This window comes from Pseudoxanthomonas sp. SORGH_AS_0997 (assembly GCF_031453535.1).
GTDB classification, from domain to species: domain Bacteria; phylum Pseudomonadota; class Gammaproteobacteria; order Xanthomonadales; family Xanthomonadaceae; genus Pseudoxanthomonas_A; species Pseudoxanthomonas_A winnipegensis.
This window is the reverse complement of record NZ_JAVIZI010000001.1, coordinates 3,635,024-3,692,305: the sequence shown is the minus strand read 5'-3', so window position 1 is coordinate 3,692,305 and position 57,282 is coordinate 3,635,024. Positions and strand designations below refer to the sequence as shown.

The following is a 57,282-nucleotide window of genomic DNA, read 5'->3' as shown; positions in this document are numbered from 1 at the left end:
AGCGCGGCGGCAGGGAGCTCATCCAGCGCTGAGCGGTTCTGGCCCAGAAGATGACGCAACAGGGATTCACCGGCTTGCTCGCCAACGCGCCGCAGAAGGCGTCCCTGCCTCCCTACCGAGCCATCTGCGAGCAAGGCCGACGCGAGTTCCTCAGGCGGGAGATAGAGCCCGACATAGCGATCCACACCCTGCGCCCCGTGGTGCCAGCGCGCCTGGGACAGCACCTGCTCCTCTGCGCCAACCACCTCGACCCTCAAGGTGCAGGCGGCCACGCCCCAAAGCCTGAGCCACGCACCCAGCGCCTCCTCCACGCCGGAGCGGTGGCGCCGGACGCCTTGTTCGGAAAGAAAGCAAATTCTCATCGCCCTATCGACTCACGCTGTTGTAGAGCTGCTCGACCATCTCGTTGCTGACGGTCATGACGCGCGAACTGGCCTGATAGCCTCTCTGGATGATGAGCATGTCCGCGAACTCCTGGGTCAGGTCGACATTCGACATCTCCAGACTTTTTCCTTGAATCTTCCCCAGCGCACCCTCGCCCGCGTAGCCCAACGTGCGGGTTCGCGCATCGACATTCGAAATGAGGCGCCCGGCGTCCATCCTCAACGAGCTTTCGTTGAGAAACGCCGCCAACGCCAGGCGTGGACCACGCTTATCCTCTCCATCCCCGTAGCTGATCTTCAGGGCGCCGGCCTCATCGAACGAGAGCCCGGAAATGCCCTGTGTCGGCCTTCCGTCTGCCACCGTGGCCGTGAGCGAGGAAGAAAGGCCGGGAAGACTCGTCGCGCCACTGAACGTGCCCGGGGTCCCGAAGCTGGCGTCGATTGACTGCCGCTTATCGCCGTACGCCAGGTCCAGTGACACGCTGCTGTAGCCAGCGACAAGGCTGCCGCTGGAACTGAAGCGGATTTCGGCGCCTGCGGGCGCCACTTCCTTTCCCGTCTCGTCCTGCACCGAAACAAGAAATCGCCCCGAGACGACAGAAGAACTCTCGGTAAACGTGGCCTTCAGGGTGTGGGTATTCCCGTCCGCGTCGTACACCTTGATGTCCGACACGGTGAAGGGGCTCGACTGCCCTGATTTCAGATTGCCGGCGAATGTCACGCTCGTCGTCGCCTGGGCCGGGAGCGTCCTATAGGCGTCGATCGAAATGGGAGCCAGCACGCCGCCGTCCTCCAGCCCCATGACTTGAAACTTGGTGGCGCTGTCGATCAGGAGGCCGGCATCGTTGAAGACGAACTGTCCTGCGCGGGTGTAGTGGACGACCCCATTCGCGTCCCGCAGGACAAAGAAGCCACTGCCATTGATCGCGACGTCGGTCCCGTTGCTGGTCTGCCTGATGTCTCCTTCGGAGGTCCTGAGTCCCTCGCCGACGATCTTGGTGCCGTGCTCCTCGCCGAGATTGGAGAAGAACGAATCACTGCCACGGAACCCTGGCGTGTTCATGTTGGCAATATTGTTGCTGACCGTGTCCAGGCTTTTCGAGAAACTGAACAAGCCAGAGAGACTATTGAAGATCGCTTGGAACATTTCGGCCCTCTCCTATGGACGCACGAGCGCCACTTGCGACAGCACCACGCCTGTCAACGTCCCCGCGTCCGTCTGCACGGTGAGCTGAGGACCGCTGGAGGTGAAGGCCACCGCGGTGACGGTCCCATCCGTGGCGCCGGACTCCTGCTGTACCGAGACCTTGCGACTGAGGAGAGACAAGCTCTGATCGGCCGACGTCATCGACAGGAGACTTTCGGTATTGACGGTCATCTGCCGCGATTGCTCGAGATTGCTGAACTGGGCAAGCTGCGCCAGAAACTCCTTGTTATCGACCGGCTCCAGTGGATCCTGGAACTGCAGCTGCGTCAGGAACAGCTTGATGAAGCCCTCCTGATTGATCGTGCCGCTCGTCGAGCTGGACGTCCCATTGGCAAGCACGCTTCCGATTGCATCTACCGCCATGACTTCATACCTCCGTGTCTGCGTTTGAGTTCCAGCATTCGATTCCGTTGATCACCACCCGTTTGAGCGGGATGGCATTTTCCCTGCAGTACGTCCTGATATCGGAGACCGCGTCTGATACCTCGGCGTGATCGAGCGAATAGTCCCGCAACCAGGCAACGATCTCGCCCGAATCGGCCGCCATGGAAAATCGAGCGAGCTGCCACTGATCGGGCGCGTCCTCGTTCTTTAGAACAGGCCATCGCGCTATTGCGGCCCCCACGTCTTCCACGGTGACAAGACGTTGGTGAGATGGTGCGCCATAAAGAAGCCCCACCGATCCGCCACGGAACCGGTCCGGATGCATCGCGTCAGGAATAGGGGCCGCGGCCCCATCTATTGCAGACGCCGCGTGCGCCGATACTGTTGAAGGAGCGGAGCCCGCGGCGACCGCCGCCTCCTGCCGTCCAGCTCCCGCGAGCACCCGATAGGACAAGCCCTGACCGGGGAGAAGACGCCAGTCAACGACCAATGAACCATCGGCTGCGTCCCGGCCAAGCGAGATGTCGGAAACAAGCAGCGCCGGCGGTCGTCCTTCCTCGGGGACAACGGTGTGGAAGGCGTTTTGGTGATCGGCCTCGGGCCGCCCGGGCGGGAATGCCTTGTCGTCGTCGATCCTGGACGAGGCGGACTCCGCGTCCCTGGCGTCGTTCTCGAGCGACCTGCTGAAGCTGGACCGGGCATGCGCCGGATCCGAAGGCTGACGACGGGTGCCCATGTCCTGGGTCAGGTCATGCCGTCGTTCGATGCTGACGATGGTCACGAAGCGCTCCTCACTGCGGACCAGTGATCCAGCGAAGCGTCGAAAGCGCGCCGGCTATCGACGCGTCCTTCTTCCATTTCGTGGTCCAGAGCGCGACGCTCGAGGGCGTCTCGCTCGCGCGTTATCCCCACCTCGCGATTCGACGCCTCCTCTGCGCGCGTGGAAGCCTCCTTCAGGAGAAGGTGGGCGCTCTCCACCTCGAACGCCGCGCGGTGGATGCGGTGCTGCATGAACTCGAGCTGTTGCATATCGATTTTCCCCGACCCGCAAAGTTCCGCCTGCCTGAACAAGCGTTCCAATTCCTCGTTGCGCCGGTCCAGTTGCTGCCGTCGCTGCGTCAACTCGAAGAAGGCGAGCGCGCTCGCCATCTTCGCCTCCGCGAGCGTCAGCGCTTTCAGCCTCAACAGTCTTCTTGGCCCGTTGCCATCCCGCATCACCTTTGGGCTCCATCGTCAGCCAGGGCCGCCTGCAGGGAGCGCAATGTCCGATCCCTGGAACGCAGATCGTTCTTTGCCTGCGCCAGCACCGAGTCCAGTCTGGGTTTGGCCACAACCGCCTCATCCAGCGCAGTATTGACGCCCCGCCTGGTAGGCCCCCAGCTCGATGAGATCGCGGGATGCTTCGTACACGGCCAGGACACGCTTGACGTCGGCAGCCACCTGCAGCGCCTCTGGCCCTGCGAGATTCGGCAGCAGCCGGCTGGCACTGTGAAGAATGTCAATGGCCGGATAGTGGCCCCGGGAAGCGATCTTCCTGTCGAGGACGATGTGCCCATCCAGGATCGCGCGCATATGGTCCGTCACGGGCTCATTCATATCGTCGCCCTCTACCAGCACGCTGTAGATGCCCGTGATGCTGCCGGTGCCATTTCGCCCGCACCGCTCCACAAGCTGCGGGAGCTGGGCGAACACCGAGGGCGTGTATCCCCTGAATGTCGGCGGCTCTCCTGCGGCCAGCCCGATCTCCCGCTGGGCCATCGCGAATCGGGTCATCGAGTCGACGACCAGAAGCACATCCAGGCCCTGGTCTCTGAAGTACTCCGCGATGACGTGCGCGGTACGCGTGGCCAGGACGCGTACCAGAGGCGCTTCTTCGGCGGTCGCAGCGACCACCACCGCGCGTTCCAGACCCGCTGGCCCCAGGGTGTGCCTGACGAAGTCTCCGACCTCACGCCCGCGCTCGCCGATCAGCGCGATCACGGTGACATCCACCTTTGCATGCGACGCGATCGTCCCCAGCAGCGTGCTCTTCCCCACGCCGCTTCCGGCAAAGATTCCGACCCGCTGCCCCTTTCCGATCGTCAGAAGGCCGTCCACTGCAGACAAGCCCGTCTCAAGGACCTGATCGATGTTGACGCGCTCCAAGGGAGGAATCGCGGTCGCGATCTGCGGCCGACGCTCGGCATACACCAGCTCAGGGAGTCCGTCGATCGATTCCCCGAAGGCATTGATCACCCGTCCGAGCTGATGTCGTCCTACGGGAACGTCCAACGACTTGCCCAGCGCCCACACTCTGGCGCCGCAGCACAGCCGCTCCACCGGCTGGTAAGGCATCAGCAAGACGGTACTCGAGCGCAGTCCGACCACCTGGGAGATCACCTTGTCCCCGCCCGGCAGATCGATCAGGCAGACCTCGCCGATTCCCGCGTGCGGTCCTTGCGCCTCGACGACGAGTCCGTTGAAGCCGGTCACCTGGCCGAACTTCCTGCCGAACCTGAGCTCGGAGACTTGCCCGGCAACGCGCGTGGAGAACGCATCCATCGTCTACTTGGCCTCCGTCTGCGCGACGCCCTGGATCAACTGCTCACGCAGCGCCTCCAGTCGACCATGCGTACTCACGTCAACTGCCCCGAAGGCGGTGCTTATCTCGCAGCCTCCCGCGTCAAGCGAGGGATCGACGACGATGGTCACGCCGGCCTCTGTGAGTCCCGTGTACTGCATGTGCCGATTGATACGGAGCACGCATGGGCGCTCGGGCACCTCCGCCAACGCGGCGGCGCAGAACCGTTCCGCCAGCGCTTTGTCGTCGCCCATCTGCCCGAACAGGCGGACGATTGCGGAGTAGGCGATACGCACCGCAGCGTCCTCGGCCTGGCGGCGCAGCGCCACGCACTGATGGCCGAGCTCCTGAATCAACGAAGCCAGTTCACCGCAACGCGCTTGATGCTCCGCCTCAAGATGTGCTCGAAGCGAGTCGAACTGCGTCTCGAGTGCGGCGGTCCGTCGCTCCAGCGCCTGCCTGGCTTCCTCTTCCGCCCGCAGGATGCCGGCCTCGTACCCCTCCTTCTCGGCTTGAGCGCGCAGTTGTTCAAGCGTGCTGGACAACGCCGGCCCAGAAGACGCTGGAGCGCGTCCGTGGGCAAGCCACAGCACCTCGGCGGATTCACCTGCCGTGATACGCCTGATCATCGCGCTTCCATCATGATCTCTTCGACCGAACGCTCCACACTCTCCCGCAAGGAAGGAGGAAGGGAATCGCTCAAATCGGGCATGCGCTGCACATCCGCATCCTGCGCGTCCACACAGAAGCTGAGAAAGTCACGCTCGGATCCTCCCCGGGCAGCGAGGACAAGCGCCATCTCGTAACCGGTGACCTTCTTGCTCAAGCTGGAGAGCATCTCCAGATCGGAGTCACCCTTTGCGTTGCCGCCGACATCAAGCACCGCTGTGACGAGTTCGGGATGCGTCCAACCCTTCGACATGGCGTGCTTCGTCGCCCGCCTGAGCTGGCGCTGCAGCGCCCGCGGCGCCTGCGAGATGATCAAGCGCCGATCCTTCGCGCTGAGTGCACTCAAGGCGAGGCCTGCGCGGCGGACAGACGCGGGGAGGTCCAGGGCACTCATGGCTGCAGGGTCGACTCTGAAATCCAGTGCCGCGCGTCGGCGATAAGCCGCGCCCTGTCGTCGCTCGTCAACACTTGCTGATGCTGTCTCGATCTCCTCCTTGCGGAAATGGACACGCCGAGCAGCGCGCCCGCGGTCAGACCACCGAGCAGGACAGCACCGATCAAAGGCCAACCCAGGAAAATGGACGAGACCGGTTGCTTGACCTCACGTACAGCGACCTCAGAAAGCGTGCTCGCCTCCTGTGGCCGTGCGTGCGGCGGCCTGATCCGCACTTCCAGTGTGTCACCCCGCGCCGTATCGAGCCCAACGGCGGCCGCCATCAGCGGCCTGAGTTGATCGACCTGCGACTGCGAGACGAAGGGAGGCAGCAACACCGCGACAGACAGGCGCTCGATCGCGCCGGGACGGCGGATGACCTCTTCCTTCTCTGTGCCGCTGGCGTATTCGAGCTGTTCCTGGGTCCCGCCGGGATTTTCGCCTCCCGCCTGCTGGGCCGCTCCGGAGACCTGCCTGCGTATCAGCACGCCATGCTCCGAACCGGTCAAGGGCACGACCCGCTCGCTGGTCCGATGCACCTGGTCCGTCGCCAGACGCACATCGACGGAGACGCCGATGTCATCGGGCGTGAGATAGCTCGCCAGCAGATTCCGGATCTTCTTTTCCAGTTGCCCCGCCAACTCCGTGGCGCCGTCGGCCTGCTCGGTCGCAACACCGCCCTGGTGCCCCAGCGCCGATCCCGTCGGGCCTACCACCACCACGGATGCGGGCTCGAGACCTTCCACCGCGGCGGAAACCAGCCCGCGGATTCCCTGCACCTGCCGGTCGGAGAGCTGCGTGCCGGGTGCCAGCTTCAGCAGCACCGAGGCCTTTGATTGTTCGGCCTGGTCAAGGAAGAGCCCCTGATCCTTGATCATCAGATGCACTCTGACGTCATTGACTCCAGGAATCGCACCGATGGTCCTTTCCAGTTCGCCTTGCAGGGCCCGCTGAAAATTCACGCGCTGCGCGAACTCGGTGATTCCAAGATCAGCGCTATCGAGCGACTCGAAGCCGACGTGGCCGCCCTTGGGGATGCCCGCGGAAACCAGGCGCATGCGCGTGTCATGGACCTTGGAAGCATCGACCAGGATCGTCGCACCATCATCGGAGAACCGATGGTCAATCTTCCATTCGTTCAAGGAAGAGACGATCTCCGCCGCGGTGTTCCGATCCAGCCCGCTGAACAGCACCGCTCTTGAGGGAAGGAACAGCCACAGCAGCGCGAGCACGGTGCAGAGACCCAGGGCACCAATCGAGACAAAGAACGCCGTTCGCGCTCTCTTGCTCATTGAAGACACAAAGCCAGCCATTGGAAACGTCCTGTTCATGGGTCTACAGCTGCGTCCTCATCAACTCCTGGTATGCCTCGACCATTCGACTCCGCACCTCTGCCAGCATGGTCAGATTGATCCTCGCTTCCTCCATCGAGATCATCAATGCGTGGGGCGAGATCTCCTTGCCCGCTGCGACATCCAGGAGATTCTGTTTCGCACTCAGCAAGGCAGCGTTCGTCTCGGAGACGATGCCGAGCGCCAGCTCCCCGAAGTTGCCGCCTGCCGCGCTTCTATTGGTGCTCACCGCGTTGCTCAGCTCGATCGCGCCTGCGGCTGAACTCTGACCTGCCATGATGGGATCGATCGCGTTCATCGTGAGCCGATCTCCAACGCTTTCAGTGCCATGCCGCGCAGCACGTTGAAGGAACGAACATTGGCCTCATACCCGCGGCTCGCGCCCAGCATGGTGGTCATTTCCTGCGCGAGATCGACGGAGGGATAGTGGACATTTCCGTCCTTGTCGGCATAGGGATGCGCGGGATCGTGCACCGTGCGGACAGGACCGCTCCACGCGCCGTCCCCCGCCGAAACCAGGTCATGGAATCCTGAAATGTCCCTGGCCCGATCGGGCGAAATGGCCTGGTTCGCCAGCGCGATCGCCTGACTGGCCGCCTCCATTCTGAGCCGTTCGTTCTGCATCCCGGCACGGCTGACATCGAGCAGCCCGTCGATCATGCTCATGACGACCTCCCCGTCATCGCCAGGCGAAGCAACGCGAAATGACGACCAAGCGACTCGGACAGCGCCTGGTACTCCAAGCCAGCCGTCACCGAATCGCTTACCAATTCGTCCAGCGTCGGGCGCACAGCGCCGTACTGTTCGCTGACGACGGCGTTCGGCATCTCAAGAGGCGGCTGTACTTCACCCCCATGCTCGGCAACCGATGCGAGGAACGTGTTGACCTGCGTATCGTCGATGGTGAAATGCGTTGCGCCAACGCTCCCCGCGTTCACGATGTTCATACTCGCGACCTGCGCCCGCAGCTGGTTGACATCCAACGCCATCTTTACCGCGTCGATCAGCATGACTTCTGACATGCGCTTCCCCTATTCAATGATGAGTTCCCCGTCCAGCGCGCCGGCCGACTTGATCGATTGCATGATGGCGATGACGTCCCGCGTGGAGAGCTTGAGCGACTTGAGCGAGGTCACCAGATCGGAGACGGTGGCCCCCTCCTTCACGGAAACGACCGCCGCGGCGGGCTCGTCCGTCTTGATCGTGCTCTTGGGCACGACCACGCTCTGCACACCGTATGAGCGACTCAGGAAGACCCCATCGGGCTGGGAGACCTGATACTCGGTCGATATCTCCACGCGGAGGTCGCCGTGGGAAATGCTCACCGCGCCAAGGCGCACATCGCTGCCCGCCACGATCGTTCCGGTTCTTTCGTTGATCACCACGCGCGCGCGCCGCTCGGGGACGACCAGAACGCCTTCGATATCCGAAATCACGTTGACCGGATCGGACAGCGGACTCGAGAAGGTGACATCGACCCGCCCCGCGTGCACGGCGTGGGCATGCGCCCCTCTCACATCGGAGCTCACCGCTTGCGCGACGCGACGCGCCAGGGTGAAGTCCGGTTGATTGAGCACGATGCTGACCATCGAGGAGCCGCTCACATCGTCGGGGGTGGGCGCCGCCCGCTCGATCGTCGCGCCTGAAGGAATCCAACCGACCGTGGGGTGATTCTTCTGGACCGAGGCCGTGATCGCCTCGAACTGGTAGCCACCCACCGAGATGGCCCCTTGGGCGAGCGCGTAAACGCGCCCGTCCGGTGCCGTCAGGGGTGCGAGCATCAGCGTGCCACCGTTCAGGCTGCGCGCGTCCCCGGCGGAGGAGACCTGGACATCGAGTTTGGTACCAGGCTCGGCAAAGGCCGGCAATCTGGCGGTGACGATCACCGCGGCGACATTGCGTGTCGACAGCGATTGACCATCGACGTTGACGCCGAAGGTCTTGAGCGTATTGGCCACCGATTGCACTGTGGCCGCGCTGCGTGGCGAGTCACCGGACCCGGCCAGTCCGAAGACCAGGCCATATCCCGTGAGCGGGTTATCGCGCGCGCCCCCGACGCGCGCGAACTCCTTGATCTGGACCGCGGCGACCGGCCCGGCGTGGACGCGGGTCGCCATGAGCGCGAGCAGCACGGTGAAGAGAAGTCGCGTCATATCAATCTCAGCCACTTCAATGCACGGAAGATGATGCTCTGCCGCTGGGATTCGTTCACCACACCGACGCCGTTGAGTTCCAACTTGGCATCCGCGATACGGTGCGACCACACGGCATTGGATGAATCGATGTCCTCTGGCCGGACCAGACCGGTGAGCGTGACGTTCTGATTCTCGCCATTGATCAGCAAAGACTGCGCCCCTTGAACGCGCAGCAGCCCGTTGGCCTCGATCCCGACGACCCCGACGGACAGGCGTGCGCGCAGCTCACCCGCTCTGGAGGTTTGTCCGCCCGCGCTCTGATCGCCATTCAGACCCAGCGAGGCCTTGCCGTTGTAGCCAGGTGAACTGTAGGCACCGCCCACCCCGACGTTCCCGGTCGCGTCGGTTGCCGCGCTCGACTTTGCCGACGCGGCCTCCAGCACGTTGACTGTCAACACGTCTCCGATGCGGTAGGCACGATGATCCGCGGCGATTCCGCGGTAGCTGTCCGCATTGATCAAGGACGTCTGAGCGAACGACTGACCGGAGCCAAGCGCCACGAGCAGAGCAAGCAGACAAGGAAGCCTAGGGTTCAACGCGCACCTCCGTCCCACTGACAACGCGTCCACGCACCGGGGTGCGCGAGCCTGCAGGGAGCACGCGGATCGGCCCTTGGGCCACGCCGTCCTCAAGTGCGGTCCCGGCCGAGACCAGACTCACCGCGCCGTGTTCCACATGAATGTCCACGCGCTGGCCGCTGCTGATGGTGGGCGGCTCATCCAGATCGCCCTGCATGACAGGCTGACCTGCGGCAACGGCGCGCCGCAGGCGCCAGGGACCGATGCCCGCAATGCGGCCGGGCTTCGATCGGAGCGCCATGAGATCGACGTCCGCCTCGGACAGGTCGGCCGGTAACAGCACGTCCCCTCGCTTCTTTGCGCCGCGATAGACGTTTGCCTTCGCTGACTGATGCAGATTGAACCAGACCATGTACTGGCCAATCTTCTGCGCCTCGCTCCACAGCTCGACGGTGACACCGACCTTCCTCCGCGGCCAGGGGCCATGGATCGCCGACGCCTTCAGTTCGTAAGCGGTCGTCGGCGCAATGAGCGTCGCCTCGCTTCCGGCCAGTTCCCAGCTCAGTCCACTGTCCCCCTTCGCGCGCTCGGCGACGGCCCGCGCCGCGCAGTCGCGAATCGCCTGCACCGGGTCGGACTGTTCCATGCCGCCCATGCCAAGCAGGAACATTGAGAATGCCAGTGGCAACATGAGCGCTACTCAGCGACGCAGGTTGTTGATCGTTTCCAGGATCTGGTCGGATGCCTGAAGCACGCGCGCGTTGAGCTGATAGGCGCGCTGTGCGAGCACCAGACTGCTCATCTCATCGATCATGTCGACGTTGGCGGACTCCAGATAGCCTTGCGCCAGCTTCCCCGCATTGCCCTCGCCGGGCATCGCCGAAATGGCGTCACCCGATTTTTCCGTTGACCGGAACGCGTTGTCTCCAATCTGCTCCAGGCCTTCAGGCGAGGCGAACGACACGATTTCGATGCTGCCAAGCACGCTCCTTCCGGCGGTGTCCGGCAGCACCACGCTAACCTCGCCGCGCGCCGAGACCTGGAGGTCCGTCGCATCCGTCGGGATCTGCGGCGCACGTGCGAGGTGCTTGCCATCTGCGCTGGTGAAGTAGCCTTCGCCATCGATCTTGAACTGCCCGGCACGGGTGTACGACAGCGTGCCGTCCGCGTCTTCCAGTTCAAAGAATCCCGCGCCCGAGATGGCGATGTCGGTTGCGCCATGGGTCTGCTTCATCCCGCCGGCCTCGAAGGACGTGGTCGTCGAAAGTACCCGGGCTCCCTGGCCGTGAAGGGCGCGCTGTGACGCGGAGGCGTCATCACCTTGCTGCGGTGGTGAGGCCATCTCCACGAAATTCACGCGAGCCCGCTTGAAGCCGGGCGTCTGCATGTTCGCGACGTTGTTGGAGATGACGTCGATCTGCTCCTGCTGGCTGCGCAGGCCCGTCGCTGAAATGTAGAGTGCGTCGATCACGGCGTCCTTACTCCTGTCCGATTCGGTTGATTCCGGTATCCAGCGTCTTGTCATAGACAGAGAACGCGCTTCTGAGCGACTCGACGTGGCGAGTGAGTTCCATGAGGCTGACGGTCTCCGACGCGGCGTCCACGTTGGATCGCTCGACCGCACCCTGAAGCACCGTCCCCTTCCACTCGGCGGACGGCCCGTCATACGTGAAGCCCCCGTCTGAGGCCATCAGCCTTCGGGCATCTCCGACGACTACGATCGCCAGCTTGTCGATCCTCTGACCGTCGACGGAGATGACACCGTCCTTGTCGACGCGCACCGGACCTGGCGGAAGGCTGATGTAGCCGGACTCGCCCAGCACCGGATGACCCTCGGGCGTGGCGAGCGTGCCATCCGGCAAACGCTGCAATGCTCCAGCCCGAACCAGAAGCACGCCACCGGGCGACTGCACCTGCAAGAAGCCTTCCCCCCGGAGCGCCAGATCCAACGGGCGACCGGTCTCCCTCAGACCGCCGTCCCGCTGCTCGATCACGCCCTGCATCTGGAGCGACTGGCCGAAATCGCTCACCGGGATGGAGCGGCGGAACCCCGGCGTGGAGACGTTGGCGACGTTGTTGCTGAGCACGGTCAGGCGTTGCACGTCCTGGGAAATCGACCGCCCAAGCGCTTCTAGCGCGTCTGTCATGGCAAGACTCCTGTCGCGGAAGCGCCGATGGGCGCGAAGGAACGGACGCTCAAGGTCGCGGGCACCTCGTTGACGGCCACCACCGCCACATAGGGAACAGAGCGCTGAATCAAGGTCCGCAACGCGCGCCGCAGTGGCGCCGGACAGAGCAGGACCGGCAGGAAACCCTTGGTCATCATCGCCTCGCAAGCCTGCGCGAGACCGCGAATGAAGCCATCGAGCTGGGCCATGTCGGTGAACAGCGAGGCCCATTGCTCGCCTCTCTGGTTCGCGACCAGCGTGCGCTCCAGATCGGGCGCCAGCGTGAGCACATTCAATTCACCCCGGGCGTCCAGGAAGCGCTGGCAGATCGCCGCGCCCAACCGCTCGCGCACCTTCTCGGCAAGCTCCTCAGGCGATTTGGTGCTCCTTCCCACATCCAGGAGCACTTCGATGATCGCCTCAAGATTTCTCAGGCTGACCTGCTCGCGCAGCAGGATCTGCAAGGTCTTCTGTACATCGGAGAAGCTGAGCACCTGCGGCACGAGTTCCTCCACCAGACTCGCACTCGCAGGGCTATGCGTTCTGCACAGTTGCTCTGTCGCCTTGCGCGTCAGCAGCTCGGCGGCCTGCGCCTTCGATATCTCGTGCAGGTGGGTGATGAGGACCGTGTCAGGATCCGCCAGCGTGTAACCCGCGGCCTGCGCTGCCGGGCGCATGCGATCCTCGATCCAGACCGCGGGCAGACCGTAAGCGGGGTCGCGTGCCGCGACGCCCTCGAGCTTGATCTTGCTCTTCGCCGAGTTGATCGCAAGGGTCCGGTCGACAAGCAGGTTTCCGGCACCGACACGGTTGCCGAACACCGCAATCTCATAGGCATTGGTAGGCAGCGCGGGGCTGGGTGCCACCTGCACCTTGGGAAGGATGAAACCCAGTTCGGATGCGATCTGGCGCCGCAGTGTCTGAATCCTCTCGCTGAAATCCGACCCCACCGAGGCCAGCGCGGCCGACAGGTCGGCCCCGAGCCGCACCTCGACGGGCTCGATCTGCGCGAGGACGGACGCCTTCTCGGCTTCCACGCTGCTCGACTGATCGGGCTTGTCCAGGTCCTCGGCGCCCGCGCGCGCCGCGCTGCGCAAGGAGAACCAGAGCAAGGCGCCGACCACGGCCATCACCGTCAACACCGGGAAGACGGGGAAGCCAGGGAGCACCAGAATGACCAGCAACGCTGCGGCCACCAGGAGCAGTGCGCGGGGGCTGGAAAGAAGCTGCCTGGGAATCTCGGCGCCCAGTCTTGCATCGGACGCGGCGCGCGTGATGATGATGCCGGTAGCGACGGCAACCACCAGCGAGGAAATCTGCGTGACGATGCCGTCGCCGATCGTAAGAAGCGTGAAGCGCTGGACCGCCTCGCGCCACGGCATGCCCATCTGCGCGATGCCGATGGCCAGACCACCGACGATGTTGATGAAGATGATGACGATGCCGGCGATGGCGTCGCCCTTGATGAACTTGGTGGCGCCATCCATCGCGCCATAGAAGCTTGCTTCCCTTTCGACCGCGGCGCGCCTTGCCTTGGCCTGACGCTCGTCGATGATGCCCATGTTCATGTCGGCATCGATGCTCATCTGCTTGCCGGGCATGCTGTCGAGGGTGAAGCGCGCAGCCACCTCGGCCACCCGCTGTGCGCCGTTGGTGACGACAACGTACTGCACGACGACGAGGATCAGGAAGACGACGATGCCGACGACGTAGTTCCCGCCGACCACGAACGAGCCGATGGCGTTGATGACACGCCCGGCATCGCCTCCTTCGAGAATCAGACGCGTTGCCGAGACGTTGAGGGCCAGCCGGAACATCGTGGCGATCAACAGCAAGGTCGGAAAGGTCGAGAAGTTCAACGGCGACTCGGTGAAGAACGTCACCAGCAGCACTAGCAGCGCCAAACTGATGTTGATCACCAGGAGGAAGTCCAGCGCCACCGCCGGCACCGGAACGAAGAGCACCAGCAGAATGCCCACGACCAGCGACACCAGGATGATGTCGCGCCGCTCGGTCCATAGCGGGGCCAGCGTCTGCATCATGCCTGGCGCGCCTCCCGCTTGGCGGCGAGGATCTTTCGATAGATCGGCGACAGCTGCCCATAGGCCTCTTCGGGCACCGGCGCATCGATGCCGCATTGTTTGTAGATCAGCCGTGCCAGGGCAGGCGAACTCACCACCGGGACACGGGCCTCGTGGGCGATCTTGCGGATCTGCGCGGCGAGCAGCCCCCGCCCTTTGCACAGGACGATCGGCGCTCGCATGGTCAGGGGGAGATACTTCAATGCGACGGCGAAATGCGTCGGATTGGTGACGATCACGTCCGCCTGGGCGACCTTGGGCAGCGCACGCACCTTCTTGAGAAGCTCGCGCACCTGCTGTTTCTGGCGTGACCGCACTTCCGGGTCTCCGTCACGACGCTTCGCTTCGTCCTTGAGCTCCCGTCGACTCATCTTCAGCATGCGCAGATGGCTACGCCGCTGGAACAGCACATCCAGAATGGCGATCGCGATCAGGATGGGGAGGACGTGCAGCGCGACCGCCTTGAAGCCATCCAGAAGGAGCGGGAAAAGCTGGTGCGGGGTCTGCGGCGCGAACTGGTCGACGCGTTCGATGGTGCGCAGCGCTGCCCAAGCTCCCAGAGCAGCGAGCAGTCCGAGTTTGGCGGCGAGCTTCGCAAGCTCCCAGAGGGTTCTTAGCGACAGGACGCGTTTGACCGCGTTCTGGGGGTTCAACCGCTTGAAGTCGGGCCCGAGCGGTTTGGAGGTGAACAAGGGCCCGGTCTGCAGCACATGGGCGGCGACGGCCGTGACCAGGAGCGCCAGAAGCATGGGCCACATCGCCTGGAGTACGGGCTGATAGCACCCCAGCAGCCAGCCAACGAAGCCGGCGCCGAGCTCGGGTTGGCGACCCGCCAGCAGGATCAGCCTGCGCGAAGCGAGCGAAACGGCGTCACCGATCTGCCCCGCCGTGAGCAGCGCGACCACGCAGAACACCGAGACCAACAGGACGCTGGCCAGGTCCGCGCTCTTGGCGACCTGCCCTTCCTTTCTGGCTTCTTCGAGCCGATAGGAGGTTGGCTGCTCGGACTTGTCCTGATCGCCGCCTGCCATCAGTGCGCCCCAAGGAGTTTCGGGAGTTGGCTGATCGCCCCCCTGTAAAGCGTGTCGATCCAGGCAGGCAGTTGCCTGAGCGTGACCGCCATCAGCGCGAAGGCCACCGCCACTTTCAGCGGCAGCGCAATGAAGTAGACGTTGGCCTGCGGCATCGAGCGACTGGCGAAGGCGATGGCAACGTCAAGACAGAACAGGACGATCAGGATCGGGGCCACGATGACCAGACCGAGCGCGAAGGACGTCCCCAGCATCTGCAGGAATACCGCGGGATTGGCGCGAATGCCCGCGCCGCCGAGCGGCAGCACTTCGGTACTGGCCACGAGAACCTTGAAGAACTGCAGATGGAGGTTCAGGGTGAAGAACAGGACCGTTGCCCCGAGCAGCAGGACCTGGCCGAGCAACGACTCCGACGCGCTGTCGCCCGACGGATTGAGCAGCGTGGCGGCCCCGAGGCCCGCCTGGAGGTCGATCAGCCAGCCACCGGTGTGCAGTCCCGCCGTCGGCAGCATGAACGCCAGACCGAAGACGGCACCGATCGCGAGTTCACTGACACCCGCGAAGAGCAGCATCGTCATCGACTTGGTCGGCGACCAGTACCCATCCTCCGGCAGCCAGATCAGCGTCAGCCACGCCAGCGCGATCAACAGCACGGTGCGGACGACCAAGGGGGCCCAGCCCAGAGGCGTCATGCCTGGCAGCACCAGCAACGGCGTATAGCGCGCCATCGCAAGCATGAAGGTCGCGGCCATGATCGGGAGCGGCACCATGGTCAAAGATGCGCCGCGTAGTCGAACAGATGACGCGCCAGTTCGACGGCGGTGGCGATCATCCAGCTTCCCAGGCCCAGGCAGACCACACCCACCGCCACCATCTTCGGCACGAACGTGAGCGTCATCTCCTGGACCTGCGTGACCACCTGCAGCACCGAGATGGCGACGCCCACGACCAGGGTGACCAACAGGATGGGACCGGCGATCTTGACCGAAGCCCAGAGGACCTGCGCGAGCAGCTGCATGGCCGTATCCGCGCTCATCAGTGCCTCGTCCCGACGCGTCCGGGCGCGGGCGCCGCTTCCGCCTGAACCAACCTGAGGAAACTCTGGAGCTGGTCGGCCCCACCGTAAGCGGCCGGGATCCGTCCGTCCGCAAAGATCTCGTCAAGCAAAGCCTGCGCGGCCTCTGCGTTGCCCGAGCGATGCAGGAGCAGACACCGCGCGTAGCGGCCACTGAAGTTGCGCGCATCCAGGCGGTTGGCGCGCGCGATGTGGCCTTCCGCCTCCTCCGATTGCCCGCGAACGGCCGCCACGATCGCCAGACCCCCATGCGATTCCGGGAAGTTGCGGTCGAGCGCATAGGCCGAATGAAAGCTCGCCTCCGCCTCGTCCAATCGTCCATGGATCAGCTGCCACCAGGCCAACGCATGCCAGGTGCCGATGTGGTTCGGCATCGTCTTGACCGCGTGGGCAAGCGCTTCACCCGCCGGGCCGACCTGCCCCAGAGCCAACAGCGACTGCCCCAGTCCAGACAAGGCTCTGCCCGAGTTCGCAAAGCGCGTCAGCGCACGCTGGAAGATGTCCTGAGACAGGCCCGCGTCTCCCGCCGCCAACGCCAAGCCGCCTTGGGCGAGAAGCGCCTCATGCTGGTCCGGATAGCGTGCCAAGCATTGCTCGGCCATGACAGCAGCGCGTTCAATGTCTCCGCGGTCAAAAGCCGCGAGGGCTTGCAATCCCATCGCGGTCGGATCGTCAGGCTTCAGCAGCAGCGCACGGTGCAGATGCTGCTCCGCGCTGGCACCGTCATGTTCAAACAGGTCCAGGCGCGCCAGCAGGACCTCGTACTCCGCGGACTCGCCAAACCGCGCCTGCGCCTCGAGCAAGCGCCCCCGCGCCTCCGGCCTGCGGCCCGCGCAAAGCAGCGCAAACGCAAGATCATGAGCGACCGGCGCCGATGGCTCCCGCTCCCACAAGGCGCTCAGCGCGTTGATGGCCGACTCGTAACGGCCTTGGGCAAGATGCAACTGCGCGACCCGGAAGACGATGCCCGCCTGACGTTGAAGGTCTTCAGGCAGCTCTCCCGCAAGGCTCAGCGCGTCGGCATGCAGCCCCTGCCGGGCAAGTGCTTCCAGCAGATCGCACGCCAGCTCGGCGTTGCTCCGGTCAGCAGCAAAGAACTGCTTGAGGCGCTCGATTGAAGCCATTGGACAGCCTTATCCGCATCGCCTTCGACGACGGCCGACGCCATCGCGCAAAGACTGGTTCATCCCTGAAGTGCTAGCACGTCGCCGCTCAGCCTCACCTTTGCGGTGGCTCCCCGAGGCGACCTGCTGCAATTCCCCCTTGCCTGTATCTAGCACCCACACATCGACGTCTGTCAACAGCTTGTGAAGAAGCAAAATGCTTCTCGCGCCGGGTAGACGTCTGCTTTCGATAGCGCCCGCTACCGAAACTGCTCACCTCAGCCATACGTCGCCGTCGAGGTGCTTGGCCTGATCGCTCTGGCCCTCGGTACGGCGCAGGATGTTGCCGGCCTGGTCCAGGCTGAAGATCCGCACGCGGTCCTCGACGCCGGTGCCGGGCGTGCGCTCGCGCACCGACTCCAGCTGGCCCCACACGTCGTAGGTGCTGGTGCTGTTGCTGGTCTTGTAGTTGCTGTTGGTGCTGGTGCCGGTGACCGTACTGGTCAGGTAGCTGTCGGCCCCCTGGTAAGTGGTGCGGTAGGTGTGGGTGTACCCGTCCGGCGAGCTGGCGCCACTGCCCTGCTCGTTGCGCAGCACCTGGTAGCGGTAGCCGCGCAAGCGGTCGGCGCTGTCGTAGCCGATGGCGGTGTTGCCGGCCTGCTGATAGGTGGTCGTCGTCAGCAGGCTCAGGCCTTCGAACCCGTTGTCCGGCAGCGGGTTGCCCTCCTCGTCCACCTGCGGATCCAGGCCGCCCTGTGGGATGCCGTAGGCCAGCTGGTCGATCAGCCTGCCGTTGGCGTCGTAGTGGTTGACGTCGATGTGCTTGGCCGTACCGTCGTCGGCGTACTGCCGGCGCTCGGTCACCCGGCCGGCCGCATCGTAGGTGCTGGTCTCCAGCACCCGCCACTCGTTGTCCGGCAGGGCCTGCAGCACCTGCACCAGGCGACCCTGCGGGTCGTAGCTCAGCTGCTGGCGCTTGACCACGCCGTTGTCGTAGAACTGCCGGAACACCGCGCGGCCGGCCTTGTCGTAGGACTGGGTGAAGCTGGTCGCGTCGCTATCTTAGAACCGCACTAGCCACCTCGGCTGCTCCACCAACACAGTCAGTCGTCTCGCTTAAAGATCAGGCCCTGAAAATCCTGCACTAAGTGAGCTCCTTTGAACTCATCGCCTGCCTTGTAGGCTGCTAATGCTTGGTCAAGCAACAACGCCAACTGTTTGCGTCTTGCATCATCCACCATGTCCGCCTCGATCAAGTCGATGCCACGGCGAAGCTCATCAAATGCCTTGTCTAGGTTCATTTGAGCATCTGATGGCAAGTAGTCCCTCACCGGGAACTGATCAGGAGCGCACAGAACCACATATCCGATGAAGTCGTATAGCGAATCAATGCTATTTACCCGAGCCATTTATATTCCTCAGTGCCAGATGCTGTAACTACCGCCCACCTGCTCAGGGCGGACGATCGTAATTCGATTGCCACCAGAGTACGTGTCGAATCTCATGATCTGAGTGTCCGTGCTCCACTTCCAACCCACTGTAGCATCAAGAATAGAGGCAGAACTTGGAATCCGGATATCGGGGCGAGCGTAAAGGCCCGACCCTGAAGGATCTCGTAGCCAACGATTCATTTGGACGAAATGACTAGGCCCTTCAGGTATACCTTCCGCAGCCAACCAGTCTCGATATTCAGATGCGCTGAATCGATCTACGAAATCACCTATGCGGGTATTCGAATTTTTCCCGTTTAGTAAGCCCTTGGATTCTGCAAGCAGTGCCCTGTCATAGCCCTCATTTACGAAGCCCTGATAACGCTGGAAGCTTGCTTGCGCGAACTCTTCTGCCGTAACGTAACCAGAATTGCCAATTCGCGGCCCAATGAACCCAGCATCGGCAGTTGCGCTGTTTGGAACGATTTCCGACCCACTCTCCAGCGCGACAGCACGCCCTTGTGGTGTCTCAAGCACCATACCAAAGTCATCAAACGCCCGCGAGGCTGCGCCGACCGATTCGGCGACCTCCGCAACACGCGCGCCGGCTCTCACCGCGACCACGGCCGCGCCCTTGGCCGCTCCTCCAGCGCCTGTCACAGCGAATGCGGTGTCTGCTACCAGATGACCACGCGCACGCGCTGCGTTGAAGATCGATGTGCCGTCTCCCAATGCATCCAACTGGTCAGCCTGGTCGAGTTGATTGGTGAAGAAGCCCTTGACCTTGTCCCACTTGCCGTCTTCCGCGATGAATCCATTGATACCGTTGCCCATCGCCCTCAATCGCCGATCCGCCGCGTCGGCGGAATCCCCATAGCCTGCGGCAGGCAGCAGCATCGCATTGGTGGGGCTGGCCAGCGCCAGATCCTTGCCGAGCGACAGAACTCCAACCGCACCGTCATAGATGGACTCGCCCACGCCGGTCACCGCACCCACCGTGCGCAGGAACAGGGTCTCTGCTGTGCTGAGCTCACGGTTGGAGCCGGCCGTCACCGTCCCTGGTAATGACGATCGAGCCGTCTGCCTGGCGACTGCCGGCGGCTGGCTCCAGCCCGCTACTGTTGACGTAGGCGTGCCTCCTCGTTGGAACGCATGGAGCCCACGAGCGCGTTGACGGTTTGCTGGGTCTGCTGGTTCTGCACGAACCGCCACCCACCTTGCCCGTCTGGATAGGCGGTAACCCGAATGCCGAGGTCTTGGATCGATATTGGCTCAACGCCACCGCCGCTCAGCGCGGCCATCATGTGTGAGCTATTGAAGAATGCTTCATCCGCACTTGGCGCAAACTGCCTGGACGCCGCCTGCGCGATGCCCGGTCCCAGCATGTTGCCGAACGCATCGGCGAAGACCTCGGCATACTCCACGTCATCGCCAGTCAATGCGTGGCGTACGTGTGCGCTGCCAATGCCGCCCGTGATGCCTCTGAACAGGCCCTCTTGGCTGCTACCAAGTGCCGTTTCCGCCGTAGGCACCAGCCCTTGCGTGATCCCCGCACTGGCCACGCTGGCTGCCACGGACTTCCAGCTGAAGCTGGCATCGTTACCCACCAGGCGACTGGCGACGTAGGTACTGATGTTGCCCACCGCCGCCGTTGCCATCGCCGCGGCCGTTGGTGAGGTCTGCAACAACTCAGAAAGCTGCTTCTGATTCTGGATAGCCTGCGGATCCACCACGCAAACAGGTCAAGGCCTGACTGGTTGAGCACGCTGACGCCATTGAGGTCCTCTATCTGCCCAGCCACAGCCCAGAGCTCAATCCCGACGAGATGGCCAACGCGGACATCAAGCAGGCGCTCAGCAAGCTCGCTCCGGCCGCACCAAGCTGCAGTTGATCAAGTCCACCGCCACGCATCTGCGAAGCGCTCAACGACAGCCAGGGCGCATCTGAAAGTACTTCGAACATGGCCCGGTGCACTATGCGGCTTGAATCAAGTTCGTAAGAGTGGGACCAATAAGATCTTACTCACGATTACCTACGCAGCAGATCCGCAAAATCCAGGAACGATGAAGCAACTGGAATAATAACCGGCGCATCTTCCGTAGATCCCTCATGATCCCAAAATACCACCGAAGGGTCACCTCCCCCCTCAAAGTTAAAGCATAAAAAGTCGCCCGCATCGTGCCACAGCCGCTCTCGCTGGGCGGGGCGATGTACGGCAACGACGGCGTCGTCGGCCCGATCGCCTCGGCCGGGTCGAATGGCTTAAAGGTGGCGGCATCGTTGCCGCTGACGCGCACCTCGGGCACGGTCAGGCGCGAGCCGGCGACCAAGTCGGCGCGCGCTCTAGGATGTTGGCACTGGCCCCGACGCGAAAGCGCTAAACAAACGAAGGGTCATCCAAACAGTCTCGGCTTCCTCACCGACGAGGAACTTAGAGTCGCTAACAAAACCAACTTGCATCCAGTTTCGTAAGTCGCAAAAATTGGCGGCATTGCCCTTCGTAAAGAGATCCCCGCCGCGCTGTGGAAGCGCATCGAACCGCTGATCCCATCGGCAAAGCCTTCGCCCAAGAGAGGCAGGCCGCGCGTCAGCGACCAGCAAGCCCTCAGCGGCAGCGGCATGACCTGCTAGCGTCGATTTCGCGATTAGCAAGCAGCCGATATCTGGCATCGCCTGCATCAGGTTCTGCTGGCCGAACTGCGTCGAGCCGACAGGCTGGACCTGAGCTGTGCCAGCCTGGACGCGGCAGGCGTGGCCTCACCGCGGGGGCGCATACGCCGGGCCGAACCCGACCGATCGCGGCAAGCTCGGCAGCAAGCGCCATCTGATCGCCGATCGCGATGGCGCTCCCCTGGCGTTCTGTGTGACCGGAGCCAACCGGCACGACTCGGTGGCCTTTGAGGAACTGGTCGACGCCTTGCCGCCGATCACCGGCAAGGCCGGCCGTCCGCGCCGCTTGCCAGTCAAGGTGCACGCCGACAAGGCCTACGATATCGATCGCTGCCGCGACCATTTCAAGCAACGCGGCATCACCCCCGCATCGCTCGCAAGGGGATCGAGCGCAACGATCGGCTTGGACGGCATCGCTGGGTAGTCGAATGCACGCACGCTTGGTTCGCCGGAATGGGCAAGCTGGGCATCCGCTTCGAGCGGCGCATCGACATCCATCTAGCCTGACTTTCGCTTGCCTGCTCGATCATCTGCCTACGGAATCTTTCCGAGTTTTGTTAGCGACTCTAACTCGAGACTAATAGCCCACCATCTTCATGGTCTTCTTTCCAAAGTCGTACACCCGCGCCACCTTCGCGCCCGCGCTGAGTAACTGACCTTTTGCTAGGCACTCAACCAAGCGCTCAAACGGTGCACCTTCAAGCGAACTGTCCAACGACAGCCAAAAACGAAGATCGCCCGCATCTTCGTCATCAACCATCGCTATCTCGATCTGCGTATCTCCGCTCTCGGCTGTGAAATAAACTCCTTCAATATAGTTTTCGCTCTCCCGCTGCACAAAATCCTTCACGCCTATTGCACTGTAAGCGCGGGACGCCGCATCCACAATGTTGCTTGCACCGGGAAAATCGAAAAACAGATCGGCGTACATATTTACGGCCTCACGATGATTGCAGGATGGTCTGGGATACTCCCCGGAACAAACCCACCAGGTGTTACTTTTCGGCCCAGCTCAATCTGCCAACGCGAAGACCAATCCTGAAGTGCAGGATAGTCCCGAAGAATCGGCTTTGGATGAACGAAGCCCGGAATGTTCGGCGAAGTCTTATAGGCATCGGTAAGCTTCGCGCTTTCGATGAAAAAGTCGATGTCACTCTTTGGGCTGAAGGGCGTGCCAGTCTTGAAGCTAGAGCCTGTGACAGAGCTTCCGCGCACACCAATGACCGCGTCATCAATCCCACTATCACGGAGCGCGCTATGTAGCTCATCCACCGCCCTCTTGAACTGCCCAACTGATTCAAACCCAAGTGGCGTAGTTCTTGCAGCGCCGTTGATAGGCGTTGCGTTTAGAACACCCCCCAGGTCCCCGACAGCGCCGATCTGTGCTCGCAGACTACCAGAAGCCGGCCCCTCCAGAACGTCCTGGAGAAGCTGTCTACCAGCGCCCCATGCCGCCTTGCCGAAGGTGACCGCATACGGCGCCAGTTCACCCAATCCTGCGCCCGCAGTGCCGAAGGCCGCGCCGACACTCACCTGCTGTTTTTTCGCTTCCCAGTAATCCGGTTCAGAGACTGGCGTTGCGATCTGACTCGCTGCGCCGATCGCTGCGCCCGTACCCAGTCGTCCCAGAAGCGTGGACGGGGCAACGCGGCCCGCTGTCACGACCGCAAGCGGGACTTCCGACGCTTCCGCTAAGAAGCCGCCCCAGACGGCCTCGGGCCTTCCCAGCTTGAGGTTTTCCATTGAGCGCTGAGTTTCGTCAATCTCTCCGGCGGTCCTTTCTGCGTTGTACCCATCTCCAACAGCGTTGTAGTAGAACTGTTTCACGCCAAGCCACTGCAGCTCGAACGAGCCCCCTGCGCCAACCAGGACGGCCTGCGTGGTCGTCAGCTCCCTGGCGACTGCCTGCGCCGCCTCATCATGAGCCGCGACTTGCGCAGCAATGCTGTTGGCCAAACTGGCCCTGTAGAAAGCGACATCCGCTGGATCCGGTGTGGCCCGCACACTTTGGAGGTCGGTGATGTTCCCGTCGGTTATAAAAATTTCCAGTGGGGGCTTGCCGTCATCTGCCAGATCCGCATCCGTGACGCCTACCGCGCGCAGGCTGCCGTCTGGTAGGCGGTTGTAAAGGGTGCCATTCGCATACACCTGCTGCGCAGCGCCGCCGCCACCCAGTGCCGCCAACGCATACGCCTGCGAATAGACTCCATCGTTCCCCATGCTTTGCGAGGTATCGGCCAGCCTGTCGCTCTCCGCCAGCGCCTGTGCCGCGTTGGCGCTGTACCGACCCGCCAGCCCACGCGCCAGCATGTTACCGAAGGCATCCGCAAACACCGCTCCGTAGTCGACGTCATCGCCAATGAGCGCATGACGCAGGTTGGCGCTGACGACGCCGCCAGTGATACCGCCTACCAGCTCACGCCCTGCCTGGCCGCTTCTTGTGGTCAGGTCCAGCCCGAGGCTGGACTCCACTGTTGGTACGATCGCCTGTGTGATCCCTGCGCTGGCCACGCTGGCCGCCACGGACTTCCAGCTGAAACTGGCATCGTTGCCAACAATACGATTGGCGACGTAGGCGCTGACATTACCTACCGCTGCCGTGGTCATGGCGGCCGCGGTGGGCGAACTAGCCAACGCGGTTGTGCTTAGAGCCCCTGAGGTCAAAGAGGCGCTTACTCCATAGCCCGCCGCGCCAGTGGCAGCGCCAACAGCGACATTGCGCCAGCTGAAGCTGGTCTGGCCGATGGCACTTCCCACCGCCTGGCTGGCCACAGATCCGGCCGCACCAGCAGTGGCCCCGACAACGACTGCCTCGCCGGTACTCAGCGCGGCGGTGCTGGCCGCACCATAGAACGCACCGGCGGCCGCACCCGCGGTAAAGTAGGTCACCACGACCGCCACCACCACCATGATGATGGTCCCCAGCGTGCCGCAGCCGCTCTCGCTGGGTGGGGCGATGTAGGGCAACGACGGCGTCGTCGGCCCGATCGCCTCGGCCGGGTCGAAGGGCTTGAAGGTGGCGGCATCGTTGCCGCTGACGCGCACCTCGGGCACGGTCAGGCGCGAGCCGGCCACCAGGTCTGCATCGCCGTCCAGCGCGTTGGCATCGGCCAGCACGTACCACAGGTTGGCGTTGCCGTAGATGCGCTGGGCGATCCCGCGCAGCGTGTCGCCCTGCTGCACCAGCACGCTGCTGCTGCCCAGGCCTTCGCTGTCCTGGTAGGGCGTCATCACCCCCAGTACGTCCACCTTGCCGTCGTAGCGCCCCGAGGCCACGTACTGGCCGTTGTTGTACACGTAGACCTCGGTGCGCAGCTTGGCCTGATCGCTCTGGCCCTCGGTGCGGCGCAGGATGTTGCCGGCCTGGTCCAGGCTGAAGATCCGCACGCGGTCCTCCACGCCGGTACCGGGCGTGCGTTCGCGCACCGACTCCAGCTGGCCCCACACGTCGTAGGTGCTGGTGCTGTTGCTGGTCTTGTAGTTGCTGTTGCTGCTGGTACCGGTGACCGTACTGGTCAGGTAGCTCTCGGCCCCCTGGTAAGTGGTGCGGTAGGTGTGGGTATACCCTTCCGGCGAGCTGGCGCCGCTGCCCTGCTCGTTGCGCAGCACCTGGTAGCGGTAGCCGCGCAGGCGGCCTGCGCTGTCGTAGCCGATGGCGGTGTTGCCGGCCTGCTGATAGGTGGTCGTGGTCAGCAGGCTCAGGCCTTCGAACCCGTTGTCCGGCAGCGGGTTGCCTTCCTCATCCTCCTGCGGGTCCAGGCCGCTCTGCGGGATGCCGTAGGCCAGCTGGTCGATCAGCCTGCCGTCGGCGTCGTAGTGGTTGACGTCGATGTGCTTGGCCGTACCGTCGTCGGCGTACTGCCGGCGCTCGGTCACCCGGCCGGCCGCATCGTAGGTGCTGGTCTCCAGCACCCGCCACACGTTGTCCGGCAGGGCCTGCAGCACCTGCACCAGGCGACCCTGCGGGTCGTAGCTCAGCTGCTGGCGCTTGACCACGCCGTTGTCGTAGAACTGCCGGAACACCGCGCGGCCGGCCTTGTCGTAGGACTGGGTGAAGCTGGTCGCGTCGTTGGCCGCCACGATCTGGCCATTGGTCAATACACCGTTGCTGACGGTGACGCGGTTCTCGCGGTCGTAGGCGAACCAGTAGCTCTTCTCCATGTTCAGCGCGCCGCCCTGGCCCTGGGCCGGGTAGGTCCACTGCACATCGTCCACCCACAGCGGCTCGCCGGGGCGCTTGTTCGCGCTGATGCCCACGGCCATATAGGCCGCGCCGTCGGGCACGACGGTGTTCACCACCTCGGACTTCTTCCACTCCCCACCACTGCCGCTGTTGATGAGCGTACCGCCCTTCCAGGAGTGGTCTTCGCCGCCAGGCAGCATGTTGCCGTTGGCGTCGTACCAGATGATCAGCACACGGGCCGACGCCTGGCCTTTCTTGGAAGCACCCTGCTGGATCTGGGCGCTGGCGCTCACCAGCTGGCCAGGCACGACCGCGACGCGCTTGTTGTTAACGATGCTCTGCGGACCGTTGTAGGAGCCCTTGAACTCCGCGCTCCAGGTACCGGTGTTGGCGTCGGAGCTGGGCTCCTGCTTGATCGACCAGCCCTCGCCCAGCGTCCAGCCGCGATTGCCGTCCTCGAAGCCCGCATTGGTGGGCTGATCGCCATCCGGGTTGAAGGCGCTGCCCACCTCGACCACGCGTCGGTTGCCCACCGCGTCGTAGCCGTAGCGCACATCCAGGATGCGACGGCCCTGCAGCAGATCGTCCTGGACAACCTCCACGATGCGGTTGTGCGCGTCGTAGGTGGTCGTCGTGCGGGTGTGCAGCGGCTCGCCCGCCGTGTCGGTAGTGCTGGTTTCCTCCTGGACCCGGTTGCCGTCCTCGTCGTAGGCATAGCGCGTCCAGTCGTCGGTGCCGTTGGAAGCATCGATCAGACTGACGCGGCCCCACTCGTCGTAGTAGTAGCGACGCTCGCCGGTGCGCACTGGCGGTTCGGACGGTTCGCCCGGGTCATCCGGATCGGGGTTGTCAGACACCATGGCGGCGCGCGCCTGGCCACTGACCTGGCTTCCGCGCTGATCGCTGATCGAGATGGAGATCAGCTGACCGCTGTCGGGATCGTAGACGTAGTCGTAATCCACGCCCGAGAGATCGTTGTGGTCGATCACGCGGTTGTAGGCGTCGTACTCCCAGGTCTGCTCGTCCAGGCGCACGGATTGCCCATCGCGATCCTCGACCCAGGTGCCCGTCCCGGTGCCTCCGGCCAGCGTCGGATCGGCCAGCGCATTGGTCTGGCGGATGCGGTTGCCACGCAGGTCGTAGGCGTAGGTCGTGACCACGCCAGTGGCCGTGGTGCTGCGCAGCAGGTGGCCCTGGCTGTCGTAGGCCGCATGGCTGACGTTGCCGAGGGCATCGATCGTGGCCAGGCGGTTACCGTCCTCGTCCAGGACGTAGCGCTCGGTGGCCTTGGTACCGTCGGCCTGGTTGGTGCTGACCGAGACGATCCGGCCAGCCTGGTCGAACAGGCGTTCGACGAAGCGCGAGGAGACCTGTTCCAGGGTCAGGGCCTGCCGGCCCAGCGCATCGTAGTAGTAATAGCGCACGCCGCCATCGGCCGCCTGTTCGCGGGTGAGGCGACCTCCGCTGTCATAGTCGTACTGGCGCCGGTTGCCGTTGGCGTCCTGCGTCCCGATCAGACGACCTGCGGCGTCGTAGAACCACGAGGTGACCGCGGGCTGCGTGCTGCGCGTGCCGTCGGCGGCCACGACCACCTCGGCCGTGTCCTGGCGCTGTACGAGTTGGTCTGCCTCATTATAGAAGAAGGTGGTCCAGTTGCCGCGGCGGTCCTGCGACGCGGTCAGGTTGCCCCAGCGGTCGTACACGCGGGTCGGTTCGGAGTACTCGGGTTCCGAGTAGGAAGAGGGCTTGGACTCGTGCACCACCCTGCCAAGCTTGTCGTAATCGTAGGTGATCTGGACCTGGTTCAGGGACGTGTCGCCCTCGCCCAAGCGCAGTGTGTAGATATCGGCGGTGCGCCGGTTGGCCGAGTCGTAACTGAAGTTGTGCCATGCACCGGACTCATTGCTGCCAGCCAGATTGCCGCGGCTGTCGTAGCGGTACTGGAACGCGTAGGTGTCCGCGCCGCCGCTGGCCTGGCCCGTGGGATCCTTGGCCACGATTTCGCCGAAGCTGTTGTAGGCAACACGCTGGCCGGCTTCCAGGTCGCCAAGTCCGGAAGGATCCTGGCCCGGCATGCGCCGATAGGTGGACGTCTGCAGCTGCCTGCCGCTGGCGTCGTAGGCGTATACGGTGGTGACCACCGCACGCTCCCCGCTTTCCTGGGTCAGCCCGCGCTGTTCCTGGACCACATGATCGGCCGCATCGAACTGGCGCACGATGACCGCGCCTAGTGCGGTGCGCTCCCAGACGTTGCGCCCCTGGGCGTCGTAGCGAAACCGCTGGACGACATCCTGATCGGAGGCAGTTGGCCCGCCGCTTCCCGAAATCCCCAGGGCATAGGCACGGGACTCGACCAGGTTGCCGAATGCGTCGTAAGCCATGGTGGCGTACGGCGAGCTGGTGGTCTGACCGGACGCGGGGTCCGCGCCGTTCGGCGTCACCACGACGGTCCGCGCCGCCTCCTTGGTGGAGGTCATGCGCCCGAGCGCGTCGTAGGTAAAGGCCACGGCCGCGCCCTTCACCTTGGACTGCAGCAGGCGGTCCTCGTTGTCGTAGCTGAAGGAGTTGACCAGCTCCTCGACGGCCGTCGTGCCCGTCTTGTTCTGCGTATGCCGCTCGACCGTTTCGGAAATTTTTCGTCCCGCCGCATCGTAGGTATAGCGCGTGGTGCGGTCGTAGCCGGTCGACTCATCGCCTGACCAAGGCGTGGACGGGAGGTAAAGCTTTTTATCCTGGTAGTTTTCTTCAACGACCCGCGCGTCCTCCGTCTTTGAGGCCAGCAGCCCGTTCGCCGTGTACCTGAACCTCGTCAGGTAGTTGCCAGGATCAAGTCGTGCGACTTCCTGACCGGCCGCGTCGTAATAATGATAGGTCGAGGCCCAGCTGCCATACCCCATATCGGAGTAGCCATCGTCCCAGCCGTTGACATCCAGCGCGACGGACTCACGCTGCACATTGCCGTAGCCATCATAGGAATAGACGGTGCGCGATGTGGCGTCGTAGGAGAGGTAGGACGAGACCTCATCAGTCTTGTAATTGGCGGTCAGGACCTCGGATTTGCGACCGGCACGATCGTAAAGCGTGTAGAGATGGCGGTCGTCGCTGGACGAGAGGCCCTGCAGCGTCTGCAGAAGCGCCGCATCGATGGGTTGTCCAGACGTTGCCTGAACCAGCTGCGCATGGCGGGTCATCCGCGACTGCTCGCCAAACGCGTTGTAGGCATACGAGGTCACGCCCCCGCTCTGATCGATCTCGAACTGGAGCAGGCCGCGCGCGTCGTACGTCTTGTAGGCGTAGAAGCCGCGAACATCCTTCTGCATGACGGCCTGGCCGAGCGCGTCGTAGTTGACCTCGATCGTGGGCTGGCTGCCCGAGGCGACGAGATTGCCACTGGCGTCCAACTTGCCGGCATCGGGGAAGATGGTCCTGATCTGGTGGCCGCGATTGTCGTACTCGTAGCGGGTGATGCGCGGATGCCCGCCATCGGCATCCTCGACCAAGGCGGTCATGTTGCCCTGCGCGTCGTACTCATACCGGGTCGCAACGCGCCGGGTCACGGAGGTGACGTTGCCATCGCGGTCGACCTCGGCCACTGCGACGGGCGGGCCGATCTGCGCGGTGCGGCGCCCACCCGCATCATATTCGTAGTTCCAGGTGGCGCCCGCGCGGTCCTGGTACTTGACCATGCGTCCGGCGCCGTCATAGCTGAAGCGCTCGCTGCGCCCCAGGCCATCGGTCTTGGAGAGCACACGGCCTGCGGCGTCGTAGGAGAAGGACGTCGCAACGAACTGCGGCGCATCGCCCAGTGCCGAGCGGATGCCCTGCTCGGTGTAGGCATCCGCGGTGGGGACGAAGTTGAGGTAGGTCTTCGTCTGGACAACACGCCCGGCCTCGTCGTAGATCGATTCGGTCACCGCTCCCAGGGCGTTGACCGCGAAGCGTTGTCGACCGGCGGCGTCGTAGACGTACGAGATCTGATGTGTGGCCGGGGCGGCCATCGTGCCGAACTGACCGTACTGGCCATAGTCATCAATTGCCTGGGAAAGCCGAGACGCGATGTCGCTTTCACTCAGAGACCCGATCGAAGAGTTCCTGTCGTCGTAGGCCCAGATGGTGACGCCGTAAGTCACCTCCTTCTGCAGGCTTCCATCCTCGGCATACACATACTCCTTGACCGCGACTTGCCCGTCATCGACGTAGCCGGACAGCCAAACCGACGTGCGTGTCAGCTCGTAGCGCACACGGCCAAGCGAGTCCCGCACTGTGCCCGTCTCCCTGTACTGGCCCTCATAGAAGTACAGGACGGGCCCAATACCCTCTTCCAGGCCCTGCGCCAGGTAGTCGCGGATGGTGATCTCGCCGCTGGAGGTCGAGATGGTGTTATCGAGGTAGGCGAGCTGCGCATAGCGCTGCACGCTCGCAACGCGGCCGTAGGTATCGTAGAAATACCTGGTGACGCCACCTGCGGCATCGACGGTTCCTTCGAGGCTTCCGTACCCGTTGTATGCGTTCCATTGCACGATGTCGTGCGCGCTGTCGAACACGAGGCTGGCGTCGAGTGAGGCCTTTCCCTGTGCCAGTTGGTCCACCAATGCGCTGGTCAACGTGAGCGCGTGCGCAAGCCGCGTCGTCTTGAACAGATAGCCGCGCGCGTTGTATGCCAGGAGCGTCACGCCACCCGCGCCATCGACGGTCATCGTCGTGCGCCCATCGCCGTCCAGAACGCGCAGGCTCAACTGGTCGTGCTGGTCGTCACGACCGGTCAGTGCGGCGATCTGGGACGCGCCCATCTGCAGCGGAGCGCCATCCAGACTGATCGAGGAAGCGTAATGCCGCTCCCCCACCTTCCGGCCCGCGGCGTCGTGGTAGTACTCGACCACGCCACCGTCGGCGTGGACTTCGAAACGCAGTCGCCCCGCGCCATCGTACGCGTAGCGCGTGGTGCGACCGCTGGCATCGGTACGCGCCACGACATTGCCGTCCGCATCGTAGACGTAGGCCGTGACCAGATTGAGCTTGCCGGCCGCCTCGGTCTGCTTGGTGCGCCTGCCCGCACCGTCGTACGTATAGCTGGTGGTGCTCGCCGACGCCGTACCCGCCGCCGTGGTCACGCTCAGCTGCCTGCCGAGCTCGTCCCAGGTATAGGTGGTGCGCAGGGCCAGGCCGTCGGGATCGACCACCGATTCGAGGAGCTGGCCGCGCGTGTCGTAGCGGTAGCGCGTGATCGTACCGCGCGGATCCTGCACACTGAGGGCGCGTCCCAACGCGTCGTAGGTATAACGGGTCTCGAGGGCGAAGTGCGGCTCCGAAGACGGCATCTGGTTCGGGTCCGGATTCCCGACGCCGTCCGGATCCTCAACCGTCCTGACGACCCGGCCAGCGTCGTCGTAGTCGTAGGCGCTGACGACACCGTCGCGGCTTCGCACTGCAACGCGTCCCAGCGCATCGTAGGACACCCACTCGGCGTCACCCTCGACGGTCTGGCGATGCGTCTGACGGCCATCTTCGTCATAACCGAAATACGTGATGCGACCGTCGTCGGAACTGGTCAGCTCTCCGTAAGCGTTGTACTGCCAGGTCGAGACCACGCCTTCCGCGCTGGTTTTCGTGACGGTCAATCCGAGATCGTCGTACTTGAAGCTCGACGCGTTGCCAAGCGCATCGGTGGACTCGAGCGTGCGGGAGAACGCGTCATAGAGGAAGTGCTGGCTCTGCCCGATGCCATCGACGATCCGGGTGGTCTGGATCAGCCTGCCATCCCGATCGTACGCGCGCTGCGTCACCACGCCCGAAGCGCTGGTCGTTTCGACTACCCGACCGAAGGCGTCGAACTTGCTGGACGTCGTCAGGTTGAGACGGCCGGACGCCGCATCCTCGATGACCTTGGTCTGCAGGCCGCGCTTGTCGTACTCGTAGCGTGTACTGGTGGACCGCGATGTCCCGGAGGCCGAATCGACCTTGATCAGCTGGCCGAAGGCGTCGTAGGTGCTCTTCTGGCTGACGCCCAATGCATCGATGGTCTCGGCGACCTGCCCGTCCCGCCGGCGACGCCACTCGATACGCGAATCCTGGCCGGAGGCATAGACGAGCGTGCTCAGCGCGGACTGGACGCTGTCGCGACTGCCGGGAACCGCGACCTGGAGGCGCCCGGCGTAACGCAGCTGGGTGGCCGTCTCGCCAAAGGCGTTGTAGCTGAACTGGGTCACCTCGACCTCGGCGTTCTTGACGCCCGTCGAGCCGGACATGCCGTTGGCCTGGTAGGTCAGCAACCCGCGACTGTCATAGAAGTACCAGGTCGCCGATCCATCAGGGCGGGTGGTCTTGACGCGCCGTCCGAGCGCGTCGTATTCATGGCGGATGGCATGGGCATCGAACACCTGCGCCGCCTCCTCGGAGGAAGCCGCCGCGACTGCCGCATTGCCGACGCCGTCCAGCTCAGCGGTCACTTCACCGAACGCGTTGTAGGCGGTGGTCGCCGTGCGCTTGATGCTGCCATCGCCGCGTTCGACGCCCAGCACGCGCCCGGCCGCGTCGTAGCGATAACGCGTCGTCAGTCCTCCCTGGTCGACCGACACAGACAGCAGTCCACGGTCGTCGTACTGTCGCCGCTCCTGGCGGTAGACCTGGCCGTCGGCGTAGGCCGACACGTTCGAAAGGATCTGCGCCCAATCCGAGGCCCTGACCTGGGCTGCGGCGGCGTGGTAGTAGCGCCGCGTGGCCCGGCTGTTGCCGGCCTCATCGTAGATGTACTCGGTGACGTAGCCCTCCGGATCCAACTCGCCGATCAGATTGCCCCGGCGATCGTAGAACCAGCGCGTCGTCTGATCGGCGGTGTCACTGGCCGGACGCAGTGCATCCAGCGTCCCGGCCGCGCGCTGCGTCGCATCGGTGGCGACGGCGTAGCGGACCTGCTGCACGCGGCGGCCGGCCGCGTCGTAGGCGTACTCGCTCAGATAACCCTCGGCATCCAGGGTGCCCACCAGCGCTCCGGACAGATCGTAGAAGTTCCGCGTCGTCCTGGCCGCGGAGCCGGTGCCCTCGCTGGTTCCCGACAAGCGTCCGAGCCCGTCGTAGGTGTACAGGGTGGTAGTGCCGATGGCGTTGGTCTGCTTGTACAGCCTTCCCGCCTTGTCGTAGAAGGAAAGCGTCGTCCGGTCCTGCTGCGCATCGCGCACCAGGGTCGCATCCAGATCCGACCAGTTCTCAGCCACCTGGCCGTCAACGAGCCAGTCGCTGGTGGTCACCAGGTTGGCGTGATCGGTCGTGCTGACGACGCGGTCCGCGCTGTCGTACTGATAGGTCGTCGTCTGCCCCGCCGTACCGACCTTGGCGATCACCCGCCCCTTCTCGTCATAGAACCAGTAGGAGCGTCCACCCAGCGCGTCTTCGCTGGCCCGCAGCTGCCCTTGGGCGTCGTAGTAGTAGTGCTCGCTCCGCGTGTCGGCCGACGCCTGGGCATCCTGCCTGATGCTGCTGACGGTACGCCCGGCCGAATCCTGGACGCTGATCTGCGTTGCGCTGGCGCTGCTGGACAACTCGATGCGCTGCTGCGAATCGAGATAGGCGTAGCCGGAGCTCTGGCGGGCCGTCAAGACGCCATTCGCGTCGCGCTCGTACCGGGTCGCAGACACCAGTCGGCCCAGGCCGTCATAGGTGTAGTCCACCACATTGGTCAGATACTGGGACGCGGCATCACCGTTGGCACCCCTGACCGTCGCGGAGCGCCTCAGCTGCCCTTGCGCGTCGTAGGTGGTCGTCGTGATTTCCGTGGCGGCGTCGACGATTCCCGTCCCGGCCGAGTCAACCTTGGCGAAGGCCGTCGCGCTCGCCAGGCGACCGGCGGGGTCGTAGGCGAACTGGGTCAGTCCAGACTCGGCGAGGTGGCTGGATGAGAAGGCGGACAAGGCCGTTTCGCTGAAGTCGCTGCCCGTATAGGTCGTCTGAACGAACTGCCGCATCGCCGAGCGTTGACCGACGCCGGCGCCACTGGAGGCATACACGAACTCGGTGACGCGCCCCTGCGCATCGACGGTGAAGCGAAGACGATCCTGTCCGTCATAGGCATAGCGGACGCGGCTGGCGCCGGACACGGGGGGCTCGGCGGCGCTGAAGTCCGTCGCTCCCGGCGGGTAACGCGTCTCGGCGAGCAGCTGATTGTGGGCCGAATAGCTCCTGACGATGATCGCGCCGCTGGCATCGCTTTCGCGGATCACATTGCCCGCGCTGTCGTAGGTGTAGCTGACCTTGGTCAGCGTTTGGGACCCGCGGCGTTGCGTGGTGCTGAGCAGGTTGCCCTTGCCGTCGTAGGTGTAGGCCGTGCTGTCGCGCTGCCCGTCCGTTGGCGGTGCGAGCACCTCCAGCAGCTGGCCATTGGCATCGAAGCGATAGCTCCAGGCGCGACCGGCGGCATCGGTCACGGTCGTCAGGCCGGACTCGTAGCTCAGGTCGTATCTGACGGCCGCGGTGCCCTCGCCCGTCGTGACGCTCGCCACCTTCCCATCGGCGTTGTAGGTATAGCTCAGCACGACGCCGTCGCCCTGCCGGATGCTGGCGATGCGCAGGCTGCTGTCATCGACGTAGCGGTACTCGGTCCGGAACAGGTGCCCGTCGTTGGTCGCTTCAGACGAGGCGTTCCAGGTGTTGTCGGTCGCGAGTTCCGGGGTCAGATCGGTGGTGACCGCACTGAGCCTGCCTTGTGCGTCGTACTCGTAGAAGGCGAACGTCCTGAGCTGACCGCTCTCTCGGGTGCCTGCGCTGGCCAGCCTGCCGTTGTCGTCGTATGAAAAGAGCAGCGCATCGGCCTGAGGGTCTGCGCCGTCGGAAGACACGGCGGCCACGCGGCCTTGCGCGTCATAGACAACATCGAAGTGCGCCGGCTGCGAGGCATCGTCCGTTCCCGCCAGGATCTTGATCAGGCGTCCTTGCGCGACCGGATCCCGATGATCGGCATAGACCTCCTGACGCCGGCTGCTGCCCTCGGTGAAGCGCCAGGTCGACGACGATGCATCCCAGACCAGGCTGTCATGGGCACCAGAGCCCTTCGTGCTGATGTAGGTGCCGCTGTTCGCGTCGTACTGGAACTCGCTCGCGCTGCCGTCGCCTTGTTGAAGGACCACTTTTGACGAGGCGGCGTTCAGCGTGCCGGTGAGGGCCACACGGCGCTCGAACCCGGTGATCCAGGCGTCGCCGCCAACGTCGGACAAGGTGCCTTGGCTGTTGTAGGTCCGGTTCAGGCCAACCGACAGGCCGCGGAATTGCAGGATCTCGTCGGCGGCCTGCAGGACCAGATTGCCGGTGGCCACGTTCAGGTATTGCCTGTCGCGCCCCTGCCCCAGCACGCCGGAACCTCCAAGGCCGCCCCCCAGCGTGCCCAGCGAACTCCCGAACAGTCCCAGCCCATTCCCCGTGAAGACCGCAACCATGCCCTGCTCCTTTGCCCGTGTCCATGCGGCCAATCCGCCGCTTCGGATGTAATTCCCGGGGAGCAGAAATTTGTTTAGCCCGTTTCGCGCGCTTTCCTCATCCGGTCTCGGCGGCCGAGTGCTCATCTGGAAGGCACTGCGTCAAAGGGGGCCGAACGACACGTTCGCCTGACCCACCCGGCCGGGGTCGTCAGACGCGCGGCCAGGCCCTCAGACGCCCGGAATCGCCTTGCGAAGACGCCGGGGCGCCGCCGCCCCCCGTGGGAGCCTGGAGGACGTCGGCGGCAAACCCTTTCGCCCCAACTACGCCTTCTCTAGGCAGACGCTCCGGCGCGCCATGACGCGAAACGCGCCATGACGGCGTCTACCTGAAGGTTGACCATCCCCTCGGCCTGCACACAGCGGTCTCGGTGCCAGTAGGGCCCGTACTCGCAGAGGCGGGTATGTCCGTACAGACCGATCACGGGAACTCCCAACGCGTCCGCCACATGGACGGGCGCGCTGTCGGTCGAGACGACCAGGCTGGCGCGTCGTAGAAGGCTAGGCCAGTTGAGCGGACTGTCCTGACCGGCGAGGTTGAGATGGCGTTGCCCGGCGATGGCCTCTGCCAGCGCATATGCGCGCTGCGGTCCGACGATCGCCACAGGATGTCCGGCCGCCGCGACCTGCTCGGCCAGGTTGCGCCAGCGCTCGACGCCCCAGCGCTTCGGCTCGAAATCAGACCACGGACTCAGCACGATCCAGCCGGTTCCGGGCAACAACCGCTCAGCAGTGCTGTCGTCGTAGAGGGCAAGCGGAACTTTGACGGGCATCGCTCCTTCCCCCAGGCTCTCCAGCCAGATGTCGGTGGCATGAACACCGCGGCGTGGACGCGGCTTCAGTCGCCGTCCTGAGGGGAACCCGAGACCAAACCGCAGCGGCAGTGCTCGAAAGGCCTGGTAGTACTGTGGCCGCAGACCGTCGATACCGACCGGACCATGCTGGAGCGCCCACCCGATGGCTGGCAGCGCCAACAGCAGGTCGCCCGTATGCCGACCCGCCAAGGGAAAGACCACGCCATCCGGTGTCCAGGGCGGCGCGCCACTGGAAGGGCGAAAGAGCTCGTTCGGGCCACGCCCCGTCTGCGGATCGAACGCAACCACGGCTCAGGGCGTCTCATCCACATACTTGTCGTACAGCGCTTGGATTTGGCTGGCGCTCAAGGCCTCGATCGCGACGAGTTCGGGCTGCGCCAGCATCGTCAGTTCTTCGCGCTCCAGCTCGCTCCGTTCACGCCGGCATCTGCGCGACCCGCTTTCCGGATCCACGCGGTGGTAATACACGCACTCACTGATATGCACGGCCGGTATCTGGCGCAACAGGAACTGGTCAGGGAGCAGCCTGAAACGGTCGTAAGGCTGAGCGCGAACCGCCTCGCGATCGAACACGGCCAGATGATGCCGGTTACTGGGCCGATGCTCGACGATGCAGCCATTGACCACCAGGCTCTCGCCCGTGGTGATCGCCTGGACGCCTCGCCTCAGCAGGGGTGCAAGACAGGAAAAGGCGTCAGGATGCACGTAGTCATCGTCGTCGACGTGCGTGACATAGCGCGCATTCCCCAGGCTGTAGCCCCGCCTTCTTGCGGCACCGAGGTGCCCGTAAATCCCGGGGACGTAATGGACGCGCACCTCGTAACCGGCTCTCGCCGCAGCCAGCTCGATGCTCTGCCTGCACTGCTGATGTATGTCGGGGTCCGTGTAGTCCATGGTCAGGACATGCACATCCAGCATTTCGCTCTCCTTAGCTCAAGTTCCCGCCGTCCCAGCCGCAGCTCGACCGCCTCTGGATACAACCACGTACCACACCGCTTGGGTTAACCCTTCAACGAGCTCAACACCCGCTTCATCCGATCATGCGTGGCCTCGTCGCTGCGCAGCGCGGCAAGGATGCGATCGACCATGGGCGACCAGTGCGCGCTCTCCCGGATGCCGGGACCCAGTTCGCGGATCAGGACGGCCTTGACCAGCTTGGCCTCGGCTTGAGGGTCCGCCGCATCCACGCCTCGGAGTGCTTCCACCAGCGCACCCTGGAGCGAACGTGCTTCCGGCCGGGCCGAGGGCGACGCTACGGGCGCTGACGTCCCATCCGAAGAATTCCTCTTCTTGATGCGCTGGATCCGTCCAGATCCGTCTGTAGGTCCGATCTTCACTCTGGCGCTCTGGAGAGGATTCGACGCGGGCCAATGTAGCACCACGCCGGCAGGTCCCGCCTGCTGCCAGAGGCGAGCGGAACCTGAGCCGCCAGGACAGGTCCGAACGGGTGATCGACGCTTTGCTGGAGTGCCCTTTCAGCTCCCCAACTTCGGAGGGAGGTGAGGCAGGCAGGCGGCCCGCCTGATTGCGCCGAACCGGAACGGAGTTACCGCCCGCGCCCCGCTCGTCGTGTCGGTTGCATGCCTCGCCCAACCCTTCTCAACCCGCCGGCGGTGGGGAACCCGCTCTATCCGCTCCGCAGCACCTCGCTCAGCGCGGCCTGCGCGAGGCGATTCTCCGCGGGCGTGCCGATGCTGATCCGGACCCATGTGTCGTAAGGCGGGAAGGCGCGCGCGACCAGGATCTTGTGCGTCTTCAGTGCGGCGACGACCTCGGCCTGCGGTCGGTCGACGTCGAAGAAGACGAAGTTGCCCGCGGGCTCGGCGTAGCGCAGGCCCAGCCGGCGCAGGTGGTCGAGCCAGCGCGTGCGCTCGGCGGCGACCTGTTCGCGCACCCACGCGAGGTGACCGGGATCGGCCAGGGAGGCGGCGGCGGCCGCGATCGAGAGCTGGTTCAGTCCGTGCGGGCTGCCCACGCCGCGCTTGCGCAGGGCGGCGGCCAGATCCGGCGGCACCAGGGCGTAGCCGATCTGCAGGCCGGCCAGCGCGTGGATCTTGCCCAGGGTGCGGAACACCGCGACGTTGCGCCCGGCGCGCAGGTGCCGCACCGCGGTGCGCTCGGCCGCGTCCGGCAGGTAGTCCAGATACGCCTCGTCGACGATCACCAGCGCCTTGGCCGAGGCGGCCAGCACGAAGGCGTCGAAGTCCTTCCCCGGACTCACCGTGCCGGACGGGTTGTGCGGATTGACCACGAACAGCGCCCGAGTATCGGCCTGGATCGCAGCCAGCAGCCGGGGCAGGTCGTTGCGCAGCGACGCATCCAGCGGCACCTCGATGGCGCGCCCTCCGAACGGCGCGGCCGCGTCGACCAGGGCGCCGTAGCCGGGCACCGAGTACACGAAGGTGCCGCCCTTGCCCGCCACGGCAAGATGCTGGCCCAGCGGCTCGAGCACTTCGCCCACGATGACCTGTTCGGGCGCAACGCCCTCGAGAGCGGCGATCTGCCCGACCAGCGCCTGCCCCTGCTCGGCGGTGACATAGCGCGGCGCCAGCGGCAAGGCGCGCTGGATCGCCACGGGCACCCGCGGCGAGGGTCCGTAGCTGCTTTCGTTGAGATCCAGGCGCACCAGCCCTTCGGCGGCGGCGGGCGCATCGCGGCCGGCGCCGGCCGCCATGCCGGGCACGAGCGAGGCCAGCGGCGCGGCGACGGCCAGCGCGGCGTTGCGCGCCAGCCAGGCGCGCCGGGATGGATCGAAGGCATCGTGGGAGGACATCAGAACTTCACCTGCAGTCTTCCGTAGTAATACGCGCCGCTCCAACCGAACGGCGAGAGTTCGCTGTAGGGGAACACGCCATAGGTGTCGGCGCCAGAGACGGCGGGGGTGGTGGCGATATTGCGCGTGGGATAGGTGTTGAACACATTGTCCGCGCCCAGCGTCAGCACCAGGTGCTTGGAAATGCGCAGGGACACATCCGCGTCGGTGATCCATTTGGCGTCCAGCCGCTGGATCACATCGTAGTTGCCGGCCGTCCCGGCCTCGGTGGGCAGGGTGCGGAAGGCGGTGCTGCCCTTGGCGAACTGCGCCACGTTGGCCGCGCTCTGGTTGGTGGCGGCGACCTGCTCGATCCGGCCGTAGCGATGGGTGCCCAGGTGCACGCTCCACGGGCCTGCATCCCAGGCCAATGCCAGGGTCAGGTTGTCCATGGGCTGCCCCTTTTCCACGCGGGTCCGCTCGGTGATGTCGAACAGCGGCGTGCGCACGCCCAGCGCGCGGAGCTGCTCGGGCGTCGAGGCCACCCGGGTCAGCTCGGTCTTGTTGCGGTTGTAGCCCAGCGTCGCGGTCAGGCGGTCGCCGCCGCCCCATTGCCACACGTAGCGCGCGGACGCGTCCACACCCGTGGTGCGCGTGTCGGCGGTGTTGCTGAAGTAGCGCACGCTGGTGACGCCCGGTGAACCCAGCGCGGCCAGATAGTCGCGGATCGCCGAGGAGCCCGCGCCGTCGACGAAGTTGCTGGACAGGAAGATGCGATCGTCGATGTCGATGCGATACACATCCAGCGAGGCCGTCAGCCCGGCGATGCCCCAGGTCAGGCCGGCCGTCAGATTGGTCGCCTTCTCCGGGTCCAGGTCACGCGCGTCCAGCGCGCGGGCCTCGACCGAGTCCACCGGCGCGGTGCGCACCAGCACGTACTCGGGCAGTCCGGTGACGGCGTTGTTGAGCGTGCGGCTGCTGGTCGAACTGAAGTACTGCTGGGCCAGCGCGGGCGCATGGAAGCCGGTGCTGGCCGAGGCGCGCAGCGCCACGCCGCCGTCGAGTTGATAGTGCAGCGCCAGCTTGCCGTTGGTGGTCGAGCCGAAGTCGCTGTAGTCCTCCCAGCGTCCGGCCAGCGAGACCAGCAGGCGGTCGGTCACATCGGTGTCGGCCTCGACATAGGCGGCGACGTTGTGCCGGCTGTAATCGCCCGCGTCGCCCGGCTGGATGCCGGCGAACCCCTGCGATCCGATCGTCGGCACGGTGCCGGCGGCCGGGCCGTCCAGCACGCGGTACGGGCCCCAGACGTAGGAGGCCTCCTCGCCCGGCCGGATCTCGTAGGTGTCGCGGCGGTATTCCAGGCCAAGCGCCAGCCGCAGCGGCGCGTGCCAGCCGACTTCGAAACTGTTGCCGGCATCCAGGTTGGTCGTCCACTGCGAGGCTTCGAGCGCGCCGTTGTAGAAGCGCGTCGGGCTGGCCGCGCCCAGGGTGGCGTTCAAGGTGTTGCGCGTGCGGTAGACCAGTTCATTGCGGCCATAGACGCTGCTCAGATCCCAGCGCCACTGTCCCAGATAACCCTTGAGCCCGGTCCCCAGCGAGCGGTCCGTGCTGTCGGTGTCCACCCAGGGCAGGAAGCCGTTCGGGTAGATCGCGCGCACGTTCTCCGGTTGGCCGGCGCGGCGCAGCGAGGCATTCGAGCTGCCCTGGCTGTCGGTGACACCGCCGAACGCATACCACTCCAGCCCTTCGGCCCAGGACAGCGGCTTGCGCAGGTTGGCGAAGAAGGTCTTGTCCTCGGTATCGGCGCTGTCGGCGAAGCGCCACAGCGCGTCGCGGTCGATCGTCGCCTCGCGCGGATCGGCCACGGCGCCGGCGGCCGCGCCGCCGATGGGGTTGAGGCCGGTGCCCGAGCCATAAGCGCCCGACAGCGCGACGGCCTGGCCGTTGCGCCCGATGCCGAAGTACTGCTGGCGCGTATCGGCCAGCGCGCGGTTGGCCGCCTTGCGGTCGCGATAGTCCCAGGTCAGGTGGATGCCGCCGCCTTCGGGAAAGGCGAAACCGGTGTCCAAGGAGACCTTGGTGGTGCCGCCGCCTCCGTCCTCGGTGGTGCCGCGGCTGACCGTGCCCTCGAAACCATCGTCCTCGCGCAGCACGATGTTGATGACGCCGGCGATGGCGTCGGAGCCGTACTGCGCCGAGGCGCCGTCGCGCAGCACCTCGATCCGCGCGATGGCGCTGACCGGGATCGTGTTGAGGTCGGTGGAGACCGCGCCCTTGCCCACCGTGCCGCCGGTATTGACCCAGGCGCTGGTATGGCGCCGCTTGCCGTTGACCAGGATCAGCGTCTGGTCGGGCGAGAGCCCGCGCAGGGTGGCCGAACGGATATGCGTATTGCCGTCCGGCGTGGTCGGATGCGGGAAGTTGTACGACGGCAGCAGGGACTGGAGGATGGTGCTGACATCGGTATAGCCGCTGGCGCGCAGTTCGTCGCCACTGAGGACATCGATCGGGACGGGCGATTCCAGCACCGTGCGCGACTGGGTCCGGCTGCCGATCACGCTGACCTGGTCCAGGCGCTTGATCTCGGGGTCGGCGCCCGCCGCCGTCTGCGCGAACGACGGGGCCGCGACGGCAAGCAGCGACAAGGCGACGGCGGCGGGCAGCGCCGCGCGCGACGGGCGTGGATTCTTGGTTGGCGACATGGTGTGGATTCCCCTTTGGAGCCGGTGGGCACCTCGGTGCGAGACCGCGCCGCCACGCCCCCTGGCGTGTGGCATGCCCCCGACATGCTCGTGTTCATCCTCCGGATCTGCCGCACCGCGTCAAAGAGCATGGCGGCATATCCTGATAACGCGGCGCCGCGCCAAGCAGCCCGCGTTGGACGCAGATCCCAGGCGCATTCCGCCCCCCGCCGGCACCGTCACACGGCCCGCACATGGGCGGCAGGAAGCTGGCTCCCCGGGGCTGCTTGAAGTGCGTCATGCGACTGCTCTCCTCCCTGCTGTTCTTCGTGCTGGGCCTGTCGATCGGCTCGGTCATCAGCGCCGTGCGTGACCAGCCCTTGCCCGAAACCGCAACCCCGACCACCGAGCGGGTGAGCGCGAGCGGCGCGCTGCAGGAGCAAGGCGCGGTTCGGCCTGCGGCCAGCCCTGGTCCCAGCGCCGCCCCGAGTTCTGCGGGGTGCGGGTCTGATCAGGTCGCCTGCCCGACCGGCGCCGAGGCCTCCCTGCGCGGCTGAACGACGCGGGGCCGGCGCCAAGTGCTTGCGTGGACTGGGAAAGCTGCGCATAATGCGCGGCTCGCTGCGTCTGGCTTTCGGCCGGATCAGGGTCAGGAAGCGCGATTCCTTGCCCGCCTGGCAGCGGACCCATCCCGTATCGCATGGCCTGACCGCATCGGCGGCATGGGCCGGGGCCGCCATCTCCCAGGCTATGGGCGATCAAAATTACATCGAGGTGCACAGATGTCCCGCGTATGCCAAGTGTCCGGCAAGCGAGTGATGACGGGTAACAACGTCTCGCACGCCAACAACAAGACCCGCCGCCGTTTCCTGCCCAACCTGCACGAGCGCCGCTTCTGGGTCGCCAGCGAGAACCGCTGGGTCAAGCTGAAGGTTTCCGCGCACTCCCTGCGCACCATCGACAAGAACGGCATCGACTCCGTTCTGGCTGAGCTGCGTGCGCGCGGCGAAAAGATCTAAAGGAGATCAATCATGGCAGGCAAGCGCGACAAGATCCGCCTGATTTCTTCGGCAGGCACCGGTCACTTCTACACGACCGACAAGAACAAGAAGAACACCCCGGGCAAGATGGAAATGAGCAAGTACGACCCGGTGGTGCGCAAGCACGTGGTCTACAAGGAAGGCAAGATCAAGTGACCTCACGGCGCGGGCGCAAGCGCCCGCCTTTGCCGTGAGGTCATCCCCGCGAAAGCGGGGATCCAGCGCCTCCAGAAAAAGCCCGCCGCAAGGCGGGCTTTTTCGTGGGCCGATGGTGGGGCACCGAGCTCGATGCGCGTTGCTCGGTGGGAGCAACTGTCTCCTCAAAGCTCGCAGCCGCCTGCCTGTAGAGCGGAGCTTGTGGCAATCCCCTCTTGGGGACTCCGCTGCTCTTCGTTCGGTTTGTGGGGAAGGCCCCAGCGGAGCAAGCTCCGCTCTACAGGGGGAAGCCGCCGTGGCGGCTCCCACAACAGCAGGGGCTTCGGGATGACAGCGTCGACCGGATCGGGATGTGCAGGGCTGCACCGGCTATCGGCGCGGCGCGCGGATCGGCAGAATCGGGCGATGACCCGATCCGCGGTGACTGGATGACCGAGACCTCTGCCATCGGCGGCTGGCTGCTGTTCCTGGACTGGGTGATCCGGCTGGCGGCGCTGGCGTGGATTCCCTCGCGCACCACGCCGGCGGCGGCGCGCAGCTGGCTGCTGCTGGTGGGCTTCGTGCCGCTGCTGGGCCTGCCGCTCTATCTGCTGTTCGGCCATCCCTGGCTCTCGCGCGAGCGCATCCGCCGCCAGGCCGAGGCCTCGCAGATGATCCGCGACGAGCAGAAGCCCCTGGTCCAGCTGCGCTGGCATCCGACCGGCGACGGCGACGACACCGAGATGGTGCCGCTGGTGGAACGGCTGGGCGATTTCATGCCCACCCACGGCAACGCGGTAACGCTGCTGGACGACTACGAGGGTTCGCTGCGCGCGCTGCTGGAGGACATCGCCGGCGCGCGCGACCGGGTGCACCTGCTCTATTACCTGATGTTCGACGACCAGGTCGGCGATCTGGTCTGCGAGGCGCTGCTGCAGGCGGCCGCGCGCGGCGTGCAGTGCCGGCTGATGCTGGATGCGGTCGGCGCCAAGCGCGGCCTGCGCGCCTACACCGCGCGCCTGCGCGCCGGCGGCGTGCAGGTGCAGGAGCTGCTGCCCGGCGGCCTGCGCTGGCGTCGCAGCGGGCGCATCGACCTGCGCAACCACCGCAAGATCGCCGTGATCGACAACCGCGCCGCCTATGTCGGCTCGCAGAACCTGGCCGATGCCGGCGCTTTCGTGCGCGGCTATCCCAACCGCGAACTGGTCGCGCGCGTGGAGGGCCCGGCGGTGTCGCATCTGGAGGCGGTGTTCGCCAGCGACTGGTACCTGGAGACCGGGCAGCGCCTGGAAGTGATCGCCACCACCCCGGTGCGCGACGCCAACGTGGCCGCGCAGCTGCTGCCTTCGGGGCCGGCCTATCCGTTCTCCAACGCGCGCGACATGGTGTGCGCGCTGATCCACCTGGCCCAGCAGAAGCTGGTGATGGTCACCCCGTACTTCGTGCCCGACGACGCCACGCTGAGTGCGCTGCGCATCGCCGCGCTGTCCGGCGTGGACACCCAGCTGATCCTGTCGGCCAGCAACAACCAGACCCTCACTGCCTGGGCGCAGGAGTCCTACTACGGCGAGCTGCTGGCCTCGGGGGTGAAGATCGCGCACTACCGGCCGCACTTCCTGCATGCCAAGCACATGAGCGTGGACGACTCGATCGCGCTGGTCGGCTCGATGAACCTGGACATCCGCTCGTTCGCGCTCAACGCCGAAGTCGGCATGCTCTGCTACGACGCCGACGTGGTCGCCAGCATGCGCAGGATCGAGGCCGGCTACCTGGCCCAGGCCGAGCAGCTGACGCTGGAGCGCTGGAACAGGCGCCCGGCGTGGAAGCGCAGCCGCGAGGGCATCGCGCGGCTGGCCGACTCGTTCATCTGAAGCTGCGCGTGGCGGTGGCGAAGCGCGTTGCGCGCGACGTCGATGCCGCATGCGCGGAAACGCGCGACGACCGCCGGATTGGCGCGCGGCGCCCCGCGCTTCAGCGCGGCCCGGATACCGCCAGCGCCTCGCGCGCCACGACCTCGGCCTGCCCGCGCAGCTCCGGGATCGCCAGCGATTCCCACAGCGCGCCGATGCGCAGACTGCCAATCGCCAGCAGCCCGGGCACGGGCTGGCCGTCGGCATCGCGCAGGCGGCCGTTGGGACAGGTGTCCAGGCCGATGCCGTGCGGGCCGGGCGCGGCCAGGCCGCTGCCGACCAGCTCGGCCAGCAGCGGATTGCGCATGGCCTGCACGCGCAGCTCCACGCCGGTGGCGTTGATCACGTGGGCCACTTCCAGGGCGAGGATCTCGCCGTGCGGGCCGTGGCCGTGCAGCTGCACGCAGCGCGCGCCGGCCATGGCCGTGTCCAGCCGCGCGCGATGACGCTGCAGCTGGCCACGGGCGAGCGCCTGTTGCAGCTGCGCGTGCACCGGGGCGGCGATGCGGTGGCGGTGCACGTCCCACAGGCGCACGACGTGGCGCAGGAAGCGGCGCTGGTCGGCGCCGGACAACGTGGTCCACAGGCGCTGCACGTGCGGGCGCAGGGCATCCATCACCGCCTGCCACGGCACGCCCTGCGCCTGGGCGCGGGCGACCTCGCCGCGCACGGCGCGCAGGCGCGCGCGCAGCGGCAGTGCGAGCAGCGCCTCGACATCGACGGCCTGCGCCGGCGCGCCGTCGACATGCGGCAGCGGCATCAGCCCATGGCGGGACAGCACATGCAGCGGACCGCGATGCCCGGCCGCCAGCAGCGCCAGCGCCGCATCGACCATGCTCAGGCCGGAGCCGACGATGCACACCGCGGCATCGGCCTCGATGCCGTCCAGGGACGCGTTGTCCCAGGCTTCGATCCGGCGCGCCGGCGGCAGCGAGCGCGCGCCGCGCGCCGGCAGCGGACGCGGCGCGTTGCCGATGGCCAGCACCACCGCCCGCGCCCGCACCGGGCCGGCGCCATCGACCTGCAGCAGGAAGCCCTCGGCCTCGCGCTCCAGGCTCAGCGCGCGGGCCGGGAGGTGCTGCAGCGTGGCCGGACTGTCCGCACGCGCCTGGGCCAGGCGCGCGGCCAGGTAGGCGGCGAAGCGCTGCCGCGGCACGAAGGCCTCGGCGATTTGCGCGCGCGGCGTGTCGGGCTCGGCGTCCTGCAGCCAGTCGACGAAGTCGCCTGGCGCCGCGTCGAAGGCGCTCATGCCGCCGGCGCGCACGTTGAGCAGGTGCTCCGGTCGCTCGGTCGCGTGCGCGGCGCCGCGGCCCAGCATGGCGCGCGGCTCGAGCAGCGCGATGCGCAGCGCCGTGGTGGCCTGGCGCAGCAGCTGGATCGCCACCAGCGTGCCGGCGGCGCCGCCGCCGACGATGGCGACATCGAACGGGCTTGCGCTCATCGGCGCCTGGCCTTGGCGACCTCGGGCGGCGCCGTCTCGACCAGCGGTTGCGGGCAGCCGGTGGCGAAGAACTCGACCAGGAAGTCGATGAAGCTGCGCACCTTGGGCGCTAGGTGGCTGCGGCTGGCGTAGACGGCGAAGATCCGCAGCGGCGGCACCTCGTAGTCCGGCAGCACCCGCGCCAGGCGGCCATCCTCCAGCGCCTGGCCGACGATGAAGTCCGGCTGCAGGGTGATGCCCATGCCGGCGATGGCGGCCTCGCGCAGCAGGTCGCCGTTGTTGGCGCGCAGGCGCTCGGTCACGCGCAGGGTCTCGGCGCCGCCCGGCCCTTCCAGCGTCCAGGTGTCGCCGCCGGAGGAGTAGCGATAGCCGAGCACGCCCAGGCGCTCCAGATCGGCCACGCTCTGCGGCGTGCCGACCCGGGCCAGATAGGCGGGCGAGGCGCACAGGAACATCTGCGCCTGCGCCAGCGGCCGGGCGATCAGCGAGGGGGTGGGCTGGCGGGTGATGCGGATGGCCAGGTCGTAGCCTTCCTCGACCAGGTCGACCAGGCGATCGGACAGGTCCACGTCCACGGTGACCTGCGGATGCAGCTCGGCGAAACGCGCCACCAGTTCGCCCAGGCGGGCGATGCCGAAGCTCACCGGCGCGTTGATGCGCAGCAGGCCGGCCGGCTCCAGGGTCTGCGCGGTGACGGCGGCCTCGGTCTCGTCGAACTCGGCCAGCAGCTTCAGGCAGCGCTCGTGGTAGGCCGCGCCGGCGCTGGTCAGGCTGACGTGGCGGGTTGTGCGGTTGAGCAGGCGCGTGCCCAGGCGCTGCTCCAGCCAAGCCACGTGGCGGGTGACGCTGGGCGTAGACATGTCCAGGGCCTCGGCCGCGGCGGAGAAGCCGCTGCGTTCGACCACGGTCGCGAAGACGCGCATGGCATCGATGGTGTCCATTGTTGCTCGCCCTGTAACAAATTCTGGCCCGGGGCACAGTTTATCCCCGAGCGTTGCCACAATAGGGTGGTGGCCTGCCTCCCTGTCGTGACAGGTTCGCCCATGAACGCCGCCGCCCGCCTGCCCTCGCTGTACATCTCCCACGGCTCGCCGATGACCGCGCTGGACCCCAAGCTGGTCGGCGTGCGCCTGGGCGAGCTGGCGCGCTCGCTGCCGCGCCCGCGCGCGGTGGTCATCGCCTCGGCGCACTGGCTGGCGCGCTCGCCGCTGGTGGGCGGCAGCGCGCGGCCGGAGACGATCCACGACTTCGGCGGCTTCCCGCAGGCGCTGTTCGACATCCAGTACCCCGCGCCGGGCGCGCCGGAGGTGGCCGGGCGCGTGGCGCAGCTGCTCGACCAGGCCGGCCTGGCGCCACACATCGACCCGAACCGCGGCCTGGACCACGGCATGTGGGTGCCGCTGCGCCTGCTCTATCCCGACGCCGACGTGCCGGTGGTGCCGCTGTCGATCCAGCCGCAGGCCGGGCCGGCGCACCAGCTGGCGGTGGGCCGCGCGCTGGCGCCGCTGCGCGATGAGGGTGTGCTGGTGATCGGCTCGGGCAGCCTCACCCACAACCTGCACGACTGGCGCGGCGCCGACCACACCCGGCAGGCGCCGTATGTGCAGCCCTACATCGACTGGGTCGAGGCCACGCTGCGCCAGGGCGACGTGCAGGCGCTGCTGGACTACCGCCGGCGCGCGCCCAACGCCGCCCAGGCCCACCCCACCGACGAGCACTGGCAGCCGATCTACGTGGCCCTGGGCGCGGCCGGCGAGCACTTCCGCGCCACGCGCATCGATGCGGGCATCGACATGGGCTTCCTGGCAATGGACATCTACCGCTTCGACGACGCGGCACCGGCGCAGGCGGCGGCGTAGCGCGCCGCGCTGGCGCCGCGGCTTAGCGCTGTTCGACCGGCGCCGCGATCCCACCGCGCCGCCAACGTCCCACTAACGTCGTTCCGGCGAAGGCGGGAACCCATGGACTTTGGCGCGTAGCGCTTGAGGCGCTGGGTTCCGCCTTCGCGGAAACGACGGTTTTCAACCGTCCATAGCGCGAGCGCAAACCCAGTCGCGCCCCCCGCGACGCCCCATGCGAAAATAGCGCGCATGAGTGACGGCACCCGCCCGGCGGCAGGCAAGGACACGGGCGAGGGGCAGCGCGGCCTCGATGACGCCCTGAAGGCACGCATCCGCGACACCTACGCCGCGCTGCGCGCCAATACGCCCGGCTTCACCACGCGCCGCGCGCAGAGCCAGATGATCGGCGTGGCCTCGCGCGCGCTGGGCAGCAGCGGCGGCGTCGGCGTGGTCGAGGCGCCGACCGGCGTGGGCAAGTCGCTGGGCTATCTGACCGCCGGCGTGCCCATCGCGCTGGCGGCCAAGAAGAAGCTGGTCATCAGCACCGGCACGGTCGCGCTGCAGTCGCAGCTGGTCGAGCGCGATCTGCCGGCCTTCCTCAAGGCCACCGGCATCCAGGCCAGTGTGGCCCTGGCCAAGGGCCGCACCCGCTACCTGTGCACGCGCAACGTAGCCGAGCTGCAGGGCACCGCGCCGGCGCAGGAGTCGATGTTCGGCGACGAAGGCGCGCTGTACGACCGCCCGCTGAGCCCGGCCGACGCGACCCTGGCCAACCGGCTGGCCAGGCTGTTCACCGACAACCAGTGGAACGGCGACCTGGACGCCGCGCCCGAGGCGGTCGGCCCGGCCCTGCGCGGGCGCATCACCACCAACGCCGCCGGCTGCGCCGGGCGCAAGTGCTCCTACGCCAACCAGTGCCCGGTACTGAAGGCGCGCGCCGCCGTGCGCGAGGCGCAGATCGTGGTCACCAACCACGCGCTGCTGCTGTCCACCCTGGCGCTGGGCGACAACGAGAACGGCCAGCCGCTGATCGCCGCGCCCGGCGAGATGCTGCTGGTGCTGGACGAAGGCCACCACGTGGCCGGCGTGGCCATCGACCAGGGTGCCGCGCGCCTGCCGCTGGACGACATGGGCCGGCGCACCAGCCGCCTGCAGACGCTGATCGCGGCCACCTACCGGCTGGTGGACAAGGAAACCATCGCCAAGCTGCATCCCAACGAGGCGATCGAGCTGGCGGTCAGCGTCAGCCGCCAGCTCAAGGCCTTCCACGGCCTGCTGGAGGCGGCGTGGACGCCCGACCCGTCCGAGCGCGAGCCGCAGTGGCGCGCGCCCAACGGCCGGCTGCCGGCCGACTGGTCGGTGCCGATCGAGGCCCTGGCCGACGACACGCGCAGCCTGTTGAACTGGGTCAGCGCCGCCGCCCCGCTGGTGGGCAAGGCCAAGCAGGACGACGCCACCAAGGAGCGCGTGCAGCGCAACCTCGGCATGGCCCTGGAGCTGGTCCAGGCGCAGTACGACCTGTGGGCCGGCTGGCGCCGCGAGGACCCGGACGGCGCGCCGCCGATGGCGCGCTGGATCACCCGCGACCGCGATGGCGACCTGGTGCTGCACTGCTCGCCGGTCTCGGCCGCGCAGGTGCTGCGCCAGCTGCTGTGGAAAGAGGTCGATTCGGTGCTGATGACCTCGGCCACGCTGACCGGCGGCAACGGCTTCACCGCGCTGGCCATCGACACCGGCCTGCCCGAGCATGCCGAGACGGTGACGCTGGAATCGCCCTTCGACCTGCCGCGCCAGGCGCAGCTGGTGGTGCCGAAGTTCCCCGCCGCGCCCGACGACCGCGAGGGCCATCCCAAGGAGGTCGCGCGCTATCTGGTGCGCGAACTGGACTGGGGCAAGGGCTCGATGGTGCTGTTCACCTCGCGCTGGAAGATGGAGAAGGTCGCCGACCTGCTGCCGGTGAGGCAGCGCAACCGCGTGCTGGTGCAGGGCGAGGGCAACAAGTCGCAGATCATCGGCGAGCATCTGCGCCGCATCGCGGCCGGAGAAGGGTCGGTGCTGTTCGGCCTCAATTCCTTCGGCGAAGGCCTGGACCTGCCCGGCGAGGCCTGCACCACGGTGGTGATCACCCAGGTGCCGTTCGCGGTGCCGACCGACCCACAGACCGCCACGCTGAGCGAGTGGCTGGAGAGCCGCGGGCACAACGCCTTCAACCTGATCGCCATCCCGCACGCGCTGCGCACGCTGACCCAGTTCGCCGGCCGCCTGATCCGGACCTCGACCGACACCGGCCGGGTGATCATCCTCGACTCGCGCCTGCTCAGCCGCCGCTACGGCCGCCAGATCATCGACGCCCTGCCCCCATTCGCACGCGTGATCGGCTGAGCCATTCAGGCCGATGTGCGGCCTGTGGCGTAGTGGTAACTTGGCCGCCGAGTTCACGATCAGCGTGATCTTCCAAGGATGCGCCTTCGGGCGCCTAGCGATTTTCAATCCGCTCAAGGACCAACACGATGCAACACAAGCCCATGTTCGCCGCCGCCCTGCTGTCCGTTTCTCTTTTTGCAGTCGCCGCCAGTGCCAGCGCAGCCAGCTGCGAAGACAACTTTTCTGTCGAGGGTTCGTTCTTCAAAGGCAAGCAGTTCAAGACCTGGGCCGAGCATTCCGGTGTGAACTACGACAGCGCATTCCGCAAGGTCGCCCAGGCGGTCGCTGCTGGCGGCTTCGGTGCGGTCACCTCCAACAAGGACACCGGCATCATCACCGCAGGCCAGGCCGTGACGATGGGTCAGGGCTCTATCGCGCCGCTGAATGTCATCGTGCAGGAGAAGGCCGGCGGGCTGATCCACATCGATGCGAATTTCAGCATTGCAGGTGGCCAAACCGCATCGGCCGACAGCGCTAAGCGCGAACTTTGCAAGATCGCGAACGCGCCGGCGAGCTGAGTCCATCGCGATCGCGCATCGCCCAGCCCTGCGCAGGGCTGGGTTCCTGGAACCCGGGAGCTGGGCACGGCCTTGAGGCCACCCACGGATCGCTGGCGCACCAGATCGACCGTTTGCCGGTATTGTGCTGGAGGTCACACAGCCGACGCTTCCAAAGATGAGCGCCATCGCCCCCGCCCCCAAACGCCGCGCCGACGCCGAGCAGAACCGCACCCTGCTGCTGCAGGCGGCCGAGGAGGTGTTCACCGAACACGGCGTGCAGGCGCCGCTGGAGCTGGTGTCGCGCCGCGCCGGCGTCGGCCGGGCCACGCTGTTCCGCAACTTCCCCGACCGCCACACCCTGGTGCTGGCGCTGCTGGAGCGCGGCCTGGACCAGATCGAGGCCGAGGCCCAGCGCCTGGGCGACGATGCCGACGCGCTGGTGCCGTTGCTGCGCTTCGTGCTGGACCGGGTAGCGACCCATGCGCCGCTGGTGGACTACTGGCAGACCCAGGGCCGCGACCAGCCGGAGATCGAGGTGGCGATGATGCGGCTGGTGACGATCTTCCAGCCGCCGCTGCAGCGCGCGGTCGACGCCGGCCGCTGCCGGGCCGACCTGGTGCCCACCGACGTGCTGCTGCTGCTCAAGCTGTTCAGCGCCTGCGCGGTGCCGATGATGCAGCCGCTGGCGCCGTTCGAGCGCATCTGGGGCTTCGCGATGGACATCGTGCAGCCCGTCGCGGGCGAGACCGACGCGGCCGGCTAAGGCCGCGTGCGCCTGCTGCGCCCCGCGAAGGGCGCCGGCTTGCTCAGTACAGAACGCTGAAGCGCTGGCCGCTGTGCTTGGGCGATTCGATCTCGTCGAGCAGGGCCACCGCGTAGTCCTCGTAGGAGATGCGGCTCTCGCCCTTGGCATCGGTGAGGAAGGCGTCGCCCCCCAGGCGGAACTGGCCGGTGCGCTCGCCCGGGCCGAAGAACGCCGCCGGCGACAGGAAGGTCCAGGTGATGTCCTTCACCCCGCGCAGCTCATCCAGGAAGGTCGCGCCGGGCAGCGCCTCGGACTTGTACGCGGCCGGGAACTCCGGCGTATCGACCAGGCGCACGCCCGGGGCGACTTCCAGCGAACCGGCGCCGCCGACCACGGCCAGACGCGGGATCTTGGCCGCGCGCACCGCGGTCAGCACGTGGTCGGCCGTGACCTCGGCGAACCTGGCGGCGCTGATGAAGACATCGTGGCCGGTCAGCTTGGCGCCCAGCCCCGCCGGGTCGGCGGTGATGTCGCCCTGGACGAAGGCCGCGCCCTCGGGCAGATCGTCGACCGGCTTGCGCGCGATGACGGTGACGGTGTGGCCGCGGCGCAGGGCCTCGGCCAGAAGACGACGACCGACGTTGCCGGTCCCGCCGAGCAGAGCGATGGATGCCATTGGGGTAACTCCCTAGCTGGTTACGAAAAGGAACCATGCCATCATGGGCGTCACGCCCGCGTCTGCCAAGAAGGGAACCCCCCGTGTCCAGGTAACCCCCAGGTAACCCCGTCACCCAGGTCCCCAACATCCCCAATCCCGAATCCCCAATCCCGCGCCATGACCCTGCACCGCTCCACCGCCCCCTACGCCGCCCACTGCCCCGTGCGCGATGTGCTCGACCGCCTGGGCGACCGCTGGAGCACGCTGGTGCTGCAGGCGCTGAAAGACGCGCCGCTGCGCTTCGCCGCGCTGCAGCGGGCCATCGACGACGTGTCCAAGCGGATGCTGGCCAAGACCCTGCGCGGTCTCGAGGAAGACGGGCTGGTCACGCGCACGGTGTTCCCCAGCAAGCCGCCGGCGGTGGAGTACGCGCTGACGCCGCTGGGCCGCAGCTTCGTGCCGCATATCGAGGCGCTGGTGGCCTGGGCGGAGACGCACCACGACGCGATCCGCAGCGCGCGCCGCCGCTATCAGGCCACGCCCGCGCACGACGCCGGACGCTGAGGTCGCGACCGCCGCGACAGGCGCCACCGTCACCGGGTTGCAGGAGGCCTTGTCGTGTCACCGGCGCGGCGCGGTCACGAACCCATGCGCGCCAGGGCGCTACCCTTTGCGCATGACCTCTGCTGTGAACCACGGCTTCTCGCAGGACCACGCCGCCTTGCTCGATTCGCTCGCGGCCACGCCCGACCTGCTGCTGATCCAGGATCTGGACGGGGTGTGCATGGGGCTGGTGCACGATCCGCTGACGCGCACGCTGGAGCGTGAATACCTGGAGGCGGCGGCCTGGCTGGGCGATGCGTTCGCCGTGCTGACCAATGGCGAGCACATCGGCGCGCGCGGGGTGAACGCCATCGTCGATCGCGTGTTCGGCGCGCCCGGCCATGCCGCTGCGAACGGCGCCTATCTGCCTGGCCTGGCGGCCGGCGGCGTGCAGCTGCAGGACCGCTTCGGCACGCTCAGCCATCCGGGCGTCAGCGACGCGGAACTGGCCTTCCTGCAGGGCGTGCCCACGCGCATGACGCGCTGGCTCTCCACGCTGCTGCTCGGCGCGCCCTACCATCTCGAACCGCATCGCGTGGCCACGCTGGCGGCCACCTGCGTGCTGGACAACCCGGCCTCGCCCACGCTCAATCTCAACGCCCTGCACCATGCTTTGGCCGAGCAGCCGGCACTGTACGCGCAGCTGCAGCGGCAGGCGGCGGACTTCATGCAGGCGCTGCTGCGCGAGGCGCAGGCAGAGGGGTTGGACGGCGCGTTCTTCGTCCACTACGCGCCCAATCTGGGGCGCGACGCCGCCGGTGCCGAGCGCCTCAAGCCGGCCGCGGAGGGCGATGCGGGCACCACCGACTTCCAGTTCATGCTCGAAGGTGCGGTCAAGGAGGCCGGTGTGCTGGTGTTGCTCAACCACCATGTGCACGCGCGCACCGGTCGCTGGCCGCTGGGCGCGGATTTCAATGCGCGCCAGGCACCGCGCACGCTGGAGGCCCAGGTGGCATTGGCGCAGGCCCAGATCGCGCCTGCCGACATGCCGCGCCTGGTCGGCGTGGGCGACACCGTCACCAGCGTGGCGCACGACGCCGCGCAGCTGCGCGGCGGCAGCGACCGCGGCTTCCTGACCCTGGTGCAGCGCCTGGGCGAGGCCTTCGACACCGACAACCGCGTGCTGTTCGTGGACAGCAGCGCCGGAGAAGTACGACGGGCCGGGTTGGATGCGGCGCGCCTGTCGGCAGGCGCGGGCGATGCGGGCTTCGATCCGCGCACCGCGGCGCTCGGCATCACCGATACGGACGATCCGCTGCGGCTGGATGTGGTGTTCCCCGGTGGCCATGCGCAGTACGTGGAGTTCTTCTGCGCGCTGGCGCAGCGGCGTGCGGCGTAGCGGGGGCGACGCAGCTGGAATTGCCGGGGCTGGCACTTGGACTCACAGCGGCGCCGGCATTGGCATTGAGCTGGATCTGGAAGGGGGAAGGCGTCGAATAATCGCGCGACATGTCTTCCAAGCGCTCTGCTTCTGCCCCTCCCCTTTGCGCGCAGCGCAAGGGGGAGGTTGGGAGGGGGTTGCTCTTGCTTCTGCGGCCAGTCGCTGTGGGTCTAAGGCAACAGCAACGGCAAAAGCCAACCCCTCCCCAGCCCTCCCCTTCGCTTCGCGAAAGGGAGGGGGCGAAAAGCCTTGTGCGCTTGCCGCGTCCCGCGCGTCTGCCGCGTGGCTCAGTCGAGCAGGGCCAGGGCGCGCTGGACGTCTTCGGCGGTGCGCGGGCGGATCATGCGCGCGATCTCTTCGCCGTCGCGCAGCAGCACCACGGTCGGCCACAGCTTGACCCGGAACGAGCGGCCCAGCGGGCGGCCGCGGCCGTCTTCGATCTTCATGTGGGCGATGTCGCCGCGCGCGTCGAAGGCGCGCTTGAAATGCGCCTGCGCCTCGATGCAGTGCGGGCACCAGGCGGTGCCGAACTCGAGGGCGGTGAGGCCGGGCATCGCGTCGATCTGCGTGCGCGCCGGCTCGGGGCTGGTGAATTGTCCGGTGTAGGCCATCGTGGTGCCCCTCCCAAGGCGTGGATGCAACGCACCCTACCGCAGCGCACCTGACGCCGGCCAGCACAGGGCCGGCTACAGCGCCCGAACGTAGACCAGCTGCCCGCCGTTGCCGCCGGCGGCGCGCTCCTGCACGGCGAAGTGGCGCGACTGGCTGCGGAACAGGTCGCTGAGCTTGCGATGGCCGTACAGGCGCGGATCGAAGTCGGGGCGGATCTTGTTGAGATAGGTGCCCACCGCGCCCAGCGAGGCCCAGCCCTCTTCGTCGGAGGCCTCCTCGATGGCCTGGCGCAGCAGCGACAGCGGCGGCGTATTGCCCTTGGCCTGCACCGGCTCGCTCGCCGCGGCGCTCGCGGCCTGCTTGCTCGCGCGCTTGGCCGGCGCGGGCTTGGCTGTCTCCGGCGCGGCACTGGCGGGCTCGGCGCGCAGCACATCGTTGTAGATGAACTTGTCGCAGGCCTGGACGAAGGCATCGGGCGTCTTGCGCTCGCCGAAGCCGTAGACCACCAGGCCTTCCTCGCGCAGGCGCTGAGCCAGGCGGGTGAAGTCGCTGTCGCTGGAGACCAGGCAGAAGCCGTCGAAGCGGTGCGTGTACAGCAGGTCCATCGCGTCGATGATCATCGAGCTGTCGGTGGCGTTCTTGCCACTGGTGTAGGCGAACTGCTGCACCGGCGCGATGGAGTGCTTGAGCAGCGCGGCCTTCCACTGGGTCATGCGCGAGCTGGTGAAGTCGCCATAGATGCGCTTGACGCTGGCAACGCCGTACTTGGCGACCTCGGCCAGCAGGCCTTCGATCACCGCCGGCTGGGCGTTGTCGGCATCGATCAGCACGGCCAGGCGCTGCTGGTCGTCCTCGCTGGCGGCCTTGAGCGGCGATTTGGGTTTCATGCGGACTCCTTCGTAAAGCCGACATCCTACGCGCCGCCCTCGGAGCGCCGCGTCGCCGCAGCGTGCAATGGGCGCCGTGCTTCGGCCACACTTGCGCACCCGTCCGGATTCCAAGGCTTACCGCATGTCCGCTTGGCTGCGCCGCAAACCGCTCGACCAGATCACTGTCCACGAAGCCGGGCGCCGCCTGGTGCCCACGCTGTCCTGGCCGCATCTGGTGGCGCTGGGCATCGGCGCCATCGTCGGCACCGGCATCTACACGCTGATCGGCGTGGGCGCCAACCTGGCCGGGCCCGCGGTGCTGATCTCGTTCCTGGCCGCCGGCATCGTCTGCGCCTGCGCGGCGCTGGCCTACGCCGAGATGTCCACGATGATGCCCGCGGCCGGCAGCGCCTATACCTACAGCTACGCGGCGCTGGGCGAGGTCATCGCCTGGGTGGTGGGCTGGAGCCTGATCCTGGAGTACTCGCTGGTGGTGAGCACCGTGGCGGTGGGATGGTCGGGGTACTTCGTCGGCTTCCTGCAATGGCTGGGCGTCTCGTTGCCGCATGCGCTCGTCGCCGGCCCGCACGCCGGCGGCATGCTCAACCTGCCGGCGGTGCTGATCACCTTCGCCGTGGCCGGGCTGCTGATGGCCGGCACCCGGGAGAGCGCCACGCTCAATGCGGTGCTGGTGGTGATCAAACTGATCGCGCTGGCGGTGTTCGTGGCGCTGGCGCTGCCGGCCTTCGACAGCGCGCACCTCACCCCGTTCATGCCCTATGGCTTCTCCAAATCGCTGGGCGCCGATGGCGTCGAGCACGGGGTGATGGCCGCGGCGGCGATCATCTTCTTCGCCTTCTACGGCTTCGATGCCATCTCCACCGCGGCGGAGGAAACCAAGAACCCCGGCCGCGACCTGTCCATCGGCATCGTCGGTTCGATGATCGGCTGCACGCTGATCTACGTGCTGGTGGCGCTGGCGGCGGTGGGCGCGATGCACTTCACCGTGTTCGGCAAGAGCGCCGAGCCGCTGGCGCTGATCCTGCGCGAGCTGGGCCACGGCACGGCCGCGGCGGTGATCGGCATCGCCGCGGTGATCGCGCTGCCGACGGTGCTGCTGGCCTTCCTGTACGGGCAGAGCCGGATCTTCTTCGTGATGTCGCGCGACGGCCTGCTGCCGCGCGGGCTGTCCAAGGTCAACGCGCGCACCGGCACGCCGGTGGCGACCACGCTGTTCACCGCGATCCTGGTCGCGGCGCTGGCCGGCGTGGCGCGCCTGGACGAGATCGCCGCGCTGGCCAATGCCGGCACGCTGGCCGCCTTCACCGCCGTGGCCGCCTGCCTGCTGGTGCTGCGCAGGCGCGAGCCGGGCCGCGCGCGCAGCTTCCGCACGCCGCTGGCCTGGGTCGTGGGCCCGGTCGCCATCGCCGGCTGCCTGTATCTGTTCTTCAGCCTGCCCAGCCGCACCCAGCTCTACTTCCTGGTATGGAACCTGATCGGCCTGGTCGCCTACCTGGCCTACGGGCGGCGCAAGGCCGAGCTGGGCAAGACCGACGCCCCACGCTGAAGTCGCGGGCGCTTCCTTGCCCTAGGCGGACTAGGTCCGCTGGGCAGGGAAGCGCAGCAGGCAGATCAGCACGATGCCGATGACGCAGAACACCAGCGGCACGCACAGCGCATAGGTCCAGTTGCCGGTGTGCGCCACCAGCTGCGCCATCACCACCGGGAAGATGCCCGCGCTCACGTTGCCCCAGAACGCGGTCCAGGCCGCCAGCAGCGGCGTGCGGCGCCCGCCGAAGTCCTGCACGGACGACCACAGCACGCCCTGCACCAGGCCCACGCCGCACAGCGACAGGCACAGCGTGACCACCACCAGGTGCAGGTTGCTGATGAACGGCACCAGCGCCAGCGCGCCGCCGCCCATGCACAGGCCGAGCACGCCGGCCGGCAGGCGCGCCTGCTTGAGCGAGCC

The 57,282-nt window shown here is 66.4% G+C and carries 50 protein-coding genes and 2 pseudogenes (2 of these 52 only partly in view); 13 read left to right on the top strand and 39 right to left on the bottom strand.

The window, feature by feature from the left end:
* The 26 genes from QE438_RS16110 to QE438_RS15985 form a co-directional block, all read right to left on the bottom strand.
* Window positions 1–272 carry the beginning of a hypothetical protein gene (locus QE438_RS16110; RefSeq protein WP_306994181.1) on the bottom strand. The gene continues 373 nt to the left of window position 1, outside the view, so the window shows 272 of its 645 coding nt (coding positions 1–272); it begins with the start codon at window positions 270–272; the stop codon falls past the left edge of the window.
* A gap of 94 nt (window positions 273–366) precedes the next feature.
* Window positions 367–1,530: a flagellar hook-basal body complex protein gene (locus QE438_RS16105; protein WP_306994182.1), complete on the bottom strand. Its 1,164-nt coding sequence runs from the start codon at window positions 1,528–1,530 to the stop codon at window positions 367–369.
* A gap of 12 nt (window positions 1,531–1,542) precedes the next feature.
* Complete coding sequence (locus QE438_RS16100) at window positions 1,543–1,953, bottom strand: flagellar hook capping FlgD N-terminal domain-containing protein (protein ID WP_306994184.1); 411 nt, start codon at window positions 1,951–1,953, stop codon at window positions 1,543–1,545.
* Window positions 1,954–1,957: 4 nt separating this feature from the next.
* Entirely contained in the window at window positions 1,958–2,755 is a 798-nt protein-coding gene (locus QE438_RS16095) for a hypothetical protein (protein ID WP_306994186.1), read from the bottom strand.
* The gene (locus QE438_RS16090) at window positions 2,752–3,159 is read right to left on the bottom strand and encodes a hypothetical protein (protein ID WP_306994187.1); all 408 of its coding nucleotides are present in this window, start codon (window positions 3,157–3,159) and stop codon (window positions 2,752–2,754) included. The genes QE438_RS16095 and QE438_RS16090 overlap by 4 nt, the downstream gene beginning before the upstream one ends.
* Window positions 3,160–3,312: 153 nt before the next feature.
* Window positions 3,313–4,515, bottom strand: a complete 1,203-nt coding sequence (locus QE438_RS16085) for a FliI/YscN family ATPase (RefSeq protein WP_309735387.1) — start codon at window positions 4,513–4,515, stop codon at window positions 3,313–3,315.
* Window positions 4,516–4,518: 3 nt separating this feature from the next.
* On the bottom strand, window positions 4,519–5,163 hold the full coding sequence (locus QE438_RS16080) for a FliH/SctL family protein (protein ID WP_306994192.1): 645 nt from the start codon (window positions 5,161–5,163) through the stop codon (window positions 4,519–4,521).
* Complete coding sequence (locus QE438_RS16075; protein WP_309735382.1) at window positions 5,160–5,519, bottom strand: hypothetical protein; 360 nt, start codon at window positions 5,517–5,519, stop codon at window positions 5,160–5,162. The genes QE438_RS16080 and QE438_RS16075 overlap by 4 nt, the downstream gene beginning before the upstream one ends.
* A 74-nt stretch (window positions 5,520–5,593) precedes the next feature.
* Window positions 5,594–6,949 (bottom strand): flagellar basal-body MS-ring/collar protein FliF, encoded by a 1,356-nt coding sequence (fliF, locus tag QE438_RS16070; RefSeq protein ID WP_306994196.1) that lies wholly within the window; start codon window positions 6,947–6,949, stop codon window positions 5,594–5,596.
* A gap of 22 nt (window positions 6,950–6,971) precedes the next feature.
* Window positions 6,972–7,286 carry a flagellar hook-basal body complex protein FliE gene (gene fliE, locus QE438_RS16065; protein ID WP_306994197.1) on the bottom strand — a complete coding sequence of 105 codons (315 nt, stop codon included), beginning with the start codon at window positions 7,284–7,286 and terminating at the stop codon, window positions 6,972–6,974.
* Complete coding sequence (locus QE438_RS16060) at window positions 7,283–7,654, bottom strand: flagellar basal body rod C-terminal domain-containing protein (protein ID WP_306994200.1); 372 nt, start codon at window positions 7,652–7,654, stop codon at window positions 7,283–7,285. Before QE438_RS16060 ends, fliE begins: the two co-directional genes overlap by 4 nt.
* Complete coding sequence (locus tag QE438_RS16055) at window positions 7,651–7,998, bottom strand: hypothetical protein (protein ID WP_306994202.1); 348 nt, start codon at window positions 7,996–7,998, stop codon at window positions 7,651–7,653. The genes QE438_RS16060 and QE438_RS16055 overlap by 4 nt, the downstream gene beginning before the upstream one ends.
* 21 nt (window positions 7,999–8,019) lie before the next feature.
* Window positions 8,020–9,141 (bottom strand): flagellar basal body P-ring protein FlgI, encoded by a 1,122-nt coding sequence (locus QE438_RS16050; protein ID WP_306994204.1) that lies wholly within the window; start codon window positions 9,139–9,141, stop codon window positions 8,020–8,022.
* Window positions 9,138–9,644, bottom strand: coding sequence for a flagellar basal body L-ring protein FlgH (locus QE438_RS16045; RefSeq protein ID WP_306994206.1), 507 nt, complete (start codon window positions 9,642–9,644; stop codon window positions 9,138–9,140). The genes QE438_RS16050 and QE438_RS16045 overlap by 4 nt, the downstream gene beginning before the upstream one ends.
* Window positions 9,645–9,708: 64 nt before the next feature.
* A complete protein-coding gene (gene flgA, locus QE438_RS16040; protein WP_309735373.1) occupies window positions 9,709–10,371 on the bottom strand; it encodes a flagellar basal body P-ring formation chaperone FlgA in 663 nt (220 codons plus the stop codon).
* Between the two features lie 30 nt (window positions 10,372–10,401).
* Window positions 10,402–11,172: a flagellar basal-body rod protein FlgG gene (gene flgG / locus QE438_RS16035; protein ID WP_306994210.1), complete on the bottom strand. Its 771-nt coding sequence runs from the start codon at window positions 11,170–11,172 to the stop codon at window positions 10,402–10,404.
* 7 nt (window positions 11,173–11,179) lie between these two features.
* A complete protein-coding gene (locus tag QE438_RS16030) occupies window positions 11,180–11,848 on the bottom strand; it encodes a flagellar hook basal-body protein (RefSeq protein ID WP_306994212.1) in 669 nt (222 codons plus the stop codon).
* Window positions 11,845–13,911, bottom strand: coding sequence for a flagellar biosynthesis protein FlhA (locus tag QE438_RS16025; RefSeq protein WP_306994214.1), 2,067 nt, complete (start codon window positions 13,909–13,911; stop codon window positions 11,845–11,847). Before QE438_RS16025 ends, QE438_RS16030 begins: the two co-directional genes overlap by 4 nt.
* A complete protein-coding gene (locus tag QE438_RS16020; RefSeq protein ID WP_306994216.1) occupies window positions 13,908–14,981 on the bottom strand; it encodes an EscU/YscU/HrcU family type III secretion system export apparatus switch protein in 1,074 nt (357 codons plus the stop codon). The genes QE438_RS16025 and QE438_RS16020 overlap by 4 nt, the downstream gene beginning before the upstream one ends.
* Entirely contained in the window at window positions 14,981–15,733 is a 753-nt protein-coding gene (locus QE438_RS16015) for a flagellar biosynthetic protein FliR (protein WP_307184079.1), read from the bottom strand. Before QE438_RS16015 ends, QE438_RS16020 begins: the two co-directional genes overlap by 1 nt.
* Before the next feature lie 20 nt (window positions 15,734–15,753).
* The gene (locus tag QE438_RS16010) at window positions 15,754–16,017 is read right to left on the bottom strand and encodes a flagellar biosynthetic protein FliQ (RefSeq protein WP_306994220.1); all 264 of its coding nucleotides are present in this window, start codon (window positions 16,015–16,017) and stop codon (window positions 15,754–15,756) included.
* Window positions 16,017–17,180 carry a tetratricopeptide repeat protein gene (locus tag QE438_RS16005; RefSeq protein WP_306994222.1) on the bottom strand — a complete coding sequence of 388 codons (1,164 nt, stop codon included), beginning with the start codon at window positions 17,178–17,180 and terminating at the stop codon, window positions 16,017–16,019. The genes QE438_RS16010 and QE438_RS16005 overlap by 1 nt, the downstream gene beginning before the upstream one ends.
* Before the next feature lie 252 nt (window positions 17,181–17,432).
* Window positions 17,433–18,170: a hypothetical protein gene (locus QE438_RS16000; protein ID WP_306994224.1), complete on the bottom strand. Its 738-nt coding sequence runs from the start codon at window positions 18,168–18,170 to the stop codon at window positions 17,433–17,435.
* A gap of 92 nt (window positions 18,171–18,262) precedes the next feature.
* Window positions 18,263–18,460 carry a hypothetical protein gene (locus QE438_RS15995; RefSeq protein WP_307184080.1) on the bottom strand — a complete coding sequence of 66 codons (198 nt, stop codon included), beginning with the start codon at window positions 18,458–18,460 and terminating at the stop codon, window positions 18,263–18,265.
* A gap of 117 nt (window positions 18,461–18,577) precedes the next feature.
* Entirely contained in the window at window positions 18,578–19,642 is a 1,065-nt protein-coding gene (locus tag QE438_RS15990; protein ID WP_306994228.1) for a hypothetical protein, read from the bottom strand.
* 62 nt (window positions 19,643–19,704) lie between these two features.
* Window positions 19,705–20,322, bottom strand: a complete 618-nt coding sequence (locus QE438_RS15985) for a hypothetical protein (RefSeq protein WP_306996389.1) — start codon at window positions 20,320–20,322, stop codon at window positions 19,705–19,707.
* Here QE438_RS15985 and QE438_RS15980 point away from each other — a divergent pair.
* Window positions 20,281–20,536 (top strand): annotated as a pseudogene (locus QE438_RS15980) (transposase); the annotation flags it as partial. The gene QE438_RS15985 and the pseudogene QE438_RS15980 sit on opposite strands and share 42 nt — an antisense overlap.
* Window positions 20,537–21,079: 543 nt before the next feature.
* Window positions 21,080–21,766: pseudogene (locus tag QE438_RS15975) on the top strand (IS5 family transposase).
* 70 nt (window positions 21,767–21,836) lie between these two features.
* Here the strand turns inward: QE438_RS15975 and QE438_RS15970 are convergent.
* The 7 genes from QE438_RS15970 to QE438_RS15940 form a co-directional block, all read right to left on the bottom strand.
* On the bottom strand, window positions 21,837–22,190 hold the full coding sequence (locus QE438_RS15970; protein ID WP_306994229.1) for a hypothetical protein: 354 nt from the start codon (window positions 22,188–22,190) through the stop codon (window positions 21,837–21,839).
* A 2-nt stretch (window positions 22,191–22,192) separates the two neighbouring features.
* The gene (locus QE438_RS15965; protein WP_307184082.1) at window positions 22,193–34,864 is read right to left on the bottom strand and encodes a DUF6531 domain-containing protein; all 12,672 of its coding nucleotides are present in this window, start codon (window positions 34,862–34,864) and stop codon (window positions 22,193–22,195) included.
* A 314-nt stretch (window positions 34,865–35,178) separates the two neighbouring features.
* Window positions 35,179–36,006 carry a glycosyltransferase family 9 protein gene (locus tag QE438_RS15960; RefSeq protein ID WP_306994233.1) on the bottom strand — a complete coding sequence of 276 codons (828 nt, stop codon included), beginning with the start codon at window positions 36,004–36,006 and terminating at the stop codon, window positions 35,179–35,181.
* A gap of 3 nt (window positions 36,007–36,009) precedes the next feature.
* The gene (locus QE438_RS15955; RefSeq protein WP_306994236.1) at window positions 36,010–36,636 is read right to left on the bottom strand and encodes a glycosyltransferase family A protein; all 627 of its coding nucleotides are present in this window, start codon (window positions 36,634–36,636) and stop codon (window positions 36,010–36,012) included.
* An 83-nt stretch (window positions 36,637–36,719) separates the two neighbouring features.
* Window positions 36,720–36,905 carry a hypothetical protein gene (locus tag QE438_RS15950; protein ID WP_309735356.1) on the bottom strand — a complete coding sequence of 62 codons (186 nt, stop codon included), beginning with the start codon at window positions 36,903–36,905 and terminating at the stop codon, window positions 36,720–36,722.
* Between the two features lie 440 nt (window positions 36,906–37,345).
* Complete coding sequence (locus tag QE438_RS15945; protein ID WP_306994241.1) at window positions 37,346–38,491, bottom strand: histidinol-phosphate transaminase; 1,146 nt, start codon at window positions 38,489–38,491, stop codon at window positions 37,346–37,348.
* The gene (locus QE438_RS15940; protein WP_306994243.1) at window positions 38,491–41,172 is read right to left on the bottom strand and encodes a TonB-dependent receptor; all 2,682 of its coding nucleotides are present in this window, start codon (window positions 41,170–41,172) and stop codon (window positions 38,491–38,493) included. The genes QE438_RS15945 and QE438_RS15940 overlap by 1 nt, the downstream gene beginning before the upstream one ends.
* A 278-nt stretch (window positions 41,173–41,450) precedes the next feature.
* Between QE438_RS15940 and QE438_RS15935 the strand changes: the two genes are divergently transcribed.
* The 4 genes from QE438_RS15935 (at window position 41,451) to cls (ending at window position 44,197) form a co-directional block, all read left to right on the top strand.
* On the top strand, window positions 41,451–41,708 hold the full coding sequence (locus QE438_RS15935; RefSeq protein WP_306994245.1) for a hypothetical protein: 258 nt from the start codon (window positions 41,451–41,453) through the stop codon (window positions 41,706–41,708).
* 225 nt (window positions 41,709–41,933) lie between these two features.
* Complete coding sequence (rpmB, locus tag QE438_RS15930; protein WP_014159265.1) at window positions 41,934–42,170, top strand: 50S ribosomal protein L28; 237 nt, start codon at window positions 41,934–41,936, stop codon at window positions 42,168–42,170.
* A gap of 9 nt (window positions 42,171–42,179) precedes the next feature.
* Complete coding sequence (gene rpmG / locus QE438_RS15925) at window positions 42,180–42,347, top strand: 50S ribosomal protein L33 (protein ID WP_122231031.1); 168 nt, start codon at window positions 42,180–42,182, stop codon at window positions 42,345–42,347.
* 428 nt (window positions 42,348–42,775) lie between these two features.
* Window positions 42,776–44,197 carry a cardiolipin synthase gene (gene cls, locus QE438_RS15920; RefSeq protein WP_306994257.1) on the top strand — a complete coding sequence of 474 codons (1,422 nt, stop codon included), beginning with the start codon at window positions 42,776–42,778 and terminating at the stop codon, window positions 44,195–44,197.
* 100 nt (window positions 44,198–44,297) lie between these two features.
* Here cls and QE438_RS15915 read toward each other — a convergent pair whose 3' ends face one another.
* Both QE438_RS15915 and QE438_RS15910 read right to left on the bottom strand, forming a co-directional pair.
* Entirely contained in the window at window positions 44,298–45,677 is a 1,380-nt protein-coding gene (locus QE438_RS15915; RefSeq protein WP_306994259.1) for an FAD/NAD(P)-binding protein, read from the bottom strand.
* Window positions 45,674–46,618: a LysR family transcriptional regulator gene (locus tag QE438_RS15910; protein ID WP_131659856.1), complete on the bottom strand. Its 945-nt coding sequence runs from the start codon at window positions 46,616–46,618 to the stop codon at window positions 45,674–45,676. Before QE438_RS15910 ends, QE438_RS15915 begins: the two co-directional genes overlap by 4 nt.
* Window positions 46,619–46,720: 102 nt before the next feature.
* Here QE438_RS15910 and QE438_RS15905 point away from each other — a divergent pair, with 102 nt between their 5' ends.
* The 4 genes from QE438_RS15905 to QE438_RS15890 all read left to right on the top strand — a co-directional run bounded on the left by QE438_RS15905 (window position 46,721) and on the right by QE438_RS15890 (window position 51,205).
* Window positions 46,721–47,536 (top strand): class III extradiol ring-cleavage dioxygenase, encoded by an 816-nt coding sequence (locus QE438_RS15905; RefSeq protein WP_306994261.1) that lies wholly within the window; start codon window positions 46,721–46,723, stop codon window positions 47,534–47,536.
* 231 nt (window positions 47,537–47,767) lie between these two features.
* Entirely contained in the window at window positions 47,768–49,900 is a 2,133-nt protein-coding gene (gene dinG / locus QE438_RS15900) for an ATP-dependent DNA helicase DinG (protein ID WP_306994263.1), read from the top strand.
* A 128-nt stretch (window positions 49,901–50,028) separates the two neighbouring features.
* Entirely contained in the window at window positions 50,029–50,460 is a 432-nt protein-coding gene (locus QE438_RS15895; RefSeq protein ID WP_306994265.1) for a hypothetical protein, read from the top strand.
* Between the two features lie 157 nt (window positions 50,461–50,617).
* The gene (locus QE438_RS15890; protein ID WP_306994268.1) at window positions 50,618–51,205 is read left to right on the top strand and encodes a TetR/AcrR family transcriptional regulator; all 588 of its coding nucleotides are present in this window, start codon (window positions 50,618–50,620) and stop codon (window positions 51,203–51,205) included.
* A gap of 43 nt (window positions 51,206–51,248) precedes the next feature.
* Here the strand turns inward: QE438_RS15890 and QE438_RS15885 are convergent, their stop codons facing one another.
* Complete coding sequence (locus QE438_RS15885; protein ID WP_306994269.1) at window positions 51,249–51,863, bottom strand: NAD(P)-dependent oxidoreductase; 615 nt, start codon at window positions 51,861–51,863, stop codon at window positions 51,249–51,251.
* A gap of 159 nt (window positions 51,864–52,022) precedes the next feature.
* Between QE438_RS15885 and QE438_RS15880 the strand changes: the two genes are divergently transcribed.
* On the top strand, window positions 52,023–52,409 hold the full coding sequence (locus tag QE438_RS15880) for a helix-turn-helix domain-containing protein (RefSeq protein ID WP_306994272.1): 387 nt from the start codon (window positions 52,023–52,025) through the stop codon (window positions 52,407–52,409).
* A 112-nt stretch (window positions 52,410–52,521) separates the two neighbouring features.
* Window positions 52,522–53,787 carry a glucosylglycerol 3-phosphatase gene (gene stpA / locus QE438_RS15875; protein ID WP_307184083.1) on the top strand — a complete coding sequence of 422 codons (1,266 nt, stop codon included), beginning with the start codon at window positions 52,522–52,524 and terminating at the stop codon, window positions 53,785–53,787.
* 329 nt (window positions 53,788–54,116) lie between these two features.
* On the opposite strand, the gene QE438_RS15870 is transcribed toward stpA, so the two are convergent.
* Window positions 54,117–54,440: a thioredoxin family protein gene (locus tag QE438_RS15870; protein WP_130514667.1), complete on the bottom strand. Its 324-nt coding sequence runs from the start codon at window positions 54,438–54,440 to the stop codon at window positions 54,117–54,119.
* Window positions 54,441–54,515: 75 nt separating this feature from the next.
* The gene (locus QE438_RS15865; protein WP_130530109.1) at window positions 54,516–55,328 is read right to left on the bottom strand and encodes an NYN domain-containing protein; all 813 of its coding nucleotides are present in this window, start codon (window positions 55,326–55,328) and stop codon (window positions 54,516–54,518) included.
* 124 nt (window positions 55,329–55,452) lie between these two features.
* Here QE438_RS15865 and QE438_RS15860 point away from each other — a divergent pair, with 124 nt between their 5' ends.
* Complete coding sequence (locus tag QE438_RS15860) at window positions 55,453–56,877, top strand: amino acid permease (protein WP_306994275.1); 1,425 nt, start codon at window positions 55,453–55,455, stop codon at window positions 56,875–56,877.
* 30 nt (window positions 56,878–56,907) lie between these two features.
* Here QE438_RS15860 and QE438_RS15855 read toward each other — a convergent pair whose 3' ends face one another.
* Window positions 56,908–57,282, bottom strand: partial view of an MFS transporter gene (locus tag QE438_RS15855; RefSeq protein WP_307184084.1) — the end only. The gene runs 864 nt beyond the window's last position; 375 of the gene's 1,239 nt are visible here — the last part of the coding sequence; its start codon lies beyond the right edge, outside the window; the stop codon is at window positions 56,908–56,910.

What these genes read in the sequence shown, in the direction of transcription:
- QE438_RS16105 (WP_306994182.1), bottom strand. Translation starts at nt 1,530, where the DNA reads ATGTTCCAAGCGATCTTCAATAGTCTCTCTGGCTTGTTCAGTTTCTCG.
- QE438_RS16100 (WP_306994184.1), bottom strand. Translation starts at nt 1,953, where the DNA reads ATGGCGGTAGATGCAATCGGAAGCGTGCTTGCCAATGGGACGTCCAGC.
- QE438_RS16085 (WP_309735387.1), bottom strand. Translation starts at nt 4,515, where the DNA reads ATGGATGCGTTCTCCACGCGCGTTGCCGGGCAAGTCTCCGAGCTCAGG.
- QE438_RS16080 (WP_306994192.1), bottom strand. Translation starts at nt 5,163, where the DNA reads ATGATCAGGCGTATCACGGCAGGTGAATCCGCCGAGGTGCTGTGGCTT.
- fliF (WP_306994196.1), bottom strand. Translation starts at nt 6,949, where the DNA reads ATGGCTGGCTTTGTGTCTTCAATGAGCAAGAGAGCGCGAACGGCGTTC.
- fliE (WP_306994197.1), bottom strand. Translation starts at nt 7,286, where the DNA reads ATGAACGCGATCGATCCCATCATGGCAGGTCAGAGTTCAGCCGCAGGC.
- QE438_RS16060 (WP_306994200.1), bottom strand. Translation starts at nt 7,654, where the DNA reads ATGAGCATGATCGACGGGCTGCTCGATGTCAGCCGTGCCGGGATGCAG.
- QE438_RS16055 (WP_306994202.1), bottom strand. Translation starts at nt 7,998, where the DNA reads ATGCTGATCGACGCGGTAAAGATGGCGTTGGATGTCAACCAGCTGCGG.
- QE438_RS16050 (WP_306994204.1), bottom strand. Translation starts at nt 9,141, where the DNA reads ATGACGCGACTTCTCTTCACCGTGCTGCTCGCGCTCATGGCGACCCGC.
- flgA (WP_309735373.1), bottom strand. Translation starts at nt 10,371, where the DNA reads ATGTTCCTGCTTGGCATGGGCGGCATGGAACAGTCCGACCCGGTGCAG.
- QE438_RS16030 (WP_306994212.1), bottom strand. Translation starts at nt 11,848, where the DNA reads ATGACAGACGCGCTAGAAGCGCTTGGGCGGTCGATTTCCCAGGACGTG.
- QE438_RS16025 (WP_306994214.1), bottom strand. Translation starts at nt 13,911, where the DNA reads ATGATGCAGACGCTGGCCCCGCTATGGACCGAGCGGCGCGACATCATC.
- QE438_RS16020 (WP_306994216.1), bottom strand. Translation starts at nt 14,981, where the DNA reads ATGGCAGGCGGCGATCAGGACAAGTCCGAGCAGCCAACCTCCTATCGG.
- QE438_RS16015 (WP_307184079.1), bottom strand. Translation starts at nt 15,733, where the DNA reads ATGGCCGCGACCTTCATGCTTGCGATGGCGCGCTATACGCCGTTGCTG.
- QE438_RS16010 (WP_306994220.1), bottom strand. Translation starts at nt 16,017, where the DNA reads ATGAGCGCGGATACGGCCATGCAGCTGCTCGCGCAGGTCCTCTGGGCT.
- QE438_RS16005 (WP_306994222.1), bottom strand. Translation starts at nt 17,180, where the DNA reads ATGGCTTCAATCGAGCGCCTCAAGCAGTTCTTTGCTGCTGACCGGAGC.
- QE438_RS15995 (WP_307184080.1), bottom strand. Translation starts at nt 18,460, where the DNA reads ATGAACCTAGACAAGGCATTTGATGAGCTTCGCCGTGGCATCGACTTG.
- QE438_RS15970 (WP_306994229.1), bottom strand. Translation starts at nt 22,190, where the DNA reads ATGTACGCCGATCTGTTTTTCGATTTTCCCGGTGCAAGCAACATTGTG.
- QE438_RS15965 (WP_307184082.1), bottom strand. Translation starts at nt 34,864, where the DNA reads ATGGTTGCGGTCTTCACGGGGAATGGGCTGGGACTGTTCGGGAGTTCG.
- QE438_RS15955 (WP_306994236.1), bottom strand. Translation starts at nt 36,636, where the DNA reads ATGCTGGATGTGCATGTCCTGACCATGGACTACACGGACCCCGACATA.
- QE438_RS15945 (WP_306994241.1), bottom strand. Translation starts at nt 38,491, where the DNA reads ATGTCCTCCCACGATGCCTTCGATCCATCCCGGCGCGCCTGGCTGGCG.
- QE438_RS15940 (WP_306994243.1), bottom strand. Translation starts at nt 41,172, where the DNA reads ATGTCGCCAACCAAGAATCCACGCCCGTCGCGCGCGGCGCTGCCCGCC.
- QE438_RS15935 (WP_306994245.1), top strand. Translation starts at nt 41,451, where the DNA reads ATGCGACTGCTCTCCTCCCTGCTGTTCTTCGTGCTGGGCCTGTCGATC.
- rpmB (WP_014159265.1), top strand. Translation starts at nt 41,934, where the DNA reads ATGTCCCGCGTATGCCAAGTGTCCGGCAAGCGAGTGATGACGGGTAAC.
- cls (WP_306994257.1), top strand. Translation starts at nt 42,776, where the DNA reads ATGACCGAGACCTCTGCCATCGGCGGCTGGCTGCTGTTCCTGGACTGG.
- QE438_RS15915 (WP_306994259.1), bottom strand. Translation starts at nt 45,677, where the DNA reads ATGAGCGCAAGCCCGTTCGATGTCGCCATCGTCGGCGGCGGCGCCGCC.
- QE438_RS15910 (WP_131659856.1), bottom strand. Translation starts at nt 46,618, where the DNA reads ATGGACACCATCGATGCCATGCGCGTCTTCGCGACCGTGGTCGAACGC.
- QE438_RS15905 (WP_306994261.1), top strand. Translation starts at nt 46,721, where the DNA reads ATGAACGCCGCCGCCCGCCTGCCCTCGCTGTACATCTCCCACGGCTCG.
- dinG (WP_306994263.1), top strand. Translation starts at nt 47,768, where the DNA reads ATGAGTGACGGCACCCGCCCGGCGGCAGGCAAGGACACGGGCGAGGGG.
- QE438_RS15895 (WP_306994265.1), top strand. Translation starts at nt 50,029, where the DNA reads ATGCAACACAAGCCCATGTTCGCCGCCGCCCTGCTGTCCGTTTCTCTT.
- QE438_RS15890 (WP_306994268.1), top strand. Translation starts at nt 50,618, where the DNA reads ATGAGCGCCATCGCCCCCGCCCCCAAACGCCGCGCCGACGCCGAGCAG.
- QE438_RS15885 (WP_306994269.1), bottom strand. Translation starts at nt 51,863, where the DNA reads ATGGCATCCATCGCTCTGCTCGGCGGGACCGGCAACGTCGGTCGTCGT.
- QE438_RS15880 (WP_306994272.1), top strand. Translation starts at nt 52,023, where the DNA reads ATGACCCTGCACCGCTCCACCGCCCCCTACGCCGCCCACTGCCCCGTG.
- stpA (WP_307184083.1), top strand. Translation starts at nt 52,522, where the DNA reads ATGACCTCTGCTGTGAACCACGGCTTCTCGCAGGACCACGCCGCCTTG.
- QE438_RS15870 (WP_130514667.1), bottom strand. Translation starts at nt 54,440, where the DNA reads ATGGCCTACACCGGACAATTCACCAGCCCCGAGCCGGCGCGCACGCAG.
- QE438_RS15865 (WP_130530109.1), bottom strand. Translation starts at nt 55,328, where the DNA reads ATGAAACCCAAATCGCCGCTCAAGGCCGCCAGCGAGGACGACCAGCAG.
- QE438_RS15860 (WP_306994275.1), top strand. Translation starts at nt 55,453, where the DNA reads ATGTCCGCTTGGCTGCGCCGCAAACCGCTCGACCAGATCACTGTCCAC.